46 protein-coding genes and 2 pseudogenes (1 of these 48 only partly in view) are annotated in these 57,671 nt (G+C 66.3%); 33 read left to right on the forward strand and 15 right to left on the reverse strand.

Annotated features, from left to right (window positions below; translation table 11 throughout):
* Together CRM89_RS28410 and CRM89_RS28415 are read right to left on the reverse strand one after the other, a co-directional pair.
* Nucleotides 1-665 carry the 5' portion of an MFS transporter gene (locus tag CRM89_RS28410; protein ID WP_098086717.1) on the reverse strand. 598 nt of this gene lie to the left of the window's left edge, so 665 of the gene's 1,263 nt are visible here — the first part of the coding sequence; its start codon is at nucleotides 663-665; its stop codon lies off the left edge, out of view.
* Between the two features lie 42 nt (nucleotides 666-707).
* On the reverse strand, nucleotides 708-1,883 hold the full coding sequence (locus tag CRM89_RS28415) for an NAD(P)/FAD-dependent oxidoreductase (RefSeq protein ID WP_098086718.1): 1,176 nt from the start codon (nucleotides 1,881-1,883) through the stop codon (nucleotides 708-710).
* 110 nt (nucleotides 1,884-1,993) lie between these two features.
* On the opposite strand from CRM89_RS28415, the gene CRM89_RS28420 reads away from it, so the two are divergent.
* The 3 genes from CRM89_RS28420 (at nucleotide 1,994) to CRM89_RS28430 (ending at nucleotide 6,176) form a co-directional block, all read left to right on the forward strand.
* Nucleotides 1,994-2,659 carry a metalloregulator ArsR/SmtB family transcription factor gene (locus CRM89_RS28420; RefSeq protein WP_098086719.1) on the forward strand — a complete coding sequence of 222 codons (666 nt, stop codon included), beginning with the start codon at nucleotides 1,994-1,996 and terminating at the stop codon, nucleotides 2,657-2,659.
* Nucleotides 2,660-2,984: 325 nt separating this feature from the next.
* Complete coding sequence (gene serA, locus CRM89_RS28425; protein WP_098086720.1) at nucleotides 2,985-4,571, forward strand: phosphoglycerate dehydrogenase; 1,587 nt, start codon at nucleotides 2,985-2,987, stop codon at nucleotides 4,569-4,571.
* Nucleotides 4,572-5,195: 624 nt separating this feature from the next.
* Nucleotides 5,196-6,176 (forward strand): M56 family metallopeptidase, encoded by a 981-nt coding sequence (locus CRM89_RS28430; RefSeq protein ID WP_253805108.1) that lies wholly within the window; start codon nucleotides 5,196-5,198, stop codon nucleotides 6,174-6,176.
* Nucleotides 6,177-6,181: 5 nt separating this feature from the next.
* On the opposite strand, the gene CRM89_RS28435 is transcribed toward CRM89_RS28430, so the two are convergent.
* Entirely contained in the window at nucleotides 6,182-7,633 is a 1,452-nt protein-coding gene (locus CRM89_RS28435) for a hypothetical protein (protein WP_098086722.1), read from the reverse strand.
* Between the two features lie 20 nt (nucleotides 7,634-7,653).
* Between CRM89_RS28435 and CRM89_RS28440 the strand changes: the two genes are divergently transcribed.
* Nucleotides 7,654-8,253, forward strand: a complete 600-nt coding sequence (locus CRM89_RS28440) for a TetR/AcrR family transcriptional regulator (RefSeq protein ID WP_098086723.1) — start codon at nucleotides 7,654-7,656, stop codon at nucleotides 8,251-8,253.
* Nucleotides 8,254-8,296: 43 nt separating this feature from the next.
* Here CRM89_RS28440 and CRM89_RS28445 read toward each other — a convergent pair whose 3' ends face one another.
* From CRM89_RS28445 to CRM89_RS28460, 4 genes and pseudogenes are all read right to left on the reverse strand, one after another.
* The gene (locus CRM89_RS28445; RefSeq protein WP_098086724.1) at nucleotides 8,297-8,962 is read right to left on the reverse strand and encodes a YcnI family protein; all 666 of its coding nucleotides are present in this window, start codon (nucleotides 8,960-8,962) and stop codon (nucleotides 8,297-8,299) included.
* Nucleotides 8,963-9,436: 474 nt separating this feature from the next.
* Nucleotides 9,437-10,651, reverse strand: a pseudogene (locus CRM89_RS28450) (MFS transporter); the annotation flags it as partial.
* Complete coding sequence (locus CRM89_RS28455) at nucleotides 10,648-11,727, reverse strand: PLP-dependent cysteine synthase family protein (RefSeq protein ID WP_098087161.1); 1,080 nt, start codon at nucleotides 11,725-11,727, stop codon at nucleotides 10,648-10,650. The gene CRM89_RS28455 and the pseudogene CRM89_RS28450, both read right to left, overlap by 4 nt.
* A 146-nt stretch (nucleotides 11,728-11,873) precedes the next feature.
* Nucleotides 11,874-12,221 (reverse strand): hypothetical protein, encoded by a 348-nt coding sequence (locus tag CRM89_RS28460; RefSeq protein ID WP_127516347.1) that lies wholly within the window; start codon nucleotides 12,219-12,221, stop codon nucleotides 11,874-11,876.
* Nucleotides 12,222-13,113: 892 nt separating this feature from the next.
* Between CRM89_RS28460 and CRM89_RS28470 the strand changes: the two genes are divergently transcribed.
* From CRM89_RS28470 to cutA, 11 genes are all read left to right on the forward strand, one after another.
* Nucleotides 13,114-14,655 carry a multicopper oxidase family protein gene (locus tag CRM89_RS28470; RefSeq protein ID WP_098086728.1) on the forward strand — a complete coding sequence of 514 codons (1,542 nt, stop codon included), beginning with the start codon at nucleotides 13,114-13,116 and terminating at the stop codon, nucleotides 14,653-14,655.
* 182 nt (nucleotides 14,656-14,837) lie between these two features.
* The gene (locus tag CRM89_RS28475; protein ID WP_127516349.1) at nucleotides 14,838-15,080 is read left to right on the forward strand and encodes a hypothetical protein; all 243 of its coding nucleotides are present in this window, start codon (nucleotides 14,838-14,840) and stop codon (nucleotides 15,078-15,080) included.
* 143 nt (nucleotides 15,081-15,223) lie between these two features.
* On the forward strand, nucleotides 15,224-15,595 hold the full coding sequence (locus CRM89_RS28480; RefSeq protein WP_216642012.1) for a BlaI/MecI/CopY family transcriptional regulator: 372 nt from the start codon (nucleotides 15,224-15,226) through the stop codon (nucleotides 15,593-15,595).
* 44 nt (nucleotides 15,596-15,639) lie between these two features.
* Nucleotides 15,640-17,877 (forward strand): heavy metal translocating P-type ATPase, encoded by a 2,238-nt coding sequence (locus CRM89_RS28485; RefSeq protein WP_371392041.1) that lies wholly within the window; start codon nucleotides 15,640-15,642, stop codon nucleotides 17,875-17,877.
* Between the two features lie 244 nt (nucleotides 17,878-18,121).
* Complete coding sequence (locus tag CRM89_RS28490; RefSeq protein ID WP_127516351.1) at nucleotides 18,122-18,307, forward strand: hypothetical protein; 186 nt, start codon at nucleotides 18,122-18,124, stop codon at nucleotides 18,305-18,307.
* Nucleotides 18,308-18,518: 211 nt separating this feature from the next.
* Entirely contained in the window at nucleotides 18,519-19,436 is a 918-nt protein-coding gene (locus tag CRM89_RS28495) for a triacylglycerol lipase (RefSeq protein ID WP_253805109.1), read from the forward strand.
* 22 nt (nucleotides 19,437-19,458) lie between these two features.
* Complete coding sequence (locus CRM89_RS28500) at nucleotides 19,459-19,926, forward strand: hypothetical protein (protein WP_098086733.1); 468 nt, start codon at nucleotides 19,459-19,461, stop codon at nucleotides 19,924-19,926.
* The gene (locus CRM89_RS28505) at nucleotides 19,898-20,434 is read left to right on the forward strand and encodes a helix-turn-helix domain-containing protein (RefSeq protein ID WP_172964591.1); all 537 of its coding nucleotides are present in this window, start codon (nucleotides 19,898-19,900) and stop codon (nucleotides 20,432-20,434) included. Before CRM89_RS28500 ends, CRM89_RS28505 begins: the two co-directional genes overlap by 29 nt.
* Nucleotides 20,435-20,698: 264 nt before the next feature.
* Complete coding sequence (locus tag CRM89_RS28510) at nucleotides 20,699-22,141, forward strand: aldehyde dehydrogenase (protein ID WP_098086734.1); 1,443 nt, start codon at nucleotides 20,699-20,701, stop codon at nucleotides 22,139-22,141.
* A 76-nt stretch (nucleotides 22,142-22,217) separates the two neighbouring features.
* Nucleotides 22,218-23,330, forward strand: coding sequence for an NDMA-dependent alcohol dehydrogenase (locus CRM89_RS28515; RefSeq protein ID WP_098086735.1), 1,113 nt, complete (start codon nucleotides 22,218-22,220; stop codon nucleotides 23,328-23,330).
* Between the two features lie 548 nt (nucleotides 23,331-23,878).
* Nucleotides 23,879-24,202, forward strand: a complete 324-nt coding sequence (cutA, locus tag CRM89_RS28520) for a divalent-cation tolerance protein CutA (RefSeq protein ID WP_098086736.1) — start codon at nucleotides 23,879-23,881, stop codon at nucleotides 24,200-24,202.
* Nucleotides 24,203-24,218: 16 nt separating this feature from the next.
* Here the strand turns inward: cutA and CRM89_RS28525 are convergent, their stop codons facing one another.
* Nucleotides 24,219-24,587: a hypothetical protein gene (locus CRM89_RS28525; protein WP_098087164.1), complete on the reverse strand. Its 369-nt coding sequence runs from the start codon at nucleotides 24,585-24,587 to the stop codon at nucleotides 24,219-24,221.
* Nucleotides 24,588-24,592: 5 nt separating this feature from the next.
* A complete protein-coding gene (locus CRM89_RS31220; RefSeq protein ID WP_172964592.1) occupies nucleotides 24,593-24,754 on the reverse strand; it encodes a hypothetical protein in 162 nt (53 codons plus the stop codon).
* A gap of 22 nt (nucleotides 24,755-24,776) precedes the next feature.
* Here CRM89_RS31220 and CRM89_RS28530 point away from each other — a divergent pair, with 22 nt between their 5' ends.
* Nucleotides 24,777-25,001 (forward strand): hypothetical protein, encoded by a 225-nt coding sequence (locus tag CRM89_RS28530; protein ID WP_098086737.1) that lies wholly within the window; start codon nucleotides 24,777-24,779, stop codon nucleotides 24,999-25,001.
* A 585-nt stretch (nucleotides 25,002-25,586) separates the two neighbouring features.
* On the opposite strand, the gene CRM89_RS28535 is transcribed toward CRM89_RS28530, so the two are convergent.
* Together CRM89_RS28535 and CRM89_RS28540 are read right to left on the reverse strand one after the other, a co-directional pair.
* On the reverse strand, nucleotides 25,587-25,775 hold the full coding sequence (locus CRM89_RS28535; protein ID WP_098086738.1) for a DUF1508 domain-containing protein: 189 nt from the start codon (nucleotides 25,773-25,775) through the stop codon (nucleotides 25,587-25,589).
* Between the two features lie 387 nt (nucleotides 25,776-26,162).
* Nucleotides 26,163-27,101, reverse strand: a complete 939-nt coding sequence (locus tag CRM89_RS28540; RefSeq protein ID WP_172964593.1) for an alcohol dehydrogenase catalytic domain-containing protein — start codon at nucleotides 27,099-27,101, stop codon at nucleotides 26,163-26,165.
* A 303-nt stretch (nucleotides 27,102-27,404) separates the two neighbouring features.
* Between CRM89_RS28540 and CRM89_RS32330 the strand changes: the two genes are divergently transcribed.
* Nucleotides 27,405-27,590: a hypothetical protein gene (locus CRM89_RS32330; protein ID WP_127516354.1), complete on the forward strand. Its 186-nt coding sequence runs from the start codon at nucleotides 27,405-27,407 to the stop codon at nucleotides 27,588-27,590.
* A 51-nt stretch (nucleotides 27,591-27,641) separates the two neighbouring features.
* Here CRM89_RS32330 and CRM89_RS28545 read toward each other — a convergent pair whose 3' ends face one another.
* Nucleotides 27,642-28,607 (reverse strand): alpha/beta hydrolase, encoded by a 966-nt coding sequence (locus CRM89_RS28545; protein WP_098086740.1) that lies wholly within the window; start codon nucleotides 28,605-28,607, stop codon nucleotides 27,642-27,644.
* Between the two features lie 156 nt (nucleotides 28,608-28,763).
* On the opposite strand from CRM89_RS28545, the gene CRM89_RS28550 reads away from it, so the two are divergent.
* From CRM89_RS28550 to CRM89_RS28560, 3 genes are read left to right on the forward strand one after another with little or no spacing between them, the layout of a single operon-like run.
* Complete coding sequence (locus CRM89_RS28550; protein WP_098086741.1) at nucleotides 28,764-29,435, forward strand: hypothetical protein; 672 nt, start codon at nucleotides 28,764-28,766, stop codon at nucleotides 29,433-29,435.
* Nucleotides 29,428-30,783 (forward strand): glutamine synthetase family protein, encoded by a 1,356-nt coding sequence (locus CRM89_RS28555; protein ID WP_098086742.1) that lies wholly within the window; start codon nucleotides 29,428-29,430, stop codon nucleotides 30,781-30,783. The genes CRM89_RS28550 and CRM89_RS28555 overlap by 8 nt, the downstream gene beginning before the upstream one ends.
* A complete protein-coding gene (locus CRM89_RS28560) occupies nucleotides 30,780-31,553 on the forward strand; it encodes a gamma-glutamyl-gamma-aminobutyrate hydrolase family protein (RefSeq protein WP_098086743.1) in 774 nt (257 codons plus the stop codon). The genes CRM89_RS28555 and CRM89_RS28560 overlap by 4 nt, the downstream gene beginning before the upstream one ends.
* A 66-nt stretch (nucleotides 31,554-31,619) precedes the next feature.
* Here CRM89_RS28560 and CRM89_RS28565 read toward each other — a convergent pair whose 3' ends face one another.
* Nucleotides 31,620-32,300, reverse strand: coding sequence for a TetR/AcrR family transcriptional regulator (locus tag CRM89_RS28565; RefSeq protein WP_098086744.1), 681 nt, complete (start codon nucleotides 32,298-32,300; stop codon nucleotides 31,620-31,622).
* A gap of 220 nt (nucleotides 32,301-32,520) precedes the next feature.
* On the opposite strand from CRM89_RS28565, the gene CRM89_RS28570 reads away from it, so the two are divergent.
* Both CRM89_RS28570 and CRM89_RS28575 read left to right on the forward strand, forming a co-directional pair.
* On the forward strand, nucleotides 32,521-33,417 hold the full coding sequence (locus tag CRM89_RS28570; RefSeq protein ID WP_172964594.1) for a phytanoyl-CoA dioxygenase family protein: 897 nt from the start codon (nucleotides 32,521-32,523) through the stop codon (nucleotides 33,415-33,417).
* A gap of 19 nt (nucleotides 33,418-33,436) precedes the next feature.
* On the forward strand, nucleotides 33,437-34,906 hold the full coding sequence (locus tag CRM89_RS28575) for an MFS transporter (protein ID WP_098086746.1): 1,470 nt from the start codon (nucleotides 33,437-33,439) through the stop codon (nucleotides 34,904-34,906).
* Nucleotides 34,907-34,995: 89 nt separating this feature from the next.
* Here the strand turns inward: CRM89_RS28575 and CRM89_RS28580 are convergent, their stop codons facing one another.
* Nucleotides 34,996-35,679: a TetR/AcrR family transcriptional regulator gene (locus tag CRM89_RS28580; protein ID WP_098086747.1), complete on the reverse strand. Its 684-nt coding sequence runs from the start codon at nucleotides 35,677-35,679 to the stop codon at nucleotides 34,996-34,998.
* Between the two features lie 320 nt (nucleotides 35,680-35,999).
* Here CRM89_RS28580 and CRM89_RS28585 point away from each other — a divergent pair, with 320 nt between their 5' ends.
* The 10 genes and pseudogenes from CRM89_RS28585 to CRM89_RS28630 all read left to right on the forward strand — a co-directional run bounded on the left by CRM89_RS28585 (nucleotide 36,000) and on the right by CRM89_RS28630 (nucleotide 54,770).
* Complete coding sequence (locus CRM89_RS28585; RefSeq protein ID WP_098086748.1) at nucleotides 36,000-38,414, forward strand: AMP-binding protein; 2,415 nt, start codon at nucleotides 36,000-36,002, stop codon at nucleotides 38,412-38,414.
* A 13-nt stretch (nucleotides 38,415-38,427) separates the two neighbouring features.
* Nucleotides 38,428-39,522, forward strand: coding sequence for a Zn-dependent alcohol dehydrogenase (locus CRM89_RS28590; protein WP_098087165.1), 1,095 nt, complete (start codon nucleotides 38,428-38,430; stop codon nucleotides 39,520-39,522).
* A gap of 29 nt (nucleotides 39,523-39,551) precedes the next feature.
* Entirely contained in the window at nucleotides 39,552-41,009 is a 1,458-nt protein-coding gene (locus CRM89_RS28595) for an aldehyde dehydrogenase (protein WP_098086749.1), read from the forward strand.
* A 106-nt stretch (nucleotides 41,010-41,115) separates the two neighbouring features.
* Nucleotides 41,116-42,780 (forward strand): NAD(P)/FAD-dependent oxidoreductase, encoded by a 1,665-nt coding sequence (locus CRM89_RS28600; protein ID WP_098086750.1) that lies wholly within the window; start codon nucleotides 41,116-41,118, stop codon nucleotides 42,778-42,780.
* Nucleotides 42,777-43,151: a hotdog domain-containing protein gene (locus tag CRM89_RS28605; RefSeq protein WP_098086751.1), complete on the forward strand. Its 375-nt coding sequence runs from the start codon at nucleotides 42,777-42,779 to the stop codon at nucleotides 43,149-43,151. Before CRM89_RS28600 ends, CRM89_RS28605 begins: the two co-directional genes overlap by 4 nt.
* 138 nt (nucleotides 43,152-43,289) lie before the next feature.
* Nucleotides 43,290-43,985 (forward strand): transporter, encoded by a 696-nt coding sequence (locus CRM89_RS28610; RefSeq protein ID WP_098086752.1) that lies wholly within the window; start codon nucleotides 43,290-43,292, stop codon nucleotides 43,983-43,985.
* A 139-nt stretch (nucleotides 43,986-44,124) separates the two neighbouring features.
* Nucleotides 44,125-45,717, forward strand: coding sequence for an AMP-binding protein (locus CRM89_RS28615; protein ID WP_098086753.1), 1,593 nt, complete (start codon nucleotides 44,125-44,127; stop codon nucleotides 45,715-45,717).
* 340 nt (nucleotides 45,718-46,057) lie between these two features.
* Nucleotides 46,058-49,302, forward strand: a pseudogene (locus CRM89_RS28620) (protein kinase).
* 237 nt (nucleotides 49,303-49,539) lie between these two features.
* Nucleotides 49,540-51,207: a hypothetical protein gene (locus tag CRM89_RS28625; RefSeq protein ID WP_127516355.1), complete on the forward strand. Its 1,668-nt coding sequence runs from the start codon at nucleotides 49,540-49,542 to the stop codon at nucleotides 51,205-51,207.
* Between the two features lie 287 nt (nucleotides 51,208-51,494).
* Nucleotides 51,495-54,770 (forward strand): type ISP restriction/modification enzyme, encoded by a 3,276-nt coding sequence (locus CRM89_RS28630; RefSeq protein ID WP_127516357.1) that lies wholly within the window; start codon nucleotides 51,495-51,497, stop codon nucleotides 54,768-54,770.
* A 211-nt stretch (nucleotides 54,771-54,981) separates the two neighbouring features.
* Here the strand turns inward: CRM89_RS28630 and CRM89_RS28635 are convergent, their stop codons facing one another.
* A complete protein-coding gene (locus CRM89_RS28635; protein WP_098087167.1) occupies nucleotides 54,982-56,940 on the reverse strand; it encodes an ATP-binding protein in 1,959 nt (652 codons plus the stop codon).
* 218 nt (nucleotides 56,941-57,158) lie between these two features.
* On the opposite strand from CRM89_RS28635, the gene CRM89_RS28640 reads away from it, so the two are divergent.
* Nucleotides 57,159-57,377, forward strand: coding sequence for a hypothetical protein (locus CRM89_RS28640; RefSeq protein ID WP_098086755.1), 219 nt, complete (start codon nucleotides 57,159-57,161; stop codon nucleotides 57,375-57,377).
* Nucleotides 57,378-57,671: the final 294 nt, after the last annotated feature.

A 57,671-nucleotide genomic window follows, 5' to 3' on the forward strand; every position in this document is an offset into this window, starting at 1 on the left:
ATCTCGGCCCCGCACAGCTCGCGTGCCAGCAGCAATGGGTCCGGTCGTAGCCAGATCGTCAGCACGAGCGCGGAGGCGCCGTAGGCGAGTGCGGCGAGCAGGAAAGGCCCGGCCAGATACGGGATACCCAGGGCGCGGGCCAGCGCACCCGTCGGCGCGGCGAGATTGGGGCCGACGACACCGCCGAGGGTGGTGGCCACCAGCACGGTGGACACCGCACGGCCGCGATGCGACGCGGTGGCCAGATCGGCTCCGGCATACCGGGCTTGGAGGTTGGTCGCGGTCCCCGCGCCATAGACGAACAAGGTCAGGAACAGCAGAACGGGGTTGTCCAGGACGGCGGCGGCGATGACACCGAGACTGCCGATCGCGCCGGTGAGATACCCGGCGGCCAGCCCGGGACGGCGACCCCGGGACTGGGAGAAGCGCCCGACGGCGACCGCGGCGAGTGCGGATCCCGCGGTGAACAGTGCGCTGGGTAGACCGGCGAGGCTGGTGGAGCCGAGCATGTCCTGGGCAAGTAGTGCCCCGACGGTGATGCCGGCGGTCAAACCCGCGCCGCTGAGGATCTGCGCGCACACCAGGACGATCAGGGTCTTTCGCTGCGCCTGCGCGGTCTCGGGCGGGTGGGAATCTGCCGTGGTGCCGGTCGTGCTGGGGGACACGGGGTGCTTTCCTGGACGTCGGAGCGTTGGCGAGTCGTTCGATCAGTCCTGGATATTCCAGCGGGCGAGCCAGGCTCGCTCTTGCTGCACCTTCTCCTCGTGATAGGCGACGGACGGTCCGCGCAGGCTCACCTGTGGTGTAGGCGGGGCCAGAAAATTGCCGTCCGCCTTGGCCGCGAACCCGCTTCCGAGCTCCACATGGCATGCGCCCTCGCCGGTGAACCGGGTGTCGGGGGCGTCGTAGCCCAGATAGCGGGCTACCTGGTGGGCGGCGACTTCGGCCTCGGCTCGGGCGAAGATCGCCGCCTTCGGCAGGGGTTTGCCGCTGGGCAGCGGCAATGCGGTGCTGTCGCCGATCGCGAACACTCCCGCGGCGGTGGTGGCCAGCGTGGCGGGATCGACGGGAATCCAGCCCCGCGGACCCAAACCGGTCGAGGTCACCGCCGCGCCGGGTACGTGCGGCGGCACGACGGCGAGCAGATCGAAGGATTCGGTGGTGCCGTCGGCGAATTCGACCGTCCTTGCCTCCGGGTCGATGCCGACGGCGGACTTGCCGCCGTGGAAGCCGATGCCGTGAACTTCCATCATGGCCACCAGCGCGTTGCCGATCGCGGGTCCCGCCACCGGCATCGGCAGTGGGTCCGGCGTGAACGCGTCGACGCGCACCGCGGCGCGGTTCCCGCTCTCGTCGAGTTGGTCCGCGAGCAGGAACGCGGCTTCGAACGGCGCGGCGGGGCAGGTGAACGGCACCGCCGCCACCAGTACCATGATCCGACCAGAGTCCATCGCCTCGACGCGTTTGTGGAGGTCGGCGGCACCGTCGACGGTGTAGAACTGGCCCGCCACGCCCGTATCGATCGCCTCTGTCAGGCCGGGGAGTAGAGAGGGCGCGAGCTCGGCGCCCAGTGCGACTACGAGCGCGTCGTAGTGAATCATCCCGGCCGCGCCGCAGTCCACCGCTCGCGCCGCGAGGTCGATGCGCGCGACGTCGCCGGTGATCATGTCGACGCCGGGCAGTGTCGCCGCGGTGGGACGCACGGTGATCTGCTCGGGGGTGCGCCAACCGCGCAGCACCCACAGTAAGGACAGGCCGAGGCGGCCGGTGAAGGAACGGTCGACCAGCACGACCCGGTCCTGGACGGGAAGGACATCGCGAAGTTCGGCGGCGGTGGTGAGCCCACCCACACCCGCGCCGAGAACGACGACGGTCTTGCTCATGGCTTCTCGCTTCCTCTGGGTAGAGCGGGCGGTGAATACAATCGCGCTGTTCCCTGTTGTTCCAAGGAGCTGTGGAATACGATATTCCAAAGAGTATTGGAGAAGCAAGCGTGAGTGAGCTGTCCCGCAAGGCCGCCCTCTTCGACGAGATCGCCCGCGTCGGCAAGGCGCTGGGCAATGGTCGTCGCCTGCAGATCCTCGACCTGCTCGCCCAGGGTGAACGGACGGTCGAGTCGATCGCCACGGCGACCGGCATGAACCTGACCACCGCTTCGGCGAACCTGCAGTCACTCAAGGCGGGCGGCCTGGTCCACTCCCGGCGCGACGGCACCCGCCAGCACTACCGGCTCGCGGGTGCCGACGTCGCGCGGCTGTTCGCTCTCGTGCAAACCGTGGCCGAGGCGCACCTGGCCGATGTGGCCCGCTCGGCCGCCGAGGTGCTCGGGTCGCCCGACGATGCCGTCACCCGTGCGGAGCTCATCGGTAGGCGCGAAACCGGCGAGATCACCCTGATCGATGTCCGGCCGCACGAGGAATACGAGGCCGGGCACATCCCGGGCGCGATCAACATCCCGGTCGCCGAGCTCGCCGACCGGCTCGCCGAACTTCCCGCCGACCACGACATCGTCGCCTACTGCCGTGGTGCCTTCTGTGTGATGGCGCCCGATGCGGTCCGCATCGCCCACGCCGCGGGCCGAGATATGAAGCGACTTGACGAGGGGATGCTGGAATGGGCGCTGGCGGGATTGCCGGTGGATACCGGGCCGGTCGCCTGACCGGATCCCAGTCTTAGGCGTACTGCTCGAGGTGATCTTCGCTGCACGATAGGTGTGGTGTCCCGGACTGGCCGGCACGAATGCGATCTACGGGGCGAGCTGCGCAGTCAGCATCCCGGCTCCGTGTTCGGCCGGCCGAGCTGGAAGCTGCACCGCCGGCGGCCGGTATCGGAGGGTGGTCGAGGGCGGGAAGTGGACGCGTGCGCATGGCGCGCGCCACATCGTGGTTCGGTTGCCGCACCCGCCGGCCGGTATCTACTGTCTAACTACGTAGATATATTCGGTGCGAATCCGCCACCGAACCAAGCCAAGAGGAGTATCCGCAGTGAGCCCTGTAGTTCTGATCGCCGACAAGCTCGCCCAGTCGACCGTCGACGCGCTCGGTGACGGTGTCGAGGTTCGCTGGGTCGACGGCCCCGACCGCCCGGCCCTGCTCGCCGCGGTGCCCGAGGCCGACGCGCTGCTCGTGCGTTCCGCGACCACCGTCGACGCCGAGGTGCTCGAGGCGGGCAAGAAGCTCCAGATCGTCGCCCGTGCCGGCGTCGGCCTCGACAATGTCGACGTGCCCGCCGCCACCGAGCGTGGCGTGATGGTCGTCAACGCGCCGACCTCCAACATCCACACCGCCGCCGAGCACGCGGTCACCCTGCTGCTCGCCGCCGCGCGCCAGATCCCGGCCGCCGACGCGACCCTGCGCGAGAAGACCTGGAAGCGCAGCAAGTTCAACGGTGTCGAGATCCTCGGCAAGACCGTCGGCGTGATCGGTCTGGGCCGCATCGGTCAGCTGTTCGCGCAGCGTCTGGCCGCGTTCGAGACCAAGATCGTCGCCTACGACCCCTACACTTCGCCCGCGCGCGCCGCCCAGCTGGGCATCGAGCTGCTGAGCCTGGAAGAGGTGCTCGAGCGCGCCGACTTCATCTCCATCCACCTGCCCAAGACCCCTGAGACCAAGGGCATGCTCAACGCCGAGACCCTGGCCAAGACCAAGCCGGGCGTCATCATTGTCAACGCCGCGCGCGGTGGCCTGATCGACGAGCAGGCGCTGGCTGATGCGATCAAGTCCGGTCATGTGCGTGCCGCCGGTCTGGACGTGTTCGAGACCGAGCCGTGCACCGACAGCCCGCTGTTCGAGCTGCCCGAGGTCGTCGTGACCCCGCACCTGGGCGCTTCCACCGCCGAGGCCCAGGACCGCGCGGGCACCGATGTCGCCAAGTCGGTGCTGCTGGCGCTGGCCGGTGAGTTCGTGCCGGGCGCGGTGAACGTCACCGGTGGTGCCGTCAACGACGTGGTCGCGCCGTGGCTGGACGTGGTCCGCAAGCAGGGCGCGCTGCTGGGGGCCATCGCCAACGAGCTGCCCGTCAGCGTCGAGGTGCAGGTCCGTGGTGAGCTGGCCTCGCAGGACGTGGCCGTGCTGGAGCTGTCGGCGCTGCGTGGTGTGTTCTCGGCGCTGGTCGAGGACCAGGTCACCTTCGTCAACGCTCCGGCGCTGGCCAAGGAGCGTGGCATCACCGCCGAGGTCACCACCGCCACCGAGAGCCCGAACCACCGCAGTGTCGTCGATCTGCGCGCCGTGTTCGGCGACGGCTCGACCCTGAACGTGGCGGGCACGCTGACCGAGCCGAACCTGGTCGAGAAGATCGTCAACATCAACGGCCGCAACTACGACATGCGCGCCGAGGGCCTGAACCTGGCCGTGCTGAACTACAGCGACAAGCCGGGCGCGCTGGGCAAGATCGGCACCAAGCTGGGCGAGGCCGAGATCGACATCCTGGCCGCGCAGCTGAGCCAGGACGTGGACGCCGAGGGCGCCACCGTGGTGCTGCGCGTCAACCGCGAGGTGCCCGCCGAGGTGCAGACCGCGATCGCCGAGGCCGTCGGCGCCGCCAAGGTCGTCCTGGTCGACCTGGCCTGAGTTGTGAGGTCCCGGTCTCCGGGACATCGGCAGCTGCGCGCCGTCACCTCACGGTGACGGCGCGCTCCTGTATCCGCGGTCGGAGGTGGAATTGGCACCTGGGCCGAAGAGGTGAGGGCGTAGCCGGCGATGCGGCTCGCCCACCGAAGCGTGGGATAGCAGAAGGTGGGGGCGATATCACCGGATCACCCCCACCTTCTGGGATCGGGGCGCGGACCGACGAGGTGCTGATGAGACATCCTGTCGGGGCGCCCGATTCGTAGACAGCAGTCCGCGGGGCTGGTGTTCGGTGGGCCATCCCCGCTCCTGTGACCGTGAGAAGGCTGACGTGATGGATGAGGGGGTATCACGTCAGCCGCCGCGCCGGTCACCGTCCCGTGGCTCAGTCGGGGCGGCTTCGTGTCGAGTTGGTCGAACGACACGAATACTATCTACGTCAGTAGATAGTAGATAGTAGAGGTGGTTCATGCAACCCCGTATTTCGCTGGCCAGTTCCTGTTCGGCGGCGTCCATCCCGATCTTCCGACCACTTTCGGCGAGTCGATAGTATGTTGCAAGTACGTAAAACGCCGCTGGTCAGCGTCTTGACTTCGGCCCGGCAAAGGAGCCTTTGGTGCCGTCTGTGTGGATCCGCTCGACTACGGAGATCGCGGCCATGGCGCGGGCGTCATGAGTGTCGCGGTGTGTCTGCTGGCCTACAGCATGATCGTCGCGGTGCTGTCGCCGGCACTGCTGGTGCGCTCTACCCGGGCCGGGCGCCGTCCGCGTCTGAGTCTGGTCGCCTGGGTGAGCGCGATCGGATCGGTCCTCGTGTCGTGGGCGGCGGCGGTCGTGTTCGTCGTCATCGATGTGGTGCGGGACCTGCTCGCGGAGCAGCATCTGGACCTCGGTCGCTGTTTCACCCAGCTGCACGACGCGGCGGCGGGCGCTTACGGCTCGGTCGTGCGACTCGGCTTGGCGGCGCTGGTGGTGCTGGCGCTGACCGCGGCGGCGGTGGTGCTGTGGCGTTTGACCCGGATGCTGCTGCGGGCGCGATCGGTGACGCATCGGCACGCGCAGCAGGCGCGCATGGTGGGCCGGCGTCATCATCGGCACGATGCCGTCGTACTGGATCACCCTGAGCCTGCCGCGTATTCGGTCGCGGGGAATCCGCACGCCATCGTGCTGACCCAGGGAATCGTGACCGTCCTCGACGACGTTCAACTGGCTGCGGTCATGGCACACGAGCGTGCGCACCTGTCCGGGCATCATCACTTCCTGCTCGCGGTCACTCGCGCGCTGGCCCGGGTGTTTCCCCGGCTCGACCTGTTCGTGACCGGGGCCGCTCAGGTCGCGCGGCTGGTCGAAATGGTCGCCGACGATGCCGCGGCCCGGGTGCACGGGCCTTTGGTGGTTCGGGAGGCGCTGCTCACGCTGGCCGATTCGCAGGGGGCAGGGCACCTCGGGTCCATCGAAGTGGGTCTTGTCGACAGGGTGCGCAGGCTGTCACCGTCGGCGGCGACGGGTGGACTGGTCTCGTCGATGGCGATGGTCGCGGTGGTGCTCGGTCCACTGGCGGCGACATTTGCCGCGATGGGCGGCCTCGGCCTGTGCATCCTCGGCTGACCCGATCAGAATCTCCGAACGCGCGACCGACGGGCGAACACGAACGCCGCGGCCCCGAGTAAGCCGGCTCCCACCGCGTAGATGCCGATCGCCGCTCCTACCTGGGCGCCGCGCGTCGCAGCTGTCGCCTCGGCCGGTCGATACAGGTGCCGCGCCTCGCCCACCGTGTCCGACTGGTCGGCGATCAACGGTAGCCACACCTCCAAGGGGCCGCCGCCGGTCAGGAATTCGGCGTAGACGAACCACCGGCCATCGTCGGGAACGGTCACCGTGCCGGTGAACCGGCACTTCTCCATGGCACCCAACGGCCCGAAAACCGTGGTGCCTGCCCTTCTGGCTGTGATCCGCACCGGAGTGAGGTCTGCGCACGTGTCGGGCACTTCGACACTCAATTCGAGTCGGCCGTTGCCGTCGGACCGGCCGCCGACCGTGACCGCACCGGCTGATTCGCCCTGGCCGGGATCGTGCGCCGACGCGCCGGGCATCGGCGCGGCGAGCGAGATCGCACCCGCGAGGACGACCGAGATCGTGGCGGCCATCGGCGTAGAGCGCGGTCGGTCGAGCAACACGGAGGCCAGGAACACGGCCATGACGGGCACTGCCACGACCGCGACCGCCGAGACCGGCCGCTCCGACAACCCGGTCGCCGCCGTTGTCAACGCCAATGCCGACATCGCGGCGGCCGCGGCGCTGTACCGCTGCAGCGTCGTGCGCCACGGCAGGTCGAGGAGGCCGAGTCCTAGCACGGCCACCGGCACCTCCGGGGTGGTCCTGCCCATCGCGGCCAATACCGCGATCGTCGCGATGCGCACCACCACGTAGACGGCGACCATCGTGGTCACCGGAGCGCGCCCGGGGACCAGCCGACGGGCGACCACCGCCGCCGACAGCCCTGCTACCAGCGCGACGGGGAGATAGAGAACCTCGCTGAACTGCGGGACATCGGTCTCGTACTCGAGCACGCTCATCATCAGCCCGCCCAGGAACAATCCGGCCAGCGCCGCTTCGGGCAGGCCGGACCGTGATCCTCGGGCGCCGGCGGCGATCCCGAGCACCATGGCCGACGAGGCCAGCACCACCAGCATGTGGGGCGGACTCCACAGCACGGCGTCGCGCCCGAATGCGGTGTGCCAGGCCGCGTCGAGGGGTGCGGCTGCCAATGTGGCGGCGCCCGCTATCGCCGCGACCATCACCGGTCCATACCGCAGCACGGTGGGCAGCGAGCGGGTGATCAGCAAGGCCCGGACACCCCACCACGCTACGACGACGCCCGCGACGGCTACCGAGCCGTAGAGCAGGAGATGGGGCGCGATCGTGGCGTCGTCCCGGCCTAGATCGGTGTGCCACGCGTCATCCCAATAGGTCGCGAGCAGCGACACGAACCCCGCGACGGCGGCGACAGCGCTGCTCCATGCGGGAAGGGCGAGACGATTGGTGCTCACGCGTGAGACGGTCATGTATCAACTATGATTTCGGCATGTCACAGCGTCAAGAGTTGGTAGACAACGATTTGATCGCCGCTACCGAGGCCGCGGTCGCCCGGTGGGGGCTCTCGGAGATCACCCTCGAGCGAGTGGCGGCGGAGGCGGGCATGTCACGGGCGACGATCTATCGGCGCGGAGTGACGCGTGAGGACCTCATCGCCGCACTCACCGGACGGGCGGCCGAGACTTTTCGGACGCAGATCTGGCCCGCTCTCACCGGATCCGGTACCGCCGCCGAGCGACTTCGCGCGGCCTTGGAAGCGGTCTGTGTCACCGCCGACAGCCATCTGCCGACCCTGTCCGGGATGTTCTTGGCCCACGGGGAGGTCTTCCATCGTCCGGGACCGCGCGCCCTGTCCGTCGATGTGTTCGCCGAGCCGTTCGAACGGCTGCTGCGCGACGGCGCCATGGACGGCAGCCTGCGACCGGTCGACGCGCCGGAGGTAACGGCCACGGTGCTGTTCAACACCGTCGGCTGGGGCTATATCCACCTACGCGCCGGTCACGAGTGGGATCCGGAAACCGCGCGGCAGCAGATTCTGGACCTGGTGCTGCGCGGTCTGCTCCCAGAACCATCCGGTAGCCAACCCTGACCGACCGGCCGGTGCGCCGAGTGGACGCGCCGGCCGCGTCGGCTTACCCGGCGGTGCGGCGGGTTCGCACCAGTGCGGTCAGTCCGGCTGCCGCCGCGAGTGTGCCCAATGCGAGGCCGCCCGCGGCGAGCAGACGCGCCGCGGAGTCGGAACCGGCTTCGGATTCCTCGTGTTCAGCGGCGGCATCGGTGCTGTGCGAGTGATCGCCGCCTGCCGGTGCGGCGGACAGTGCCAGCACCGGGAGCGGGTACTCCGGTTCCGGCGCGCCCGCGGCGGCGGCTTGATCCCAGGTGACGACCTTGCCGTCGCTGTAGGTCTGAACGGCCTTGAACGCCACCGTCTCCCGCGTCGGGAGCGGTCCCGCGTAGAGCACGAACCGCTGGAACTGGCCTGGGCCGACCCCGGATTCCGGTGCGGCGGTCCAGGTGACCGACGTGGCCATCTTGGCCGGGTCGCGGGTGACGGCGGCGGTCCAGCCGGGGAGCGGTTCGGTGCGCGCGGTCTTCAACCCGGGCAGTTCGACGGTGAGGGCGGTGGTGGAGGCGGTCTCGGACTCGTTGGAGATGCGGAACGAGAGCACCGATGAGGAGCCTTGTTTGGCGCCCGGAGCCTCGACGGCCAGGTGAGCGGAGGCGACGCCGCCGGCGAACGCGGTCGCGAACGCGGCGGCCCCGGCGGTGACGGCGAGCCGCCGCAGAACTGTCTTCATGTCATGTGTCCTTGAAAGAGAGCGGGAGACGGAGCCGAGACCCGACTGGGGGACCTCGGCGCGAGTCGGCTTGCCCGGCTGCCCGCGCGCGGAACGCGTTCGCGCTCACCGCCGTTGGTCCGGCGGGCCCGCCGGATAGCGGCGCCTCTCCGCCCCACCCGGAGCGGGCGGCAGGACGCGGCGATGTCCACGGCGGTCGTCGCCGGTGCTCGGCCAGGGACGAGGCTCCCCGTTGGGGAGTCGACCCGCCCGGTTCTCGCCGGGCGGTTGATGGCGCCGTGGTGGACGCCGATATCCGCGCGCGTCCGGGCCGGGCCGGGTCGACACGGACACGGTCGGCGGGGCAGCGGCGGCGCGCAGGCGCAGCAGTGGTGTGGTCGGCGCGCCCGAACCGGCGAAGACCGGTTCGCCCGGGCGGTGACGGCCGCTGGGCAGCCGGTGTCTGCCGGTGGGCGGGTCGATCGCGGTGTCGGTGCCGGTGCGTTCCAGGCGCAGCAGGGCGAAGACGGCCAGCGTGCCGATCGCCGTGAGACCGGCCCAGACCGTCCAGTTCAACCCGGCGGTGCGGGCGGCGCCTACCAGGGTGCCGGTGGCGAGATTGCCGACCAGGATCCCGATCCCGACGACGGTGTTGTAGAAGCCGTAGTGCGTGGCCACCAGCTTGTTTCCCGACAGCGACACCACGGTGTCCATCTCGAACGGGAACACCGCCGCCGTGCCGATCGCCAGCAGCGTGGTGGTGAGCAACAGCGCAGTGATCGCCGCGACGGTGCCGAACATGCCGGGCCCCGACACGATGATCAACGGCACGAAAGCCACGGTGAGAACGGCCATTCCGGCGACCAGGCTCTTGCCGGGACCCCACCGTGCGCGCAGCCACGCGGTGATCCGCAGCTGACCGGCCACCGCGACGATGCCCGAGACGACGAACAGTGCCGAGACCAGCAACTGCGAGTTCTCGCCCGCGATGAACTCCGCCTGCAACGGCAAGGCCAGATACACCTGGAACGACAGGACATAGGAGCCGATCATGGCCACGGAGAACGCGAGGAAGCGTCTGTTGGACACCACGGTGCGCCAATCCTCGAGCACTGAGGTCGGCGTGGCCGTGGTCTCGGCTCGACGGGCGGGCAGGGCGAACAGCTGCGCGATGGTCAGCGCGGCGAACACCGCGGCCGCGGCGCCGGCGGTGACCCGGAAGTCCACCGCCATCAGCGCCAGCCCCACCAGCGGCCCGGCGAGGATGCCCGCTTGATAGAACATGTTGAACATCGCGAAGGCCTCGACCCGGCGCTCCCCGGTGTCGGCGGCGAGATAGGCACGCACCGCCGGATTGAACAGGGCGCCGGCGAAGCCGGTTGCGGCCGAGGCGATCAGCACCGCAGGCAGCGAATCCGCGAAGACGAGCAGTGCGAATCCGCCCGTGCGCAGCAGACATCCGGCCACGATAAGGGGCTTGTAACCGAGCCGGTCGGCCAGCGTGCCACCGATGAGGAACATGCCCTGCTGGGAGAAGTTGCGCACCCCGAGCACGAGGCCGACCGCCCACGCCGCCAAGCCCAGCGGACCCGCCAGATACCCGGCCAGATACGGCATCAACATGTAGAAGCCCAGGTTGATGCCGAACTGATTGATCATCAGCAGCCGAGCGGGCAGGTCGAAGCCGCGGAACTTGGCGATCACGGTCACGAGGCGACCTCGGCAGCGCGCATCGCCGCGGGAGAGACCACCGTGGTGCACCGGGACCAGCGCTCGACGACGCGCTCGCCGAGGTGGGCGAGGGCGTCGGGTTCGGATGCAGGCGCGCCGGTGAGCAGCCCGTTCTCGGCGCAATAGGTGTCGTTGTAGACGGTGTCGAAGTAGCGGTGGGGTCCGTCGGGGAACACCGCGGCGATGCGGGTCGACGGGGCGGCGACGCGCGCGGCCCAGCCTGCCACCAGTGCGACAGCGCCGACGCTCCATCCGCCGGTCGCGTGGTGGGTCGCGGCGAGTGTGCGGCAGGCCCAGACCGATTCGGCGGGGGCGACCCAGTGGACTTCGTCGAAGGCGTCGTAGTCGACGTTGGCGGGGTAGATGCTCGATCCCAGCCCGCGCATGAGGCGCGGGCCTGCGGGCTGGCCGAAGATCGTCGAGGCGATCGTGTCGACGCCGACGAGCCGCAGTTCGGGGTTGTAGCGGCGCAGCACCCGGGCAACCCCGGCCGAGTGGCCGCCGGTGCCCACCGCGCAGACCAGCACGTCGACGGTGCCCAGCTGTTCGATCAGTTCCAGCGCCAGGGACTCGTAGCCGTCGACGTTGTCGGGATTGCTGTACTGGTCGGGGCACCAGGCATCGGACTCGGCGGCCAGGAGCTGGGCGACGCGATCGCGGCGCGCTTGCTGCCAGCCTCCTACTGGGTGCGGTCGCTCGACCAGGTCGACTGTCGCGCCGTAGGCGGCCAGCATCTGCGCCACGATCGGCTCGAGGCCGGGATCGGTCACGACGGTCACCGGGTGCCCGTACACCATGCCGGCCAGCGCCAATCCCATTCCGAGTGTGCCGCTGGTCGATTCGACGATGCGCCCACCGGGGCGCAGCTCGCCGCGCTCGCGGGCACAGCGCACCATGTGCAGGGCGGGCCGGTCCTTCATGCCACCGGGGTTGAAACCTTCGAGCTTGGCCCAGAACCCGCGTCCAGGGGCGGTCAGCGGCTCGCCGATCCACAACACCGGGGTGTTGCCGACCAGCATACGTGGGGCGTCGGCGGCATCGGGCGCGCCGAACATGCGACGGGGGAGTCCGAGCTCGGTGTGGTACACGGTCTTGTTCACGATTGCTGTCTCTTCTCTGCGACGGCGCCCGCTCAGCGGTGCGCCACGACGGTGGGCAGCGGTCCCCGGCCGGCGCGAGAGGCCGGCCTGACGCTGACCGATCAGCGTCGGGAGATGCAGAAGAGAGTCAGAACGGTGCGGCCATCGGCCGACAGCGGATTCGGCGGCCCGCGGACACCGCCGTGGGTGGACGCGGCGGCCGAGGCGGGTGCGGTCCAGAGCGCGGTGAAGGCGGCCAGTATCAATGCCACCAGCGTCATCGATACCGTCGCCGGGGGCAGGGCCTTGCTCGGGCAGTGCACCACCGGTGCCACGCAGTGTTCCGCGTCGGCCTGTTCTCGCGTGTGGTCGTGTCCGGTATCGGCGTCCGGCAGCGCGAAGGTGGTCACCGCGTGGTGGCCTGCCGGGTGGTCGTCGGTGTCGAAGAGCAGGCAGTCGACGGCGGGCATCAGCACCAGTGCTGCCAGTAGCAGTGTTGCGAGCCAGCTACCGTATCGCGCTCGCCGGAGGGAAACCACAATGCGGCGATGACAGCGGAGCCGTATCAGCCGATTCCGCCCGTTCAACGACGGTCGGTGAGGGAGGCGGCGGGTTCGCGACCTACTGACCGCGCACGGTGACAGCGGTGCCCCCGGTCGCGTCCGTACGTCGTTCACCTTCTCTCTCCCTCTGCCAAATAACTGTGGCGACAACAATTCTCGCTGTCGAATCACGTCACGTCGCAGACGCCGGTTGACATCTCCTCCGATCAATCTACTATCTCGGTACGTAAGTAGTTTAGATTGTGTGACCAGGCGCACGCTACGGCGTGTCGGCCCCGCCGGGCCGCGGGCGTCACCTCCACGACACCACCCGGTGACGGGGCCGTGATCGGCGGTGAACGCGCGGCGAACCACACCGGAATCGAGAAAAGGAGGCCATGGTGGCCATCATCGGGACGAAAAGACCCACCGCCCTACCCGCTCGACTGGTAGCGGCGACCACGATCGGGGTGGCGGCGACTCTGCTCGCCGCGGCACCGGCCATCGCGGCACCGGCGTCGGCCGGTGCCGACGGCAGGCCGGGGCACAGTGCGGCAGCCGACAACGGGCGCGGCAGCTACTGGCACGGGAACAGTCGTGTGGACAACGGACACCACGACGACGGCCGGGCGCGTGGCCACGGTCACGACCGCTCCGACCCCAGCCGCAACGGATCCTCCGACGGGGGCGATCTGTGTGCCCCGCGAGAGTGCACCGGGCCGCGCTGATCAACAGCAGTGAATCCGCCGCGGCCCCGCGGCGATCGGAACGCCGACATCGATGAAGGAGAACCTTGCCGTCACCAACGCACGTTCCGGCGATGCCCCGCTCGCGGCGCTCTTTCCTGGCGCTGGGAGCCGGGGCGGGTGCCGCGGCTCTGCTCGCCGCCTGCGGCGGGCCCGGCACGCCGAAAGCCGGTCCGGTCGGTCCGGGCGACGAGTCGGTCCGGTCCGCCGAAGCCGCCCGCCGCGCGGCGGACGCCCCGATTCGCCGAGTCGCACTGCACGCACGGCCGGCCACCGTCGATCTCGGTGGTGTGCGTGTCGACACCTGGACCTACGGCGGCGAACTACCCGGCCGGGAGATCCGGCTGCGCCGTGGTGAAGTGCTGCGTGCCGATCTCACCAACGCGCTGCCCGCGCCGACCACGGTGCACTGGCACGGCATCGCCCTGCGCAACGACATGGACGGCGTTCCCGGCCTCACTCAGCCCCCGATCGATCCGGGCGCCACGTTCGGCTATGAGTTCACCGTCCCCGACGCCGGCACGCACTTCTTCCATCCGCATGTCGGCGTGCAGCTCGACCGCGGTCTGTACGCGCCCTTGATCGTCGAGGATCCCGACGACGGCAAGGACTACGACCTGGAGGCGGTGATCGTCCTGGACGACTGGCTCGACGGCGTCGACGGGCGCGACCCCGATCGGGAACTCGCCGCCCTCCGCGCGCAGGGCATGGCGGGTATGGACATGGGCCCGCCCGCCGGCGGGGGCATGGACCACGGCGGCATGTCCATGGGCGGTTCGGCGACCACGAGCATGCCGGTCGATCCCGCGGCGCCGCTCGGCGCCGACACGGGCGACGTGCGGTACCCCTACTACCTGATCAACGGCAGGATCGGCACCGACCCCGCTGTGCTGACGGCGCGGCCGGGGCAGCGCATGCGCCTGCGGATCATCAATGCCGCCGCCGACACCGCGTTCCGGGTCGCGCTCGGAGGTCACCGGCTGCGCGTCACCCACACCGACGGCTTCCCGGTGGTGCCCACCACCACCTCGACCGTGCTGATCGGCATGGGTGAACGCTACGACGCCGTCGTCGAGCTCGGTGACGGCGTCTTCCCGCTGGTCGCCTCCGCCGAGGGAAAGAGTGGTCAGGGATTCGCGCTGGTGCGTACCGGCGCGGGGACGCCGCCGCCACCGGACGCGCGGCCCACCGAGCTGGCCGCGATTCCGTTGTCGGCGCAGACGCTGACCGCCCTCGACAGTGTCCGGCTGCCCGATCGCCGGCCCAACGTAACCCTCGATGTCACCCTCGGGTCCGACGCGACCGAATACCTCTGGACCATCAACGGCAAGGCCTTCCCCGACCACGCCGCGCTCGATGTGTCGGCCGGACAACGGGTTCGGCTGCGCTTCGTCAACAGGTCCATGATGTGGCACCCGATGCACCTGCACGGCCACACCTTCCAGGTCGTCGCCGGCGCCGGGGCGGGTCCGCGGAAGGACACCTCGATCGTGGCGCCCATGCGGACGGTCGAAGTCGACTTCGACACCGACAACCCCGGGCAGTGGATGCTGCACTGCCACAACGTCTATCACGGCGAGGCCGGAATGATGTCGGTGCTCTCCTACCGGCAGTAGCGGCGGCCCTCGCCGGCGAGATCGGCCGAAAACGAGACGATTCGTCAGGAGGTGAAGACCGATGGACCTGTGGAAGATGCTGTGCGACTTGATGTGTGCCGCGATGGCGTGCTGCCGGATGTAGTCACGAGCCGAATTACTGCCTACTTACGTAGGACGTCGAATTACCAGGAAAGCTGATCATGACTGCTCTGTCCTCTTCGCCCCGCTCGCGTCGTCCGGCCATCCGGCTGGGCTTCACGTTGGCTGCCGTCGCGGCCGCCGCGACGCTGGCCGCCCCGGCCATCGCCGATCCGACTCCGGCCTCGGCGGGAACGGAGATCACGGCCAGGCCCGGCGGTCACCATGGCAACGACCATGGCAGCCGCAACGGGCACCACCACAACCGAACCCCGTTCTCGCTGCTCCGCACCGGTAGCGCGTAGCGCGGCCAGCCGCGGACAGTGCCGACCGGCTCCTGTGGCGGCCGGCACTGTCCCGGTGTCTTTCCCGCTCGGAGTGGCAGAATGCCGCCGAACATCCTACGATATTGCTACGTAGATTTAAGGTTCCTGTCAGGAGGATGGCCGTGGGGCACCGTTTCGGCGATCTGGAAGCCGTAGTGATGGACCGCATGTGGTCGGCCGAGGACGATGTCACCGTTCGCGAGATCTACGAGGGCCTGCTGCGTGAGCGGGAGATCGCTTACACCACCGTCATGTCCACCATGGACAACCTGCACCGCAAGGGCTGGCTGGCCCGGGAACGCCACGGAAAGGCCTACCGCTACTGGCCCACCCTCAGCCGCGAGGAATACAGCGCCCAGCTCATGCGCGCCGCCCTCGAAGGAGCGCGATCCGACCTGGTGCTCGCGCATTTCGTCGAGCAGATCAGCGACGACGAATCCGACGCGCTGCGCGCCCTGCTCCGCCGTCTCCGGCCGCAACGCGGCAAGGGCTGAGACTCGTTCGCTCCCGTTCCACCGACCACGGAGGACATCAGCGTATGCCCAGCGATCATCCCGGCAGCGACCCCGCGCCCGACCAGTCGACCGGCGAAACCCACCACGGCGGCCATCCGCCCACCGGCGACGGCAGCCATGGTGAAGCCGGAGTCGTCGTGCACGAGGACGCCGGACACGACACTGCGGCCGTCGCCCACGCAGGTCACGGTGGACACGCCGACCACGGCGACCACGCTGACCACGCCGGGCACGACGATCACGCCGCGCACGGCGACCATGCCGGGCACGCCGGCCATGCCGGGCACGGCGACCACGTCGCGATGTTCCGGCGGCTGTTCTGGTTGATGCTGGCGCTGGCGGTGCCCGTGGTCGCGGCGGACATGATGTTCGCCGACCTCGTCGGCTACACGGTTCCCTCCGCGTTGCGCTGGGTCTCGCCCGTGCTGGGCACGGTGATGTTCTTCTGGGGTGGCCGGCCGTTCCTCACCGGCGCCGTCGGTGAGATCCGGGCTCGCAAACCCGGGATGATGCTGCTGATCTCGCTCGCCATCACGGTCGCCTTCGCCGCGTCATGGGGATCGACCCTCGGACTGCTGGCCCACGAGCTCGACTACTGGTGGGAACTGGCGCTGCTCATCGTGATCATGCTGCTGGGGCACTGGATCGAGATGCGCTCGCTCGGTCAGGCGTCGAGTGCGCTCGAGTCGCTGGCCGCGCTACTGCCCGACGAGGCCGAACGCCTCGGCGACGACGGCACGACGTCCACCGTTCCCGTCGACGACCTGCGCACCGGAGACCTCGTCGTGGTCCGCCCCGGCGGCCGGGTGCCCGCCGACGGCACCGTCGAGACCGGCAGCGCCGATGTCGACGAATCCATGATCACCGGCGAATCGCGTGCCGTGCGGCGCGAACCCGGTGACCGGGTCGTCGCGGGCACCGTCACCACCGACAGCGCGCTGCGGGTACGCATCACCGCGGTCGGCTCCGACACCGCGCTCGCGGGCATCCAGCGTCTGGTGGCCGAGGCGCAGAACTCCACCTCGCGAGCCCAGGTACTGGCCGATCGGGCCGCGGGCTGGCTGTTCTGGTTCGCCTCCGGCGCCGCTGTCGTCACCGCGATCGCCTGGCTGCTGCTCGGCCAGCCCGAGACCGCGGTGACCCGTACCATCACCGTGCTCGTCATCGCCTGTCCGCACGCGCTCGGCTTGGCCATTCCGCTGGTGGTCTCGATCGCCACCGAACGCGCCGCCAAGGCGGGCGTGCTCATCACCGATCGTCGTGCGCTCGAGACCATGCGCACCGTCGACGCGATCCTGTTCGACAAGACCGGCACCCTGACCCGCGGCGAACCCGCCGTCGTCGCGACCACCGCCACTACGCCCGACCTCGGCGACGATCAGGTGCTCGCCCTGGCCGCGGCCGCCGAAGCCGACAGTGAACATCCGCTCGGGCGCGCCATCGTCCACACCGCCACCGAGCGGGGGATCGCCATCCCCGCCGCCACCGAGTTCACCGCCCACAACGGCGTCGGCGTCACCGCCACCGTCGACGGCGCGACCGTCAGTGTCGGCGGGCCTGCCCTGCTCTCCCAGCACGGGCTCGACCCGGCCGCTACCGCCGCGGAATGGTCCGCGCAGGGCTCGACAGTGCTGCACGTGCTGCGGGACGGCAAGCTCGTCGGCGCGCTCGCGCTCGCCGATGAGATCCGCCCCGAATCCGCCCAGGCCATCGAGGCGCTGCACGCCCGCGGCATCCACGTCGCCATGATCACCGGCGACGCCGAACCCGTGGCCAGGACAGTGGCCGCTCAGCTCGGTATCGACGAGGTCTTCGCCGGCGTCCTGCCCCAGGACAAAGGCGCGAAGGTGCAGGCGCTCCAGGACGCCGGGCGCACCGTCGCCATGGTCGGCGACGGTGTCAACGACGCGCCGGCGCTCGCGCGCGCCGACGTCGGCATCGCGATCGGCGCGGGCACCGATGTCGCCATCGCCTCCGCGGGGGTCGTCCTCGCCGGGGACGACCCCCGCGCGGTGCTCTCGATCATCGAACTCTCCCACGCCACCTACCGCAAGATGATCCAGAACCTGGTCTGGGCGGCCGGATACAACATCATCGCCGTTCCCCTGGCCGCCGGTGTCCTGTCGCACTGGGGCATCACCCTGCCGATGGAAGTGGGCGCGCTGCTGATGTCGGCCTCCACGGTCGTCGTCGCGCTCAACGCCCAACTCCTGCGCCGCCTCGACCTCGACCCGGCTGAGGTCGTGGCTCACAAGCGTTGACTTGGCCGACGCTAGGGTACTTCGCAGACGTCACGAGCGGCCAGCACGAAAAGGTCTGTCGGTAGAGCATTGTGCTCCGGCCGGTCACCGGCCCTGCCCTGTCATCTCTGTAGGTCAGGGTCATCTTTGGCCCCGCGCGGGGCAAACGACGTTGGCCCTGCACCGGCATCTCCGAAGTCTCCCGGAGCCGGAGCGGGGTCAACTCCGGGCGAGTCACGACGGATACATCCAGGAGTGGGCCGCGTTGCTGCGGCAGGCCCGTCCCGACCTGGCGAAGGACGAGTCCGCGGCGTTCGCGCAGCTGACCTCCTGGAGCATCGCGTCGTTGCTGACGATCTCGCATCTTCGGCGGCGCCCCACCTTCGAGCGTGACCTCCTCGCGGTTGCCACAACGATCCTCGGTCTCGACGTCGCTGGGAGCGCCGATTGATCCGGTCGAACATTTCGACGAGTCCGAGAATCAGGGGCAGTTTCGGGCAGGCTCGCCCCGAATTCTCACTTCACAGCGCTCGACAACTGGGGCCGATTTCGATGTAGTCGAGCGCCGCATTCTCGAGCTAATGAACCAAGCGCTTGCTAGGTTCATGATCTAAACAACAATCGGAGGCCGAATGTTCCGGACATCGCGTTCTGCTGTCTTCATGCTCTCGCTGGTTGCGTTGGTGCTGCCCTTCGGGACGGGCCCGGTGGCCGCCGAACCGCTTCCCGAGAACTACAACTTCTTCGCGGGTGTTCCGAACGAACTGGCCGATCCAGGCGGGTCGCTGCCCGGTTCCAATGACTTCGGATGCAAGCCCACCGTCGAGCACCCGCGACCGGTGGTGCTGGTCCACGGCACCGGCGGCGGGCAGCAGACAAACTGGGGTGGCTACGTCCCGATGCTCGCGAACGCGGGCTTTTGCGTGTTCGCCCTCACCTACGGCGCTGTCCCGGGCGCGCCGTGGCCGATCTCGGCGATCGGCGGCATGGCGCCGATCGAGGACAGCGCGCGGCAGTTCGGCGCCTTCGTCGACCGCGTTCTGGCCGCTACGGGTGCGTCGTCGGTGGACGTCGTCGGACATTCCCAGGGCACGGTGGTTCCGCAGTACTACGCGAAGGTGCTCGGCGGAGAGTCGAAGATCTCCCACTACGTATCGCTGGCTCCGGGCTGGTTGGGCTCGAGAGTGCTCGGCGTGGACGTGGCTCTTGCGTTCGTCCGCCGGTTGGGCCTTCCCGACACCTCGGTTCCGGTCTGCCAGGCGTGTGGTCAGTTCGCCCCCGGATCCGATGTGTTGAACCGGATCAGCGCGGACGGGACCCCGTACCTGAAGGGGATCGAGTACACCAACATCGCGACCCGATACGACGAGTTGGTCGTGCCGTACACCCAGGGTCTGGTGCCGGGCCTGCCCGGCTACGACGTCACCAACATCGTCGTCCAGGACGGCTGCGCCCAGGACTATTCGGAGCATGCCGGGGTCGCCGGCTCGAAGCGGGCGGCCTACATGGTCCTGAACGCTCTCGACCCGGCGCATCCGCGCGAGGTGCCGTGCACGTTCACGCCACCGTTCACCGGCTGACCATCGAAGGGGCACACGGAGAATGACGGGTGCGGGTGCCGAGGTAGTCGCGATCGACGGCGATTCGACGTCGATGTGTGCGGCACAGTGGGAACAGGCGATGTCCGGGATCGGGATCGCTTTCGAGGCGTCGGTGCCCACCCGTTCCCGGGCGTCGTCGGGCCACCTGCACGTGCACCGGCCGCTCGGCGAGATCCTTCTGGTCGACTGGCGCAGTGGGCCACTCTCGCTGTCGCCGACAGAGCGGTTGATCGCCGGTGCGACTACCGATCTGGTCGCGGTCGCGACGATCCGCGGCGGCGTGGAGCAGATGTCGCACGCCGACTCCGGTGCCGTACTCAGGGGTGGTGACCTGGCCGTTTGGGACACTCGCCGCCCGGTCCGGTTCGACCTCGACGGCACTGTCAGCAAGCGGGTGCTCCTCATCCCCGGATCGGTCTTCAGGGACCTCGGTGTGTCATTTGGGGTCGAAGGGTCTCCTCGCGCGTGAGGACGGGCCTGCCACCCGCCTGCTGTCGGGCTTCATCGACGCGCTGGTCGATTCCGGCCCCGCACTGTCGGGTATCGCTGTCGCTTCTGCCCGAAATGCCACGCTCGAGCTCGTCTCCGGCGCGTTGCGTCCGGAGGTCGGTGCGGCTGCATGCAGTGCGGTAGCGGCACTTCGAGTGACGATCGAGCAATGGATCGAGGGCCATCTGTTCGAGGAGATCACCCCGGCTTCGGTGGCCGCGGCGCACGCCGTGTCGGTGCGGACGGTGCACCGGGCCTTCGCCGAGGCCGGGGAATCCCTCGGCGCGATGGTTCGTCGGCGCCGGATCGCGCGGGCGCGGGCGGAGTTGTGCCGCACCGACCGCACCGTCGCTTCGATCGCGTCCCGGTTCGGCTTCGCGGATGCGAGTCATTTCAATCGTGCGTTCAAGAATGAGTACGGGATGCCGCCGGCCGCCTACCGGCAGCGGAACATCGACGCGCGCCGGCGCGGCGAGCTAGCAGTCTGACACGCGCACCGCGGCGCAGCTGGGTAACTGCCCTGCGGACCTACCCGCCGACCGTGCCGCCGCCGCGACTCCGACAGTGCGTCGCCGATGATCGGGCACTGCGGTTCATTCGCCTCGTCACGCTGGTCCAATACAGCTCCGGTGTGACGCAGCATACTTGTTGGTGACGCCACCGCAGGTCGCGCAACTCCCTCCGGCCGCTTCCTTTCCTGGAGACCGGACGCCGACCAGAACCGTTGTGGCCCAATCCACAAGGAGTAGCCCATGTCCGATCACGACATGCTGTTCATCGACGGCGGGTTCACCGCACCCACGTCCACGTCCGTCATCGAGGTGCTTTCGGCGAGCACAGGGGAGCGGATCGGATCGGCGCCGGAGGCTTGCGCCGCCGATGTGGGCACCGCGGTGGCCGCGGCCCGCCGCGCTTTCGACGACCCGCTGGGGTGGGCGGCGTGGACACCGCACGCGCGGGCCGATGCCCTCGACCGGCTGGCGACAGAACTCGAACTCCGCAGCGGCGACCTGGCAAAGACCGTCGCGCAGCAGAACGGAATGCCGATCAGCATCGCCGGGCAGCTCGAAGGCGCGCTGCCGGTCGGGATCTACCGGTATTTCGCCGCGCTCGTGCGGGCGACCGCCGAGGAGGAGGAGCGGGCGGGCGTACTGGGAGGTCGGGTTCTCGTCCGACGGCTCCCGGTCGGCGTGGTCGGCGCCATCGTCCCGTGGAACTACCCGAACCTGGTCACCGTCTGCAAGCTGGCTCCGGCATTGGCGGCCGGCTGCACAGTGGTGCTCAAGCCGAGCCCGGAGACCGTCCTCGACTCCTATCTGTTCGCCGAAGCGGTGCAGCGCGCGGGGATCCCGGCCGGTGTGGTCAACATCGTGCCCGGCGGGGCCGAGGCAGGCGCCGCCCTGGTCGAGCATCCCGACGTCGACAAGATCACGTTCACCGGCTCCACCGTGGTCGGGCGGCAGATCGCCGCGACCTGCGGACACCTGCTCCGCCCGGTGACCCTCGAACTGGGTGGCAAGTCCGCGGCCATTGTCTTGGACGATGCCGACCTCGCGGCGAACATGGAGAACTTCTTCCAGGCAACGCTGCTCAACAACGGACAGACCTGTGTGTTGAACAGTCGCATCCTGATTCCCCGATCGCGCTACGACGAAATCGTCGGACTGCTGGGCGCTTTCGTGTCCGGCGTCCAGGTGGGCGATGCGCTCGATCCGGCGACCCAGGTCGGCCCGGTCGTCTCCGAGCGTCACCGGGATCGCGTCGAGGGCTACATCCGAAAGGGAATCGGCGAGGGCGCCCGCTTGGTCGTGGGAGGCGGTCGCCCGAAGGGCCTCGACAGCGGCTGGTTCGTCGAGCCGACCCTCTTCGCGGACGTCGATCCGAACTCCACGATCGCCCAAGAGGAGATCTTCGGTCCGGTGCTGGCCGCGATTCCCTACGACACGGTCGAGGACGCTATCGCAATCGCCAACAACAGCGACTACGGCCTGGGTGGCACCGTTTGGACCGCCGACGAGCAGCGCGGCCTGGAGATCAGCCGTCGCGTCCGGACCGGGACGGTCGGCATCAACTACTACCTGCCCGACCCGGCCGCGCCCTTCGGCGGGATCAAGAACAGCGGACTCGGTAGGGAACTGGGACCCGAGGGTCTCGCCTCCTTCCAGAACCAGCAATCGGTGTATCTCGCTCCGTAACAACCGGATTCCGCCGGCGAGCCGGGAAGACTCCGGCCGTTCGAACCCTGAGTACCGACAAGAGATCGAGGATCACATGAAGATCGAAGCCGCAGTGCTGTGGAATGTCAGCGACGACTGGAGTGTCGAGGAGATCGACCTCGACGGCCCGAAGGAGGGCGAAGTACTCGTCCGCTGGGTGGCTGCCGGACTGTGCCATTCGGACGAGCACGCCCGCACCGGCGACATGCCGACCGCCGTGCCGATCGTCGGCGGGCACGAGGGCGCGGGCGTGGTCGAGGAGGTCGGCCCCGGTGTGCGCGGCCTCGCGGCCGGGGATCACGTCGTCGCAGCCTTCCTCCCGGCGTGTGGGCGGTGCCGCTGGTGCTCGACCGGCCACCAGAACCTCTGCGACCTGGGATCCGAAATCCTCGCGGGCACAATGCTCGACGGCACCTTCCGGCGAAGGGCACGCGGCACCGACATCGCCGCGCTCGCCATGCTCGGGACCTTCGCGCAGTACGGGACCGTGCCCGAGGCGTCCCTGGTGAAGGTCGAGGACCACTACCCGCTCGAGCGGGCCGCGCTGGTCGGCTGCGGCGTGACCACCGGGTGGGGATCGGCGGTCAATTCGGCGAAGGTCGAGCCGGGCGACACCGTTGTCGTGATCGGCTGCGGCGGAATCGGTTCCGGCGCCATCCAGGGCGCCCGCATAGCCGGCGCCGAGCATATCGTCGCGGTCGACCTCATCGAGTCCAAGCGCGACACACTCATCGAACTCGGGGCCACCCACTTCGTCACCGACGTCGATGAAGCGGCCGCTCTCGTCGGCGAACTCACCCGAGGTGTGATGGCGGATGCGTCGATCCTCACCCCGGGCGTCGTCACCGGCGAGATGGTCGGCCAGTCCGTCGACATCATCCGCAAGGGCGGAACCGCCGTATTGACCGGTCTCGCGCCGTTCGCTGATACGACCGCGACCCTCCCGATGGCGATGATGACGCTGTTCCAGAAGAAGCTGATCGGCAGCCTCTACGGTGAGGCGAACCCACGCGCGGACATCCCCCGGCTGCTCCGGCTGTATGGTTCGGGCCAGCTCAAGCTCGACGAGACGGTCACTACCGAGTATCCGCTGTCCGAGATCAACCAGGGATACAAGGACATGTACGCGGGCAGAAACATTCGCGGCATCATCACTCACTCTCACTGAACCCGCCGATCCGGCCTGTGGGGGTGGGGTCGAGGATCCCGCCCTCCAGAGCCGTTGCGCGGCGGGTATCGCCGGGGCGTGAATGCGGTCAATCGATGGCGGTCGCGTCGGCGGTTTCGAAGAGAAGTCGCAGGTTCGATTCCTCGGCGGGGCACATCGAAGAAGGGAAAGCGGACGACCTGGGAAATTGCTCTGGCCAACTGGTTGTCGAGACGGATTTCTACCTGGGCTGAGAGAAGATGCGGCGTTCCTCGGACCAGCCCGCCGGTTCCCGCATTCGAGTGAAACCGGAGCGGGGCACGATCGACCGCGCGGATACCGGCAGGCGCGAAGGCACTTCTTGCCCGATTGATCTTCGTCCATGGTCCCCCTCGAAATCAACGATCCCCTCGAAAAGCGCCGGTCCGGGCTACCGCCCTCTCATGTGACGAGGCGCCGGGCGTGAGCGCCCGCCTCGTGATCCGGGGATGGGGCGCGATCACCCGCCGCGGTGAGCTGGCCGAGCCGTTGGTGGACCTGCTGCGCGCCAGCGGTGGAAACTTGCACGCATGGCCGAAGAGTCTCTAGTCACCATCACGATCACCGCCGAATCCGCCGACTGGCTCGCCGAGTTCACCCGGCGCCTGGTCGCTGACCGGCTGGCCGCGTGCGGGAACATCCTCCCGGGCGTGCGGTCGATCTACGCGTGGGAGGACAAGATCGAAGACGACGCCGAAGCGCTCGTGCTGATCCACACCCGCGCGTCCTCGGTCGACGAGATCATCCGCCGCGCCTCGGTGGAGCATCCCTACGACACACCCCAGATCCTGGCCGTGCCCATCGTCGAGGCACACGACGGCTACCGCGAATGGGTCCTGGCCCAAACCGATTGACCAGCACGAACGACGGTCAAGCCGGATCCGCTGGCCGCGGCCGCAGCGCGTAGGCAGGCACGAGCTGGTCGGTCAGCTGCAGGTCCGGGCGTCCGTCGGCGTAGGCGATCGAGTAGGTGACCCGGCCCAGCCACTCGCCGGCGAAGGTCGGGACCCAGTGGGTGAGCAGGCCCGGGCGCTCGCCGGTCATGTCCAGCCCGGCGCCGTTGACATGGCGGGGCGTGCCGGGATCGCGGATCACGATGGCGTCCAGCCGCACCCACACCGGCTTCGGCGCCTCCACTACGGTCCGCGCGAAGTGGCCCTGCGCCTGCGGGTACAGCGGCCGAGGGAAGGTGCCCTCAGTCCGCGCGGGCCCGCTCGGCTCGTCTCCGCCGCCGCTCATCGCGCTCACTCGGTCCAGGGGCTCAGGTCGACCAGCCGCATCGAGAACGGGTACGCGCCCGGGGCGTCGAGGGTCGGCTCGATCCGGGCGGCGGTGTCGTCGATCTCGACGATCTTGAACTGGCTGACGCCGTTCGTCCCGATCCGGACTAAGTCTCCTACCTGCATAATCGATACTATAGTCGAACACATGTTCGCATCGATCTGCGAGTCGGCACGCCCTTACCTGCGGCTGAGCGTGTGGACCGAGCCTTCGCCGCGGTTCTGTCCGAACGGGCACCGGCTCGGCGCGGGCCGTGCGATGGTCGCGGCGATGCCGTGCCGCCGCGTCGGCGGCCACCACCGCGCCCACACCTGCCTCGCGTGCGGCGCCACGGTCTACAGCCCACCCGTGCACAACGACTGCGAGCACTGAGCACCCGGGTGCCACGGCCAGAACCCGAGATCGTCAGAGCGGCAGCAGAATCGGGCCCCTTCGGGTCGATCCTGTGCGACGAGCGGGTGCATGGGGTGGGTGCGCGATTTTGTCCGCGATGTGGGTCTGTATGTGCTGGTCGTGGCGATGTTGTGTTGCCCGTTCGGCTTGCTCTTCGGTGTCTGGTACGCCAACCCTACGGAGAACGGGCCAGGTGGTGAGGCGTCGTGTGACAACAGCGTTCCGATGGTCTGCACGGTGGTCTTCGCCCGGCGCGTGGAAGATCCGTCGGCGACGGCGTACGGCAAGCCGGTGCGCCTGGTCGCGGTCGAGGGCGATACCGCGGTGGTGGAGATCAAGGCCCTGTTCGGGTGGGTGACAAGTACTGTGCGCCGCCGGCGAGGGAGCCACCATGCACGGCGGACTTACCGACAGCTACAACACGGTGACCATCGTCGACATCACCGACGATCGAGTGATCATCGAGTTGGAAGGCGCCAGTGACGTGTAGGAGCTGAGCGGAGACCAGTGCCGCTCAGCTCCTATGTCCACCGGTTGTCGACGCCGAGTCCTGTTGCCAGACGTCTACTTCGCCGAGGTGAGGTCGACGACCGTAGCGCCGGCGGCGTTGGACTGTACCGAAGCGATCCCCTTCTTCGCCGCGTCCTTGGACTCATAGGCCTGGCTCTGGGCGATGATCTCGCCGTTGCCCGCCTTGAGCCGCCACCGGAACTTGCTCGACGCGTCGGCGAAGATCTCGAACTTTCCTGCCATGACCGGGCCTCGCTCTCATTCGAAGGAAACGCGCCTACCAGCGCAGACTATGCCACTCCGGCCGGTCTAGTCTTGATCTTTGTGGCTCTGGGGGTGCTAGCCCCGATGCTGGCCAATCCCGCATGGCGGCCGCGGCCGCCCACCGGCTGGCACGCGGAATGGAAGTTCGACGCCCTCCGCGCCATCGCACCGAGGAGGGCGTCAGCTCGTGGAGTGGGAACACGCGCGACGTAGCGTTCCTCTCAACCCCGAAGTAGTCGCTGCGCTTACCGAGATCACCGCAGCTGATGATTGGCCGGACCCGACCATCACCCCGGTTTGGCGCGTACCCGTTGATTCGGCCACTGGCTCACTGTGAGTCGGAATTGGCCCGCCGTTGACTGGATACTAATTTTGTCTCGAAGCCAAGGTGGCGACGAGTCGACCTGCGACCTGTCCACGCCTGAGGCGCTCGACTCCCGCCGCGATGTCACCGAAGCCGATCAGTTCGATGTCCGCATCGAGGCGTCCTGCTGCCATCAGCGCGCACACCCGCTCCGCGTCTTGCCTCTCGCCGCCCATGACACCGATCAGCGTGACTCTGCCCAGAGTGAGGTCGAGCATACTGATCTCCGCAGTGCTCACGCCCAGTCCGACTTGGACTACCCGCCCGTGTCGACGCACCGCTCGAATGGCCTCGCTCGTCGTGGTCCCGAAGCCTGCGAAGTCGACGATCGCATCGAGGTCACGGTCAGCGAACTCGACGATCGACTCGCCTACCTCCACCGCGCCGGCGGCACGAGCGGCGGGCCACCGATCGCGTTTGAGTTCTGCTACGTATACCTGCGCACCCGCGAGCGAGGCGATCCGGGTGCCGAACTGGCCCAGCCCGCCGAACCCGATGATGCCGATCCTGCGTCCGGGGCCGGCCTGTGCGCCGGTCATCACCGCGGCGTGCGAGGTCATGCCGGCGTCCATCGCCACGGCCGCGAGTTCGAACGGCAACTCGTCAGGGATCCGGATCAGCATCCGGGCGGGAACGGAGACCTTTTCGGCATAGCCTCCGTGTCTGTCGATGCCGGGGCAATCGTCGGACGGAGGACCGACGCAGACCGCGTCACCGATAGCCCACTCCGTCACTCCCGGGCCGACTGCGGCGACGGTCCCCGCTATTTCATGCCCCAGAACGAATGGCGACGCAGGCAGCGGAAAGGCGTCGTCGTCGACGATGCCGACATCGGAATGACATAGTCCGGCCGCGAGCACGTCGAGTATCACCTCCCCCGGCCGGAGCGCTGGCTCGGGGAAGTTGACCAGCTCGAGTGGCTCCCGCTTGGCGCGGATCACCCAGGCCCTCATCGTGCGGCCACGCGCTGCGGCGGGGCGTCCTCAGCCAAGCGGTCACGCGCGATCGCGCGGTCGCGGGGAACTGATTCGGCTCCGGTCATGGTCAACCTCTTCACGCTTGTCGGGTGCGATGCGGGTGCAGCTCACGACCGCGTCGTGAGCTGCACATCCGCGGTGAGCACGTGGCACCCTCCGATCGCCGAGGGGGCAGGAGGGTGGTCTCGGTCATAGCTCAGAAAGTATAGTCATGTGATCAAGTCTATTGACTGAAATATGATGAGGGCCGCCATTGAACGACCTGGCATGTCGATGTTCGTGCGGCGAATCACCTGGTCCGTGCGGATATCGATGTGGGACAGCCTGTTCAACCGGAATCGCACCAGTCTGGCGTGCACGGTCGAGGCCGACATCGGCAAGCGTGAGGCGAGATGTGGAAGTAACTCGGCCGCCCGGACGTCGATGGGCCAGCAGAAATTGGCCTTTCAATGAACACTTACAGCGTGTCGTCGCAATCCCTCAGCCAACCTGCCGGCAGTACCGCTAGGCCCGCGCGATCTGGCGCAGGTGCTGGCATACCTCGTCGATGGCTTGCTTCGCCTGCGCGAAGACATCCACCTCGGTGATGAAGCCATGGAAGACGCCGGCATACCTGGTCAGCGAGACGGGGACGCCGTCCCGCTGCAACCGTCCTGCGTATGCTTCGGCGTCGTCCCGGATCGGATCAACCTCGGCGGTAAGGATCAGGGCGGGCGGGAGGCCGTGCAGCGATTCGGCGCGCATGGGTGCCGCGAGGTGGTCGTCCGCCCGATGTCCCGGGCCGACGTAATGGTCCCAGCACCAGCGTGCGTCCACGGTGCTGAGCAGCGGCGCATCGGCGAATTCCGACCATGACGGCGCGGAGAATGTCCTGTCGACCGCGGGGTAGGCGAGGACCTGGGTCACGGGTAGGGGGCTGCGTTCGTCGCGCCGGTGCAGGCAGAGGGCTGCTGCGAGATTGCCTCCGGCGGAATCGCCCCCGATCGCTATCAGTCCCGGATCGATACCGAGCTCTGATGCTGTCCGGGTCAGCCATGCGTAGGCGTCGAGGCAGTCTTCCAGTGCTGCGGGGTACGGATTTTCGGGAGCGAGCCGGTAGTCCAGCGACACCACCGTCCAGGCGGATCCCGCGGCGATCGCGCGACACAGCTCGTCGGCTCCGTCCAGGGTTCCCAGGATGAAACCTCCGCCATGCAAGTAGACGAGAGCCGGTGTGTCGCCGCCCGAAGCGGCAGTGTTCGCGCGGTACAGACGAGCGCGGATCGCGCCTGCACGGGTCGGGATGGCCAGTTGTTCGACGCGGTCAACCGGAGTGATGGGCTCGGCAGCTGGAGTCGTGTTCAGAAGCGCCCTGGCCTGCTCCGGTCCCAGCTCCCGGACCGGTTTCGGCAGGGCATGGGCGATCATCCTGGCCGCTGCCTGTGCGTTGCCGTCGAGCAGATTCCACCAGGCGGGGACGTCGTTGTTCATTTCGGAAACCTCGCGATTGATTGACAAGAAGTGATCTGTGCCTCACTATCGTAGTCGAATGACTGAGACGAATGACTGCATAGAAGACGCTCCACTGGGATCCGCTGCCTGCGGTCTACCGCGCACACGATCTCGTCGAACCGAAAGGGCAGAACAATGACCGAAACGACGATCGGCCTCGCGACACGCGGGGAAGACGTGGTCGACGGGGTCGACATTCGGATCGAGGACGACGCGAGTCCGATCGCCCGGTTGATCGGCCGGACCATCGCCGACTCCGTTCGGGAAGGCCGCCCGAACTCAGTCGTGGCGGCGGTGGAGGGCCGTGTCGCCATCTACTCCCACGACACTCCGCAGTCAGCGACGGTCAGCATCTCGGACGGTGTCGTTACTGTATCGAGCGGGGTGTTCACCGAACCCGACCTCACCCTGACCGTTGATCTGAACGCGAGGCTCGCTCGAGTTGGCGAGCCTGTCGGCGCTGGCGACGATGCTCTCGCGGTCGCTGTGCTGGCACTGCTGTCACCGCCCCTGCCGGACTGGCAGATTGCCGCACAGAGCTTCTGGGCCAAGGCCCGCTCGATACCAGGTATCCCTGACGTGCTCGTCGCGATCGCGGACGGCCCTGACGGATTGGCCGAGCATGTCGTCGGTGAGGGCGAGACCCAGTATGTGATCGCAGGGCCCCCGGATCTCCTGGCCGGCATCTTCTCGGGCGCAGACGACCTGGTCGCCGCCTTGTCCACCGGCCTCGTCGGCGTGCGCGGCACCCTCTCGCAGCTGTCCGTGCTGGTCGGCGCTTCCTGGAAGGTTCGTTACGATGTCTGAAATCGCCACCACCGCAACCGTTCTCGAGCCCGGCGTGCACACGGTCCGGATCGAGTCGACCAACCACGACGGTTCCTTCCACGGCAAGAATGTCGCGCCCGCGAAGTTCGCCGCGTGCGCGGAATCGGGTTTCGCAGTGGCCGATCTGCTCTTCGGGCTCGATCTCGGCAACGCGCCGACCTTCGGTTTCGCCTACCCTGCGTGGCGTGGTCATCTCGCGGATCTGCAGTTCCGGCCCGACCTGTCGACGCTGGTCCAGTGGGCGCCGGGTGTCCAGTCGGTGATCGGTGACTACTGGCAGCCCAACGGCACGCCGATCGGCACCTGTCCGCGCAATCTCGCCCGCAAGATGGTCGATCAGCTCGGCACCCGCGGCTTCACCGCGACGATCGCGGTCGAGATCGAAGCCACCCTCTTCCAGGAGTCGGTCCACGAGGCCAGGGCCAAGGGCTATCGCGATCTCACCCCGCTCGGCGGCTCGGCGGGCACCGCCTACAACCTGGCGAAGTCGAAGGACTGGGTCGACTACATGTCGGCGGTCGCGCGGCGGCTCGAGGAGATCGGCATCGAGTGGGAGGCGTGGAGCGACGAGGACGCGGCCGGTCAGGTCGAGCTCAATCTCGTTCCCGGTGATCCGATCTCGGTGTGCGACAACTGGGCTCGGGCGCGGCAGGTGATGCGGGAGGTGGCCTTCGAACTCGGCCACACGGTCACCTTCATGGCCAAGCCGACCGCGGGCTACGGCCAGGCTTCGCACGTGAACCTGTCGTTGCAGCGCGACGGGGTCAACGCGTTCTACGCCGCCGACGGTCCGTCGGACACCATGCGTCACGCGGTCGCCGGGCTGCTCGCGACGATGCGTGGCGCGACCTCGGTCATGCTGCCGCAGATCACCTCCTACCGTCGCCTGGTCGATCTGAGCGGGCCGCCCACCACGGTGACCTGGGGCATCGCCAACAAGACGACCGCGGTGCGCGCGGTGTGTGGCCACCCGAAGTACTCCCGGCTCGAGTACCGCGTTCCGGGCGCCGACGCGAACCTGTACCTCGCCGTGGCGACGATTCTGGCGGGCGTGATCGCCGGGATCGACGGCAAGCTGGAACCGGCCGACCCGGTCAGCGACATGGCCTGGTGTGCGCCAGACCTGGAACGGCTGCCCGACACGATCACCAAGGCCGCCGACGCGCTCGAGTCGGACCTGATCTTGCGTGAGCAGCTCGGTGACGAGTTCGTCGACTTCTGGGTCGGCACGCGGCGCTGGGAATGGATGCAGTTCCATACGACCGGCGGCGACCCGTTCGCCGAGCTGTCGGAGTGGGAGTCCACGCGCTACTTCGAGTTCCCGTGAGCGCGGGCAGGCCGACGCCAGGCCTCATCCGTCCGATGATCGGCATCACCGGACGGCGGTTCCGGCTGGGACTGATCGAAGGGCTGGACAAGCGCTACGGCCATCTGCTCACCGACAGCTTCATGTCCGACTTCTCGCAGCGAATCGACAGAGCTGGTGGGGTTCCCGTGAATCTGCCCTACGACGCCGACCCGGATGCGCTGTGCCACTGGCTGTCCGGTGTGGTCATCACCGGCGGCCAGGACGTTCATCCCGCGTACTGGGGTGGCGACCGGTCAGTGGTCCGGGATGTGGATCCGCGGGACGATCCGATGGTCCACGACCCTGATCGCGACGAGTTCGAGATCGCGCTCGTGCGTGCCGCACTCGCCCGGCGAATCCCCGTGCTGGGAGTGTGTCGCGGCCTGCAGGTCCTGAACGTCGCGCTTGGTGGCACACTGATCGCGGACCTCGGGCCGGGACCCGTGGAGCACCTGTCGGCTTCGCCTCCGCTCACCGACGGAGCTGACGATCACAAGGTGACCTTCGAGCCCGGTTCGATCGCGGAACGGCTGTTCGGTACCAGTGTGGTGACCAACTCGTGGCACCACCAAGCGGTCGACCGCTGCGGTACCGGCCTCGTGGTCACAGGACGCGCCGCCGATGGCGTCGTCGAAGCGGTCGAGCTGCCAGGAGCGGCAGTGCTCGGTGTCCAGTGGCATCCCGAGTGGATGGAGCGTGACGATCCGGCGCTGAGATGGATCGTCTCCGAGGGCAACCAGCGGATCTGACGCAGGATGAGCGTCGGCCGCCACCGAACGGTGGCGGCCGACAACTACTCTCGGGTCAACGTGGTATCACTTCACGTTCACCCAGGACACGAGCGATCGCAAGGTTTGCTCGGTGGAGACCTGGGGGACCGTGACGGCAGGCGCGGCCGCACCGCCGAGGTTGGCGGCGATCCAGGCGTCGAGCACACCGAGTGTCAGCTCAATCTGCGACGCTGTCGCTGTGCGGTCGGTGAATACCAGCCAGTTGAGCGCGAATCCGTCGGACAGCGCGGACACGATGTAAGTCAGTGCGTCGAGGGTGTCCGGCTCCACCGTCTGGCCTGCCTCGGTCGCAACCGTTTCGAGGATGGTCCGCATGGTCGCGAATGCCTCGTTGTACACCATCTCGGCCTGTCGGCCTTGCTGGCGCTGGCCCCAGCTGATCAACTCGATGATCGCTGCGCCGAAGTCCGGGTTCACCAGGTACCACTCCATCAGGCCTCGTAGCAGGGCGCGGGCGGTGGTGGCCACGTCGGCGTGAACCTCGCAGTGCGTCAGGACTTCTCGATACTGTTCGGCGACGTGTTCGAAGACGGCCGCGAACAGCACTTCCTTCGTGGAGAAGCAGTAATGCAGCGTGGCCAGCGGTGCGTTCGCTTCCTGTGCGATGCGGCGTGTGGTCGCGCCGTCCACGCCTTCGGCGGCGATCACGCGCACGGCCGCCGCCACCAGTTCGGCGCGACGTTCGGCAGCGGGGATGCGGGCCATGAACTTCTCCTGTCAGAGCCGATTTGAACGAATGATCAAGTCAAGTCGAATGCCACGGTAGCAGTCAGAGGATTCCTGCACTGCCGAATCGCAGGGAATGCATCGAATTGCGCGACGTACGGCCCATTCTGTTCAAATGCCTTGATCGATTGACTAACTTGACTTACCGTATGAGCCAGATCACATGTGCGCCGCACCCTTTCGAAGGAACGAACCACTCATGACGAACGAACTCACGCGCCTGGCACCCGACGCCACCATCGACGCCGTGGTGGAGGTGATCATGCGAGACGGTGGCGTGATCATCGAAGGGCTATTCGACGACGCCACTGTCAAGGGACTCGAGAACGACTTGAATCCCGTCCTCGATCGGGTGGACACCGGCCACGACGAGGTGTTCGCCGGCAACCGAACCAAGCGCGCAGGAGCCTTGTTCGCGCGGACCGAGCACATGGTGACGATCGCGCTGAACCCGCTGTACCGGGGCGTGGCCGAGCGCATCCTCAACAAGCAGATCAACGTCTTCTTCGGTGAGGAGTCGGTGCCGAATCCGGCGGGCATGCACGTCGGCGCGACGATGGCCATCAAGATCGGCCCTGGTCAGGGTTCGCAGCCGCTGCACCGCGACGACTCGGTGTGGTTGTGGCGGCACCCCACCTATCAGCGTGAGGCGCGGGTGCAGATCATGGTGGCGGTCAGCGACTTCACCGCCGAGAACGGTGGCACCCTGGTGATCCCCGGCTCGCACTTGTGGGACGACGAGCGCGCACCGCGCCTCGAGGAGGCGGTCCCCACGGAGATGAAGGCCGGGTCGGCGGTGATCTGGATCGGCTCCACCTATCACGGTGGTGGTCGCAACACCACGTCGGACGAGTACCGCGTCGGCGTGACGATGGGCTACGACCTCGCCTTCCTGCGCCCAGAGGAGAACCCCTTCCTCGCCTACACCCTCGACCAGATCCGGTCGTTCCCGCAGGAGATCCAGCGTGCGCTCGATTGGTCCTCGGAGCACTACGTCGGGTGGGTCGAGGTCGGGGGCCAGATGTCGGACCCCATGAACCTGCTCAGCCGTGACGACTACACCGCCATCGGCGCCACGCTCCCGGCACACGCCTGATCACGAATCGGAGAACCTCATGACAGAGATCCGTCAGCAAGCCGGACTCGCCGGCGAGGATCCTGCTCGCGGTGCGCCGCGTAAAGGAGTGCTCATCGGTGTCGGCACGTTGCTGGTTGTCCTGACCAATGCCGTCATCTTCATTCTGCCGCCGCTGTTGCCGGTCATTCAGGCGCAGTACGGTCTCGCCACGGTCGCCGAGACGACATGGCTCTATACCGCGCTGACCCTCGGTGGGGGAGCGGGCTTTATCCTGCTGCCGCGCCTGGCCGATCTGTACGGCGACCGAAACGCCTCGGTGGCGGCGTCCGCTTTCCTCGCGGTCGGCGCGCTCATTCCGGCGGTCGGCGACTCGTATCCGACCCTTCTGGTCGGTTGCATTCTGATGGGCTTCGGTGGTGCGGCGCAGCTGCTTCCGCTCGGTTTCCTGCGCCGCAATCTCGGCGAGGACGGCATCACGGTGGGTGTCGCGGTCCTGGTCATCGCGACCGGTGTCGGCATCGTCGTGGGCATGATCGGCGGCGGCTTCATCGTCGAGAGTCTGTCGCTGCGAAGCTTTTTCGTCATCCTCACCGCGGTGTGCGCGGCTTCGACGGTCGCGTGCTTTGCGATGATTCCGGACGCCCCGCCCGCGGAACGTACCGGCAGCATCGCCGTCGTCGGCACGGTGTGGATGATCGCGTGGGTGGCGGCGATCCTGCTGGCCCTGACGCAAGGCCTCGTGTGGGGCGCCGCGGCACTCGTTCCGTTGCTGGTCGGCATTGTCGGCGGCATCGCCTGGATGCGTGTCGAGCGCCGGTCGACCTCGGCGGTGTTCGACGTCGCATTGATGAAGACGCCGCTGGTCACCGCGTCGTGTGTGTGCATCGCCCTGTTCGCGGCGGTGAACTCGGCCTTCCTGCTGCTGCTCAGCACGTACGCCCAGATCATTCCCGGGGATCTTCGTCCAGAAGACTCCTACGGCCTCGGCCTGAGCGCGCTGCAGACCGGCTGGCTCATGGCACCTTTTGCGGCGGCGTTCCTGATCCGCGGCACGATGCTCGATCGTGCTCTGCTCAACGGCCGTGGTATGACCGTCTTCGTCAGCGCAGCGCTCATCTGCGCATTGGGGTTGGCTTGGCTCGCACTGGCGCACGAGCAGCTGTGGCATTACCTTGTGGGGGCCGCGGTCATAGGTCTCGGGACCAGAATCGGCTACGCGGCGGGATTCACCATGGTGCAGATGGCGGTGCCCGAAGAGAAGACCGGGATGGCGGCCGGAATCGCGGGCACCTTCATGGCCGTGGGTTTCGCCTTCGGCACGGCGCTGGTAAGTGGCGACCTCAGTGCCTCGCTGGTTCCGGTGGTGGGCACCGGTCTCGAGGTTGCTGACAAGGGCCTCTACAGCATCGGCTACTGGCTGTCGGGAGTTCTCGCCCTGCTCGTCGTGGTGACCGTGGTGATCTCACGCGCTCGGTCCGGTCGGCGCGCCGGCGCAGCCTCGGCCTGATTCAATTCGCTCTCGACGGCATCGGCTCGTGCGCACTATCGGCCCCGACCTGGCGAGATGGTGCGTGCGGGCCGCTGCGCGCCCGCTCACTATCGGTCGATGCTCACCCAGGATGTCAGCGAACGCATGGTGTCTTCGGATGAAGTCTTCGCGGCCGGCATCACCGGCATGGCCGCATCGCAGAGGTTGGCGGCGATCCAGGCGTCGAGCACACCGAGTGTCAGCTCAATCTGCGACGTTGCCGCTGTGCGGTCGGTGAACGCCAGCCAGTTGAGCGCGAATCCGTCGGACAACGTGGTCATGGTGTAGGTCAACGCATCGATCGTTCTCGGGTCGATCGTCTGGCCTGCCTCGGTCGCAACCGTTTCGAGGATGGTCCGCATGGTCGCGAATGCCTCGTTGTACACCATCTCGGCCTGTCGGCCTTGCTGGCGCTGGCCCCAGCTGATCAACTCGATGATCGCTGCGCCGAAGTCCGGGTTCACCAGGTACCACTCCATCAGGCCTCGTAGCAGGGCGCGGGCGGTGGTGGCCACGTCGGCGTGAACCTCGCAGTGCGTCAGGACTTCTCGATACTGTTCGGCGACGTGTTCGAAGACGGCCGCGAACAGCACTTCCTTCGTGGAGAAGCAGTAATGCAGCGTGGCCAGCGGTGCGTTCGCTTCCTGTGCGATGCGGCGTGTGGTCGCGCCGTCCACGCCTTCGGCGGCGATCACGCGCACGGCCGCCGCCACCAGTTCGGCGCGACGTTCGGCAGCGGGGATGCGGGCCATGAACTTCTCCTGTCAGAGCCGATCTGGACGGATGATCAAGTCACTTCAAAGGCTACCAGGTGTATGCGAACGAGCCGTCGGGTGAGTCCTCTATCGCAAAGGCGTAGCGCAAAGGCAGACCCCGGCTATGGCGGTCTTCATTGGTTCTAGTCGATCGCCTTGATCATATGACTATGTTCTTCTAGGCTATGACCGAGACCACACTCCGACCCCATCGGCGATCGGAGGGATACGGGCCACGTGCTCACCGCGGATATGCCGTCACGACGCGGTCGTGAGCGGCACCCGCATCGCACCCGACAAGCGTGAAGAGGTTGACCATGACCGGAATCGAATCAGTTCCCCGCGATTGCGCCATCGCGCGCGACCGCATGGCTGAGGACCCGCCGATCGGCACCCTCGTCGACCTGCTGGCGACCCAGGCCGCCACATCGCCCGACCGCGAATTCCTTCGGTTCACGGAAGGATCGTGGACCTTCGCTGAGATCGACGACTGGACCTCTCGGCTGGCCCGTCGACTGGCCACGGATGACGGTGTCCGACCGGGGGACCGGGTCGCGATCATGCTGCCCAACGTGGTGCAGTGGCCGGTCGCCTGGCTGGCGATCCTCAAGGCGGGCGCGGTGACGGTGCCGGTGAACTCGTCGTACCAGCGCGCCGATCTGGAGTTCGTCCTCCAGGACTCCGGCGCCCGGGTGCTGTTCACCGACGCCGAGCACGCCGGCCTGGTCGAGGAGGTCCGCATCGCGAACGGCGAACTGGCCGATCTTCGGGTCGTCGAAGCCTCTTCGCCGGCCGAGCTGGCGGCGTACCCGGCGGAACGGCTGGCCGTCGAGATCACCGGCCAGACCCTCGCGAACCTCCAATACACCTCAGGGACCACCGGTTTCCCCAAGGCCTGCATGTTGACCCACGACTATTGGGTCCGGCTGGGGTGGGTATGTGCGAGCGCGGCGAGTCTGGGACGGGACGACGTGGTACTCACCTCGCAGCCGTTCTCGTACATGGATCCGCAGTGGAACACTTCGCTGTGTCTGACGATCGGCGCGCCGCTGGTGGTGCTACCCCGGTTCTCCGCCTCGGGCTTCATGGCCGACGTCCGCAGGCACCGCGCCACGTTCTGCTACGTGCTCGGCTCGATGCCCACGCTGCTGTTCAAACAGCCGCCGAGCCCGCACGACCGGGACAACGATCTGCGCCTGGTGATGTGCTCTGCAATCCCTGTCGCGCTGCACGCGCAGCTCGAACAGCGTTGGGGTGCACCGTGGCGTGAGCTCTTCGGCATGACCGAAAGCGGGGTTGACCTGGTCAGTCTCCCCGAGAGTACTGCCGACGTCGGCAGCGGGCGGTTGGGTCACCCGTTTCCCACCAAGGAGGTCCGGGTGGTCGATCCGGAAGGTCGCGACGTTGCCGAGGGAGAACCCGGCGAACTGATCACCGCTGGCAGACCGATGATGCTCGGCTACTGGAACCGGCCGGCGGAAACCGCGCAGACGCTGCGCGACGGCTGGCTACACACCGGCGACGTCGCTGTTCGCGAAGCAGGCAGCTACCGCCTGGTGGGCCGGATCAAGGACATGGTGCGCCGCGGCGGCGAGAACATTGCGAGCGCCGAGGTCGAGCGCGTCCTCGAGCGCGACGACACCGTTGTCGCGACGGCGGTCGTCGGCGTCCCGGACGAGCTGTTCGGCGAAGAGGTGAAGGCCTTTGTGCAGCTGGCACCCGGGGTAGAAGAGAGCCGCGCGAGCGCGGAGCGAATCATCGGTGGCACGCGAACCCAGCTCGCGCGCTTCAAAGTTCCGCGCTACGTCGAGTTCGTTGCCGACTTTCCGCGGACCCCCTCCGAGCGGGTGTCCAAGCCGGCCCTGAAGGCGCGCTCCGCTGTGCATCCAGGCATCACCTATGACCTGCAGCCGCCACGCACCGTCGGCAGTGCGCCAACTGAGGAGCCAAATATGACCGAGAACTACCTGGATGTGCGCATCGACCGCGACGTCGCCGTGCTCACACTGAACCGCCCCGCGAAGCTCAACGCGATGGACGTGGACACCCGAGTGCTGCTCGCGCAAACCATCCGACGGTTCGGGACGGGTGACGTCGTCCGCGGGATCGTGCTGACGGGTGCCGGGCGGGCCTTCTCCGCCGGGGAAGACCTGCAGACCGTCCCGACCAGTTACAACGAGGTCCACGAGGCCTTCGCGACCTTCCACGACATCACCCGCGCGATTCTCGAGACAAAGATCCCGGTGATCGCGGCTGTCAACGGCATCGCGGTCGGTGGTGCCTCGGAGATCACGCTGTGCTGTGACGGTCGGATCGGCAGCACGGCCGCCGAGTACTTCCAGCCGGAGAACCACCGCGGGATCATCATCTCCAACGCCTCGAGCTTCCTGATGAGCCGCCTGGTCCGCAACCACGCGATGCGAATCATCCTGGGCTCTCAGCGAATCGACGCGGACGAGGCGCTACGGATCGGGCTGCTCGACGAGATCGTGGCCCCGGAGACACTGGTGGACCGCGCGGTCGAGGTGGTCGGCCAGTGGAACTCCGATCCCCGGATCACCGCGCTGCACCTGGGTCTTCTGCGGCCGCGCCCCGAAGACATCGAGGCCGCGTTCGCCCGCGAGGACGACGCCGCCCGCCAATCCTGGGAGTCCGGCGCCTTCACCGAGGGCATCGCGGGTTTCTGGGCATCGAAGAACGCGGCGTCGTCGGCGCCCGCGCAGAGCAACTAGATCGGACACGATGATGATCAGCACCGAAGCAGCTGTCCTCACCGCGGTCAACGAGCCGCTGGAGTTCACCGAGATCCTGGTCGACGACCCGGAGCCCAACGAGGTCCGGCTCGCGGTCTCGAATGTGGGCCTGTGCCACAGCGACCTGCACTACATGACCGGAACCGTCGGCGCGGACCTGCCCGTGGTGGTCGGCCACGAGGTAGCGGGTGTGGTCGAGTCGGTCGGCTCCGCGGTGACCACCTTGCGCCCCGGCGACCGCGTCGTCGGCGCCCTCACGCCCTCGTGCGGGCTGTGCCGCAACTGTCAGGTCGGGCACTCGACCCAGTGCCAGCGCGTCACCCAGATCCGGCAGCGGCCCCGGCCCGCCTTCCAGCTGCCCGACGGACAGGTCATTCACCGCCTCGCTGACATCGGCGCGTTCTCCCGCCACACGCTGATGCGTGAGAACGCGCTGGTGAAGGTGGCCGACGAGGTGGGTCTGCACGTGGGCTGCCTGCTCTCGTGCTGCATCATCACCGGTGTCGGCGCCGTGTTCCGCGGTGCCGAGGTGCGCCCCGGCTCCACGGTCGCCGTGATCGGTTGCGGCGGTGTGGGTTCGGCGATCATCCAGGGTGCGCGACTGGCCGGTGCCTCGGCGATCGTGGCCGTCGATCTCGACGACGCGCGCCTGGCCGCGGCCCGCACCTACGGCGCCACCCACGTCGTGAACGGCGCGGCCGACGTGGCCGCCGAGATCCAGAACCTGCTCGGTGACGGCGTGGACTACTCGTTCGAGGCCGTCGGCAGCGCGCGGACCGCCGCCACCGCGCTGGAGGTGCTGCGCCCCACCGGCACCGCGTGCCTGGTCGGTATCGCCCCCGACGGCACCGATCTGACGCTGCCCGCCTGGAACTTCTTCTTCAGCGAGAAGCGCCTCATCGGCTCCTACATGGGGTCGGGACAGGCGCAGGAGGACATCGCCCAGTTCGCCCGCCTGTACCAGCAGGGGCGGCTGCTGCTCGACGAGATGGTCAGCGATGTCATCGGATTCCGGGACATCGACAAGGGCTTCGAGGCGATGAAGTCCGGCGAAGTCACCCGCATCGTCGCCGACCTCACTGTCTGAGACCTGTTCGCGCACCGAAGGAGCACCTGATGACGAACCCGCAACTGCCCCAACCGATCAACTACATCGCCGACGAGTGGTCCGAGTGCGCGACGATTCCCGACGCCTGGAACCTCGATCCCAACACCGGCCTGCCGGTGCACCGCGCCGTCACCACCACCCCTGCGGATGTGGAACGCGCATTGCGCCATGCCGAGCAGTCCTACGGTTTCGAACGCTGGGACGACGCGGCGAGCGAGGAACGCGCCGAGATCATCGAGCGCGCGGCCGACATCGTCGAGTCCCGCATCGAGGACATCGCCCGCACCGACGCTCTCACCAGCGGTGTCCCGATCGCCAAGGCCCGGATGGTCGCCCAGTTCCTGCCGTACCGGATCCGTTCGGCGGCCGCGGAATTGCGGACCATCCCGCGTCGCACCGCGCTCGAGGCCGGTGGGCGGGACGTGCGTTTGTACAAGGTCCCGTGGGGGCCGGCCGCCATCCTCACCCCGTGGAACGGCCCGAGTTTCATTCCCGCCGCGAAGATGGTGAGCGCGCTGGCCGCCGGCTGCCCGGTGATCCTCAAGCCGTCCGAACACGCGCCGAGCAGCGCCCAGATCATCGTCGAGAGCTTCGTGAAGGCCGGGCTGCCAGCCGGCGCGTTGCAGCTGCTGCACGGTGCGGGTGACGTGGGCGCGGCCGTCACCGGTGACCGGCGCGTAAAGATCGTCTCCTTCACCGGCGGCCCGAACGCGGGCCGGGCGATCGCCCGCGCGGCGGCCGAGGACTTCAAGGTGCTCCAGCTCGAGCTCGGCGGCAACAACCCGGCCCTGGTGCTCGATGATGCCGACATCGACGTGGCGGCCGACGGCATCCTCGACGGGATGACCAAGCTCAACGGTCAGTGGTGCGAGGGCCCCGGCAAGGTGCTCGCGCACAAGAGCCTGGTCGAACCGCTGCTCGAGGCGCTGCTGGACCGGATCGCCCACCTCGAGATCGGCAACTCGCTCGACGAGAGCACCGAACTCGGCCCCATCTCCAACGCCCCGCACTTCGCGACACTCCAGAGTCGCGTCGAAGGGCTGCGGGCCAACGGCGCGACCATCCATCAGCCCGCGAAACTTCCCGGCCTCGATGGCTTCTTCCTGTCGCCGACTGTCGCCACGGGCGTCGATGCCTCGCTGGCGACCGCCGAGCTGTTCGGCCCGCTCATTAGCCTGCACGCCGTGGAGTCCGACGATGACGCCCTGCGCGTGGCCAACGCCGACCCGTCAGGGCTGGACGCCTACGTGTTCGGCGGCGACCTGGATCGTGCTGTCGAGGTCGGCTCGCGGGTGCTCTCGGGTGAGGTGCGGGTGAACGGCGCCAAGCTCGCCGACCTGGCCGACGGCTCGGCCCAAAGCTTCTGGGGCACTTCGGGAATCGGCGGGCACGGCCCGAGCGAGGCGGTTCGGGTGTTCTGCGGCGACCGAGTGGTCGGCGTCGATTCTCCCGACCTGCCGATGTAGCGACCGGAGTAATTCCCCCGAACCCCTTGACTGTGACCGGGGCCACTGTTTTACTGGTCTAAGTCGATTGATCCAGTCATATGACTTTCATGAAAGCGGCAATCCCATGAACTTCCCCTCCGCCTCGGATACCGGGATCGTCGATGTCATCGGCATCGGCGCCGGCTTCTCCGGCCTCTACCTCGCACACCGGCTGACGACGGCGGGCTGGTCCTTCGCCGGTTTCGAAGCAGGCCCCAGCGTCGGCGGCACCTGGTTCTGGAACACCTACCCGGGCGCCCGCTGCGACGTCGAGAGCATCTACTACTCCTACTCCTTCGACGAGGCACTCCAGCAGGAGTGGACGTGGAGCCAGCGCTTCGCCCCACAGGCCGAGATCCTCAGCTACATCGAGCACGTCGCCGACCGCTTCGACCTGCGCAAGCACTTCACCTTCAACACCCGCGTGGTCGCCTCCACCTGGAACGCCGCCGACCGGCTCTGGGAAGTGCGGCTCGACAACGGTGAGATCCGGCGCAGCCGCTATCTGATCTCGGGTGCGGGCGGCCTGTCCACGCCGAAGGACTTCGACGTGCCCGGCCTGTCGAACTTCACCGGGTTGACGGTGTCGACGAGCCGGTGGAACATCTCCCTCGACGACCTCGCGGGCAAGCGCGTCGCCGTGATCGGCACGGGATCCTCCGGGGTGCAGGCGATTCCGCTGATCGCCGAGGTCGCCGAACACCTCACGGTGTTCCAGCGCACCCCGAACTACGTGATGCCCGCCCGCAATGCCGAACTCACGCCCGAGCAAGTCGCCGCCGTCAAGGACAACTATCCGGCGGTCCGTGAGGAGTGCAGGCACTCGCCCGGCGGAATCCCCGACCGTCCCGTCACCGACAACGCCTTCGACGTCTCCGACGAAGAGCGCCGCCGCCGCTACGAGGCGGCCTACGAACGCAGCGGCTTCCAGGGCGTCGGCGGCGAGTTCGCCGACCTGCTCACCGATGTCGAAGCGAACCGGACCGCGTCGGAGTTCATCCACGACAAGATCCGCGAGATCGTGAAAGACCCGGTCACCGCGGATCTGCTCGTGCCCAAGTACCACCCGCTCGGCGCCAAGCGCAGCGTCTTCGGCACCGACTACTACGAGACCTACAACCGGCCCAACGTCTCGCTGGTCTCGCTGCGCGAGGAGTCGATCGAGACGATGACGGACAACGCCATCGTCACCTCGAAGGGCCGCTACGAGGTGGACGCGATCGTGCTCGCGATCGGCTTCGACGCCTTCACCGGTCCGCTCTACGGCCTCAACCTCACCGGCGCGTCCGGCAAGAAGCTGCAGGAGACCTGGCAGGACGGTGTCCGTACGTACCTCGGGATCATGGCCGCCGACTTCCCCAACTTCTTCATGGTCGGCGGTCCTCAGAGTCCTGCGCTGGCCAGCAACGTGGTGATGACCATCGAGCAGGCCGTCGACTGGATCGCCGACCTCATCGAGCACGCCCGCGACAACGGCGCCACGCTGATCGAGGCCACCCCCGAGGGGCAGAACGACTGGGTGGACATCTCGGAGGAGACCGTCGCCGTCACGTTGTACGCCACAACCGACTCCTGGTACCGGGGCTCCAACATCGAGGGCAAGCCCAACACCTTCATGGGCTATGTCGGCGGAGTCGGCAAGTACCGCCGCATGTGCACCGAAATCGCCAAGCGCGGCTACCCCGGCATCGCGATCGACGGCGAAACAGAGACCCGCCACCTGGGCCCCATCCACCGGGAGATCGCATGAGCACGGCACTCCACCGGCGCTACGTGGCCTTTTCCGATGCGCACTACGCGGGCAACCTGGTCGACGGCGCCTACGCCCTCAAGCTCTTCGGAGACGTCGGCACGAACCTGTCTATCGAGCTGGACGGCCACGAGGGGCTATTCGCCGGCTACTCGTCGGTGCAGTTCCTCGCCCCGATCCGGGGCGGCGATGTCGTCGAGGCCGAAGCGACCCTGGTCAAGAAGGGAAACCGCAGCCGCACAGTCGATTTCGAGCTCAGGGTGATCTGTCGCGGCTCCGACGACACCGGCCGCGCACAGGTCCTGGAGCCACCCCTCGTCGCGGTCCGCGCTCGCGGCACCGCAGTCATCCCCGCCGACGAGAAGCAGTAGAAGCCCTCGGGCTGATCTACGACCGTTTCGACGGCAGCCCCGCCCTGTACGCGGCCCGGTTCGCCGACCGCGCTCCGATCGCTTGGTAGCCCGCACGAAAACAACTCTTGGCGCAAGCCAACCTCCAAGGAGAAGATCATGTCCATCAAAGAACTGCTCTTCGCGGTCACGGACATCTGGATGCTCGCCGTCGGCTTCATCTACGGGATCAAGTTCATCCGGAACCACAAGAACTACCTGCTCGGTATCGAGTGGATCGTCGTCGCGACCTCTGGCACGAACTTCCTGCTCTACGGTCTGCTGAAGGCCGGTCACGACAGCCCGATGTACACCTTCTCCTTCTTCCTCGATGCCTTCTCCCGGTCCTTCGGCTTCACGCTGGTCCTGGTCCTCGGGTTGATGCAGGTCACCCACCGCTACAAGCCATCGGCGGCGGTGGACATCGGCGCGTTCGCGCTCGCAGGTGTAGCGGGCTACCTGCTCTTCGCCTTTGCTGAGGAGATCGGTACCGCGGGCAAGATCTTCTACATCGTGGCCAACGTGCTCACCACGATCTTCCTGATGTACTTCGTCAAGCGCCTGTGGGAGATCGGGGAGCGCGGGCACGCTGTGTGGGCCGCCATCGCCACCGCCTGCGGCTTCATCATCTCCTCGACCTACGACTTCGTCCACATCCCAGGCGACGACGCCGAGCACACGATCTTCTACATCTTCGCGCTGTCCACGTGGGGCCTGCAGCTGTTCACGTATTTCCGCGCCTACCGGGCGTTCGACGCCTACAACAAGCGCGTCGATGCCCAGACGGTCAGTGGCGCCGCACCCGCTACAGCGTGAGCGGCGGCTGAACCAGCCCTGGCATATCGCCGACCCACCCCACACGAGGCGGGTCGGCGATATGCCGGTAGTCACCACACCCCCGGTTGCTGCCGAGCAGTACCCGCAGCCAACTGCTCAACACTTCAAGGAAGACCCAGTGAGCTTCAAGAGCCCGTTTCCGGACGTCGAGATCCCGAACCTCAGTGTCTACGATTTCCTGTTCAGTCGACTCGACCCAGCGAATACGGAACGGCCCGCACTGATCGACGGCGCCTCCGGCGCTGTCACCACCTACCGGTCGCTGGTCGCCCAGATCAACGACGTCGCCGGGGCGCTTGCCGCCCGAGGCCTGGTTGTCGGTGAGGTCGTCGGCCTGCACTCGCCGAACGTGCCCGCCTTCGCCGCGGTGTTCCACGGCATCCTCCGCGCCGGCGGCGTCGCGACCACGATCAACGCCCTCTACACCGCCGAGGACATCGCCAAACAGCTCACCGACTCGCACGCGAAATTCCTGTTCACCGTCTCCGCACTGCTGCCGCAGGCCGAGGACGCGGCGACCCGCGCCGGCATCCCGGCCGACCATGTGATCGTCCTCGACGGCGCCGACGGCCACCCGTCCCTGCATGATCTGCTCACCGAGGGCCACCCCGCGCCGCAGGTCTCGTTCGACCCGGCGATTCAGCTGGCGGTGCTGCCATACTCGTCGGGGACCACCGGTCGACCCAAGGGGGTGATGCTCACCCATCGCAACCTGGTCGCCAACATCTGCCAGATCGACCAGCCGATGGTCATCGGCGCCGACGACAAACTCCTTGCGGTGCTGCCGTTCTTCCACATCTACGGGATGACGGTGCTGCTCAACGCGGCCCTGTTCAACCGGGCGACCTTGGTGACGATGCCGAAGTTCGACCTGGTCGAATTCCTGTCCATCGTCTCCGGGCAGCAGTGCACGTACGTGTTCATCGCCCCGCCGGTCGCGGTGGCGTTGGCCAAGCATCCGCTGGTCGACGAGTACGACCTGTCGTCGGTGCATTCGGTCTTCTCCGGTGCCGCCCCGCTGGATCAGGAACTGGGCAAGGCTGTCGCGAACCGGCTCGGCTGCCGGGTCCGGCAGGGCTACGGGATGTCGGAGATGAGCCCGGTCTCGCATGCGATTCCATTCGACCGCGACGACATCGCCTTGGACTCGGTGGGTCTGTCGGTCGCAAACATGGAATGCAAACTCGTCGACCCCGCCACCGGTAAGGAGGTCGCCTACCCGGCCGAGGGGGTCAGTGTGCCGGGGGAGTTGTGGTGCAAGGGCCCGAACATCATGGCCGGCTACCTCGGCAACGACGAGGCGACGGCCGAGACCTTGGATGCGGACGGATACCTGCACACCGGGGACATCGCGACCGTCGACTCCGACGGAGTGGTGACGATCGTGGACCGGATGAAGGAGCTGATCAAGTACAAGGGATACCAGGTGCCGCCGGCGGAGTTGGAGGCGTTGTTGCTCACCCACCCGCACATCGCCGACGCCGCCGTCATCGGTGTCTTGGATGAGGAGGGTGAGGAGGTGCCGAAGGCGTTCGTCGTCCTGCAGCCCGATGCCGACCTGGACGAGGCCTCGGTGATCGCGTTCGTTGCCGAACGGGTCTCGCCGCACAAGAAGGTGCGAAGGGTGGAGTTCATCGACCTCGTGCCGAAGTCCGCGGCGGGCAAGATCCTCCGCAGGGACCTCCGGGCGAAAGAAGCAGCCGGGAAGTAGGAGTCCGCCCGCGTCAAAGTCGCATGCCCGTAACATCGCCCTCGCGGAGTCGGTGCACGTTCGTGCAACTCTCCGGACGCCCACAGGCTCGACGCGATCAATGGCGAGTCGAGGACGTCAGCAACCCGCCCTGAACGCGAACGCAGCACTACGGCAGCCGATCGATCGGAGCAGCCGCGTTTCCTGCACTATCGAGCCCGTAGGTGATGTCAGTTGTGCGGGCTGCAGTAGCCCGCACCTTTCAGGCCGCCGTCAGCGATATCCTGGAAACACGCAAACGAGAGGCTGATCGTGCGGATTTCACCGAACAAATCGTGGACCGGATGAATCGACCCGGACGATGCCCGAAGTCGATCCGTTCGAGACCCACCGCGATGTAACACCGTCGGTCGCGTCGGAGCTGGCCGCCGACGGGTTCGACGATGCCCAAGAGATCGGGCGGGGAGGCTTCGGTGTCGTGTACCGGTGCACGCAGACCTCCCTCGACCGGACCGTCGCGGTGAAGGTACTGACTGACGATCGTGCGGAAGAGGACCGGGAGCGCTTCTTTCGTGAACAGCGGGCGATGGGCCGGCTCACCGGTCACCCCAACATCGTTAATGTCCTCCAGGTCGGAGTCACCGACAGCGGACAACCATTCATCGTGATGCCGTACCACCCGCAGGGCTCTCTGGACGAACGTATCCGAGGGCACGGACCGTTAGATGTGGACGATGTGCTGCAACTGGGGGTGAAACTGGCAGGCGCGTTAGCAGTCGCCCACGCTCATGGCATCATCCATCGCGATGTCAAGCCGGCGAATATTCTTCTCACCGATTATGGGGAGCCGGCGCTCGCGGACTTCGGGATCGCGCACATCTCCGGCGGGTTCGAGACCGCTACCGGCATTGTCACCGGTTCGCCCGCGTTCATCGCGCCCGAGGTTCTCAGCGGCGCTGCCCCGAGCACTGCCTCCGACATCTACGGACTCGGCGCCACTCTGTTCTGCGCCGTCACGGGTCACGCCGCTTTCGAACGTCGCAGCGGCGAACAGTTGGTAGCCCAATTCATCCGCATTACAACGAAATCCGCCCCCGATCTGCGAGAGCACGGCCTCGCCGATGAAGTTGCCACCGTGATCGAGCAGGCAATGGCCGGTCACCCCGGGGACCGGCAACCCTCGGCCGCCGTATTGGGTGAGCGGCTACGCGAAATCCAACGTAGCCGCAGACTGCCTGCGGGCCACATGGCTCTCCGTCCACAAGCCACGGTTGAACCAGAACGGTCCGCAACCGGGGAGATTTCCTCAAGCACTTCCAGCCGTGAGCGCGGGAACCTCCGCCTGGAATTGTCCAGATTCGTTGGCCGGACGCACGAGATCACCGAAGCGAAGAATCTACTCGCATCGTCACGCCTGCTGACCCTGGTGGGAATCGGCGGCGTCGGTAAAACACGACTCGCAGCACAACTCGCCACGAGTATCCGCCGCGAGTTTGCCGACGGCGCATGGCTGGTCGAGCTCGATGAGGTCCGCACGGCGTCTCGATTGATCGACGTGGTGGCTTCCGCGCTCGGTGTGCGGGACCATGCCGAGCGGTCGCTACGCGGGGCTCTGCTCGGCTACTTGTCGTCGCGAGAACTGTTGCTGGTGTTGGACAACTGCGAGCAGGTGGTCGACGCCGTCGCCGACCTCGCTACGGTGCTGCTGCAAGGCAACCCGAATCTGCGCATCCTCGCGACAAGCCGCGAACCCCTTGCGATAGCGGGCGAGGCCGTGCTGCGCGTTCCTCCACTAACCGTCCCCGACGCCGATCGCGATCCGCCACTGCAGGGTCTGCCCCATTACGACGCCGTCGCGCTGTTCACCGAACGTGCTGCCACCGCGGTATCGACCTTCACGTTGACCGAGGCCAACAAGGCCACGGTGATTCGGATTTGTCAGCAGTTGGATGGATTGCCCCTGCCCATCGAATTGGCAGCGGCACGATTGCGCGCGATGTCGCCCGAGCAGATCCTGCAACGACTCTCCGACCGGTTCGCGCTGTTGACCCGAGGGAGCCGAGGCGCACCTTCGCGGCAGCAAACACTCCGATTGTGCATCGACTGGAGTTACGACCTCTGTACCCCGCTCGAACAACGGATATGGGAACGACTGTCAGTGTTCCCCGGCGGCTTCGACCTCGACGCCGCTGAATACGTATGCGGGGAAAGCATGCCGCCGGACGAGTTCCTGGACTCGGTGGCATCCCTCGTCGACAAGTCGATCCTGATCCGCGAAGAACACGGAACCGCAGTCCGTTTCAGGATGCTCGAGACCTTGCGCGCATACGGGCGAGATAGGGCCCAGCACAACGGCGACCCCCACGATCTGCGCCGCCGACACCGAGATTGGTATCGCCAGCTCGCCCTCACCGCCGACGAGGAGTTCATCGGTCCCCGGCAGATCGAGTGGATCGAGCGACTCACCAGTGATCAGCCGAATCTGCGCGACGCCATGGACTTCTGCCTCGCCGAGGACGACGTCGAATCCGGCCTGCAAATCGCAACCCCGTTGTTCCAGCTCTGGGGCGCACGAGGCCAGTTCAGCGAAGCGAGACGTTGGCTCGACCATTTCCTCTCACACCACGGAGCACGGCCGAGCACCGCCACTGTCCGAGCGCTGTACGCCGACTGCTACATGACCGCAGAGCAGCGGGATCCCCACAGAGCTGCAACCCTTGCCGCCCAGGCACGCACTCTCGCCGAACAGCTCACCGACCCCATCGCACACGCGATCGTCGACCATACCGACGGCATCGTCGGACTGATCACCGGCGATCTCGCCCGGGCCGCCTCGAGTTTGGAACGAGCGCAACCAGTGTTCCGGCAAGGTGAAAGCGATCTCGCGCTACTCATCGAGTCTCTGACGTTGCTGGGACTGGCGTATCAACTGCAAGATTCCGAACCCCGCCGGGCTATCGAATGTTACGAGGAAGCACTCGCTATCACGAAAGCACACGGGGAATCGGTCTACCGGGCCTACGTGTTGTGGGCGATGGCCGTTGCCCAACGCCGCATGGGCGCAGAAAGCCGGGCAATCGAGCTGCTCGAAGAGGGAGTGCGGCTCGCTCGACGCGTCGACGATCCAGTCAGTTGCGCGAACTGCATCGAAGTACTCGCCTGGATCACCGCAACCACTGACCCCGAACGCGCCGGCACCCTGATGGGAGCCGCGGAGGCACTCGGCAGCGCGGCCGGGATCCCGTCGGTGTACATTCCCGATCTGTTCGTCCATCACGACGAGTGCGAACAAGTCGTACGCCGGACGCTCGACGAAAGCGTCTTCGAACAGACCTGGCAGCGCGGCAGCGCAATGGATCTCGCATCCGCTGTCGGCTACGCACTTCGCGAGTGCAACTCCAAGACAAGCCCTCCGGTTCCACCAAGTTGAACAAAGGCGAATTAGAGGTCGCGGACCTGATCGCCGGAGGCGATGACCAACAAGGCGATCGCCGCTCGCGTCGTCACATCGCAGCGCACCGCGGGGACACATCGAACACGTCCTCACCAAACTCGGCTTTCACGTGACGAGAACTGGTCGCAGCCTGGATCGTTGACGCGAGTTGACAGCTTCCGGCGTCGATTCTATGCAGGCCCGCACGAACGCGCCCGTTGCCTCCCATCAACGGGGCGCGTTCCGAGGTAGCCGAGTGTCTTGATCCCCGCCCCACCACTAACGCCTCGTTCACCTGCCCAGCAGGACGTCCGCCCGGGCGGAACACTCGGTCAAGGTCACCGAAGAAAACCACTGGGTCGAGAAGGTTCGATTCGATAGAGTCCCAGGCAAAACGTCGAGGGGGGATAGTGGCTGCTGAGGTCGATCATGGGTTCTTCCTGCCTGACCGAGAGCGTCACGTGTACCGGGCATTCGACCAAGAACTCCTCTTAGGACTCGAAAGCTGGGACCGGGGCGAAAGTCCCGGCAGCATAACCAAACCAGACCCTCGCCCCTTCGCAGAGGTGGCCGAGCGATCGGCGAAACAATGTCGCAGGCTGCTGGCCATCCTGTCGCCCGCCGTTGCAATCTCGGCGTGGCGACAGGCCGACCCGGTGGTGCTCCAGGGGCTCAACGACCTGACACTGCTTAATCGGCTGCTCTGGGCACTGGCTGCTGGCGCAACCGGTCACAGCGATGATCCTGGTGTGATCAACCGTTTCCTCGTGCACGCGGCACGGTGGTGGACGGCACAATGGACCGCCGATAGCTTCGAGAAATTCGAAGACGTGATCGACCTTGAACTAGGAGACAGCGCCTCGCGGGAGTTCCTCACCCGGACGAGCTCGAGCGTCATCCGGTACCACTGGGCGTCACGAATGATCTGCAAAGAGATCGGCAATCAGATCCAGCAGGACCCCGGTTACAGGGCGGTCTTCCCGGAGTTCACAGCTGCCAACATCGACCGGTGCCTGAATCTTTGTTGGCAGGACGGGCAGCTGGCAGTCGCGATGACACCATGGACCGACCCCGCAACCCCATTCGCCCAACACGTTGCCCTCAAGGCTGGTGCGCTCGCCGACCGGCCGTTTCCAGAGATCGCCTTGTCAACCGAGATGGACAAGCGCCCCTGGATCGCATTCGCAGACGGTATCGCGCCGATCGCGCTGGGTTCGGTCGCCTTCGCCATGGATCGGGCGCTCCTCGCGGCCGTGGACGACCGGCTTCTTGCTCACCGTGACCATCGCTCCACACCGGTCCTCGACAAGGGGGAACTCTACGAGCGCGTCGCCCAAGCATGCATCAACAACGCTTTGGCCACACTGACCGGCCCACAGCCCTCGCGTCCACTAACTATCCGCATCCCGGGCGAGAATAGACCCGACATCGATTGCGCGGGCATCGGTCATACTGTCGAGTTCATCGGCGAAGTGAAGGCGATGGCGGCACCTCTTCGGATCAACAGCGCGGCAAGCGCATTCGAAGAACAAATATCCAAGGTAATTAGCCAACTTCGCAAGAGGCTCGACGCGATCGACAGCAACACGCCGATCCTCGACGGCAACAAAAATGCGCACTTCGGTTCGCGCCAGACAGTCGGGCTCGGCGTCGTCCTGAACACCTACAGCGGCTCGCTGACTACCCCATCGATGCTGAACCTTCTGCCGTCGGTAGTGGTCAGCGACCGGATCGCGGTCGCCGACCTACACGCATGGATCCTGGTTCTGTCCGCGATGGATTCCTACGACGACATTCGAGCCTATTTCCGTTTCCGGGCTCAACTGCTCGACATGGACGTCAGCGTTATCGACGAATGCGATATCGCACTCACGTACTTTCGGCCCGATCGCGACAAATACCTGATGCGGTGTCAACAGACTCGTGAGGAGGCAATCGACTCGGATCCATATCTGATACTGCCCGCGATGTACATCGATGGAGCGACTGCGTCGGCGTGTCCTCGCCCGACTGACCCGCGTACCTGGCGCAGGCAGTTCTACAACTCGGCGCAGGAAGTACCCCGGTTCGGCGGATAGCCCGTGAATCCATCGGACGGGCTGGCGAGGTGCCTTAATGCGGCTCGGCGGAAGCGAGGACCTGCGTCCGCCTCTGGTGCTTCGTCGCTTCCCGGAGTCAGCCACCTCATCGTCCGAGGCACGAGTTCTCCCATACCCGTCCAACTCTCGGTTCGCCTGCCGGCACGAAGAGTGCAGATACACTCTGAGGGTGCATCTCTCGAGTTGGCGCCCGAACGCCACACCGTCCGCCGAGGCCGATCTGGCATCACAGCTTCCCGCATCACTGAGTAGGAGTGGTCAAGTTGGTGGCTGATGCACCATCGTTTGCCGAGGTTGCGGGCAAACTTGCGAAATCCCTGGCGAGAAAAGGCCCGGTCATTGGTGACCCTGAAGCAAACCTACGAACTCCTATCGCCCGGTTCTTAGAACAAGCAGGGGAAGCCCTTGGATACAAGGTGACGCCCTACGACGAGGTGCGTGAGCTCGACGGCAGGACACGGCTGGACTGGGCAGTCGCAGTTAACGATGTACTCACTGGCTGGGTCGAGGTCAAGAAGCCAACCACCGATATCAACCCCGCGTCATTTGCCAAGAGCAGCCACAACTACCGCCAATGGCAAGCACACAAGGAGTTGCCCAATCTTCTCGTCACCAACGGCAAGGATTGGCGGCTATACCGCACTGGCGAACTAGTCGGCGAGCAAACGGGTCTGGAACTGAAGTCTCTACACACCAGCGCAGGCAACGTGAAGCCCGCGCCTAGGTTCGAGGCAACCATCCTCGACTTCTTCGCATGGCAGCCAGCCGAGATCAAGACCGTTTCTCGCCTGGTGTCCTGGCTTGCGCCACTCACCCGGGCCACACGAGAGGCGGTGCGGCTTCAGCTTACGCACGAACGACAAGTTCAGAAGACAGGAGCGGACGTCACTGAACTCGTATTCCTTGGTGCACTGAAAGATTGGCGTGCGGCCCTCTACCCTCGCGCGAAAGACGCTGAATTTGCCGATGGATTCGCGCAAACCGTGACATTCGCATTGCTCCTCGCAGTATCTGAGGGGATATCGCTTGAAGGCGGCTTGTCGCCAATCGGTGCCCAACTTCGTAAGACGAGCTATGGCTTGATGGGCCAAACGCTCGACCTGCTCACCCGGCACATCGGTGGAACGGCAGTCGATGACACGGTGGACACGATCGTGCGTGTTCTGACTGCCGTAAAGTGGGAGACCATCGCAGAGAAGAGTAGTGACCTCTACCTGCATCTTTACGAGGACTTTCTCACCGAGTACGACTCCGAACTACGTGAAAAGAGCGGCTCGTACTACACGCCACTGCCCGTCGTGGAGAGCATGGTGCGGATAGTAGACACCATCCTGCAAGCACATCTTCACCGCGAGCGCGGATACCGTGACCCCAACGTATCAGTAATAGATCCGGCAATGGGGACAGGGACCTATCCGCTCGCTGTTATTCGTCATGTCTCGTCTCAGGCTGTCTCAGAATTCGGGCCTGGGGCCAGCGCCGAGGCTGCCGCGTCAATGGCAGGACGACTGTTCGGCTTGGAATTGCAGACGGGGCCATTCGCTGTGGCTGAACTCCGACTCGCACAAGCCATACATGCGGCCGGGGCCACAATTCCCAAGCAGGGCCTGGGCCTATATGTAGCCGATACGCTGGAGGACCCCCATACTGGCACCGCCGACCTATCATACGACCTTGCTCTAATAGCCCGACAACGAAGCGAAGCCAACGAGATAAAGCGGAACAAGAACATCACAGTCGTAATCGGCAATCCGCCCTACGATGACGCAGCCGGTGGACGGGGCGGCTGGGTCGAGACAGGGGCTGGCGATGGTCAATCCGCGTTACTCGATGCTTTCAAGCGCGGGGTTCCAGGTAACTTGACCCGAAAACTAAAAAACCTATACACCTATTTCTGGCGGTGGGGCGCCTGGAAAGTATTCGAGTCAACTAGTGGAGTCGACCTTCCGCTTGCAGATCAGGGGATAGTATGCTTTATCACCCCACTGAGTTACACCACCTCTGATGCGTATGCAGGAATGCGTGAATATCTTCGACGGACGTGCACGCATGGATGGGTTATTAACCTCAGCCCTGAAGGGCACCTCCCCGATGTCCCGACACGGGTATTTCCAAAGATCAAGACCGAACTCGCAATTGGCATCTTCGCCCGCGCTAACAATTGCGACGAAAATACACCTGCGAAAATTGAATATATCGAGCTTCATGGTCGCAGGACCGAAAAGTTTTCTGCATTGGAATCACTGGGTATCGAATCGGACCAGTGGCGAACGACCTCCGATGGGTGGCGGGAACCATTCACTCCAGCACCATCCGACTCTTGGGTAAACTACCCTAAGCTGGGCGACCTCTTTCCGTGGTCGAATACCGGGGTGACCCCGAGTCGGGGTTGGGTCTCGTCGCCAAGCGCAGACACTCTTTACAGCCGGTTTGTGAACCTTATAACTGAACCCGATAAGGGCAAACGCGACGCCCTATTTCATACGACCGCAACTTGCACACCTTACCGAGGTAAGAAGCGTTTACCCGATGTCTCGCTCGACACCGAACTCCCGCTCGACAGCATTGCAGTCCCTCCAGCCGACATCCCTACCGAGACTATTCAGTATCGGTCTTTTGATTTGCAGCTTATTATTGCCGACGCTCGGTTAATCGACCGGCCATGCCCTTCGCTGTGGGAAGCTAGGGGCGTGGCTGGACAGATATTCCTTGTCGAGCAGCACAATTACAACCCCGGCCGGGGGCCAGGGCTGTTTGCAACGCCATTCCTGCCCGACCAGCATTGCTTTAACGGACGAGGCGGCCGGGTATTGCCACTTTTCCATCCCGATGGAACGCCAAACCTCGCACCAGGGCTAGTGGAAACTTATAGCGCGAAGTTGGGTATACCAGTAACGCCAACGGCTTTCGCTGACTACGTGATTGGAGTGATTGCAAATCCTGCCTACACTGAAAAATTCTCAGCAAATCTGAATTCACCAGGAGTCCGCGTTCCGCTCACGGCGGATTGTGAGCTGTTCAACGAGACCGTTGAGCTCGGGTCGGCGGCACGCTGGTGCATGAGTCTCGGGTCCGTAGGTACACCGCCGAAGGGGGGACAGGCCGAGCAGCCGATGCCTTCGTACCACAGTCCCGTTGGTCGTTCCGTTCCCCAGAATTACTCATATGACGCCGCACTCAACCAGCTTCATGTCGGCCCCGGGGTGTGGGCCCACGTCACTCCCGAGGTGTATGGGTACGAAGTTGGAGGCCGCAAGGTAATCCCGTCCTGGCTCGACTACCGGATCGCATCGATGAATGGATCAGACCAAGAAGGGCTCAACGCCATCGTAGAGTCACGTTGGCTGCCTGAATGGTCTGAGCAGCTGACGACTGTTCTGCGATCTGTAAGTCGGCTGCTGAGTTTCGCGGCCCGTCAAGCAGCGAATCTTGAGAAGATCGCCGAAGGCCCACAGCTGTCCGTTGCAGATTTGAGTGGCAGCGTCCCGCCATCAGATGCCACTCGCAAGGCACGGCGTCGGACCGAGGGAACCTTGTTGTAAGCGGCCTCAAAGCAAGCAATGTGCTTACTCCCTCCCGTACCCGGGGTAACTGGTAGGTTCCCCGAGTACGGCTGGTGGTCTAATCTGCAAGCAGCGGGTCTTTGGGTTGCGGACGGTTGCGCGCGTCGTGTTTCGTCCGATTGAAGGTCGGCCGCTCTACAGAGTGGTGCTGCGCTTCAGCAAGTTCGCGCGCGCAGACTGGGCGGTGTTGTCACTCGTTTGCTACACGAAGGGTCGGCGGCACTACTTGCTCAGGGAAGTTGGTGTTGACATAGTCGATGGCGTGCTCACGCGAAGCGTCGTAGTTTAGTGCATCCCTGAAGAAGCGAAGTTGCTCTTCACGCTCGTCGATCAAGTCGGCCCACGTCTTCACCCAAATTCGCGCGGGTGGGTCCAGGTGGGTCCAGTCGGCCAGCAGGCCTTTGGGATTGTCCTTGATGTCGTTCTGGGTGACCCTGTGTATCTTTGTCGAGATGAGCAAGAAGTCCCAGTGCGACTTGCGTCCCTGGAACTGCGGATCGCTGGTCACCGCGTCAGCATAGGACTTGATCTGCTCAACCTCCTTGGCCGAGATCGTGACAGACGGGCGTTTGAGTTCCACCACTAGGTACTCGGATCGATTGACCGTACGGCCGGTTTGCCCGAGCATAAGATCGACGATCCCGACGGACCCGTCGTCGCGTCGAACTGGTTGGAGCGGGGAGTCCTCGGGGTCACGAATCATGGAAAGGTGTCGTTCAAGGACCGCATCGAGACTCCTGTCGCTCACCATGAGGTCGTATTCTTCGCCGAACACCCAGGTGTTTCGCTCCAAGAGTTTGTGGAGCTGAGTGCGTTCCATGGCGGTCTTGCGCCCCTCGGGGTCGAACACAATCTCTTTCAGGGCCTTGAGGAAATCCAGACGGTTGACGAGTTTGGTATTTGCAGAAATGAGCTCGGTGATCTCTGTTCGGTCGAGCAGGCTCGCGAGTTGCTTGACTTCCGGCTTCGGCAGGTGCATGACCTCTTCAAGCACACGCATCGTCTCTGCTGGCTGACTAGACACCGTGGCTCTGAGTAGAGCGAGGGTGCTGCGCCGACCAACCTCCTGCTTGGGCAGCTTACGGGCGATGGTTGTCGCAACAAAGTCGAAGGTCTCCCGCTCGATCCGCTCGAGTTCGTCTTTCGGCTCGTCAGTGTAGGGATAGTCGCCGTTGTTCTTCCAGGTCTCGACTTGTTCAGCACGGCGCTGGCGATCTCGACCGTGAAAATACTTCTTGATTTCGGTCCGCGCCTGCGTCAACACGTCGCTGATTTCGCCGTGCAACTCGCCCGCGGCGAGTTCCTCTTCCGGCTGATCATTGAAATGGTCCCACACTACGAACGCCGTGTAATTCAGCCCGGGTGTCTGTATCTCTGGCTTGTAAGTCGCCCGAATGATCCCGTTGGTGTCACAGAGATGGATGGCGCGATCGGCGGAATCATGCCATTCGATTATCCGCAGCACGGGGGATTGTCCAGCCTCGTCGGTGAAGTCACTAAGTGGCTTCTCGAACCGGGTACGCTCGGCGGCCTTCGGGTCGAGCTTGGCACCATCAAGGATAATTGCGACTTCAGGGTGCTCAGTGAGAAATACTGAGAAGGTTGCGGTCAGTCGGCCACGAACTCCGTCGGCCAGTAGGCGGGTGATGAATTTCGGCGGATTGAGTGCCTCGAAGACGGTCCCAGTGGTGTCGCCGTCGATAATCAGCTGTGAGTCGGTGGAAAAGTTGGTCGGGTCCGACGCGCTTCCATTGATGACCGTGCGTTTTAAATCCCCCGGTGTGTCAACAGCCGTCGTAGTCCATTTGATGCGCTCTCCGAGCGCGAAACCTCGGATGCGGCCCTGTCCATCGCGGCCGTTCAACCGCCGCTGGGTATTCGGTGAGAGCTTTGCGGTCTTCTTCCATGACCCTCCAAGCCGGCCGAAGTAGGTGTCCACCTCTTCCGGTGGAACGCCGTGACCGTTGTCCTCGATCACGACCCGGGCTACCCCATCAAGACCGTCCGGTTCCACCTCGACGCTGACCGTGGTCGCCTCCGCGTCGAGTCCGTTCCAAACAAGCTCGATCACCGCCCGAACCGGATCGTCGCGGTGTGCGATGCGCAGTACGTAGTCATCCTGCGCGTCAATGTGGAAGCGTTTCGTCACGGAAGTAGTATCGCCGAGGTCGTAGCTCCTCGCAGTTAGATGCGCGGTCGTCGACCTCACCGCGGCGTGCGGGTCGGCCGGCATCCGCAGAAGACTCGTCCTCAACCCCGATCTCGGCCTCAAGCCCATCGCCCCCTACTCGCTCGGCTGGACTTCGTCGTCCTCATGACCAGCCGCCCGGAACCAGCGCCTTCGCCCCCGTCCTCGACAAGATCCGAATGCTGCGTGCCGCCCTGCACAACCGGCACCTCGACAACGTCGAACTCGTCGCAGACGGCGGCATCACCGCCCTCACTGCTCCACAGACAATCGAGGCCGGAACCGACACCTTGGTCGCGGGCAGCGCGATCTTCAACTCCACCGCCGCTGACCTGTCCACAGCCGTCCAGGGCCTCGCTCAACCCGCCCAGAACACCGCCACCGTGCGCAAACGCTGAACATCTCAGAAGGAATCACGCGAACGAGCGAGGTGATCCGAAGCGTGTCGGCTACAGGCTCGCCCAGCACGACACCAGATACCCTGGTGCCGATGCCACCGCGCTACGCAAGGCCCGGCCCGGCTCTTAAACCGAACTCTGTTCCAGCCCAGAACTTTCGGCTGCCCGAGAAGCATCGATTCCGTGACCCAACACAGGACGAGCCCATGGTGTCACACACGCCCAAGGCGGTTGTGATCGACATCGTGACCGAGGCAGACGAGCAGACCCCTGGATTCGCTGACAGCCCTGCTA

Source organism: Nocardia sp. FDAARGOS_372, from assembly GCF_002554515.1.
Taxonomy (GTDB): domain Bacteria; phylum Actinomycetota; class Actinomycetes; order Mycobacteriales; family Mycobacteriaceae; genus Nocardia; species Nocardia farcinica.

Coding starts and splice junctions, on each gene's coding strand:
- CRM89_RS28415 (WP_098086718.1), bottom strand. CDS start 1,883: ATGAGCAAGACCGTCGTCGTTCTCGGCGCGGGTGTGGGTGGGCTCACC.
- CRM89_RS28435 (WP_098086722.1), bottom strand. CDS start 7,633: ATGACCGTCTCACGCGTGAGCACCAATCGTCTCGCCCTTCCCGCATGG.
- CRM89_RS28440 (WP_098086723.1), top strand. CDS start 7,654: ATGTCACAGCGTCAAGAGTTGGTAGACAACGATTTGATCGCCGCTACC.
- CRM89_RS28445 (WP_098086724.1), bottom strand. CDS start 8,962: ATGAAGACAGTTCTGCGGCGGCTCGCCGTCACCGCCGGGGCCGCCGCG.
- CRM89_RS28455 (WP_098087161.1), bottom strand. CDS start 11,727: ATGTTCGGCGCGCCCGATGCCGCCGACGCCCCACGTATGCTGGTCGGC.
- CRM89_RS28460 (WP_127516347.1), bottom strand. CDS start 12,221: ATGCCCGCCGTCGACTGCCTGCTCTTCGACACCGACGACCACCCGGCA.
- CRM89_RS28470 (WP_098086728.1), top strand. CDS start 13,114: ATGCCCCGCTCGCGGCGCTCTTTCCTGGCGCTGGGAGCCGGGGCGGGT.
- CRM89_RS28475 (WP_127516349.1), top strand. CDS start 14,838: ATGACTGCTCTGTCCTCTTCGCCCCGCTCGCGTCGTCCGGCCATCCGG.
- CRM89_RS28485 (WP_371392041.1), top strand. CDS start 15,640: ATGCCCAGCGATCATCCCGGCAGCGACCCCGCGCCCGACCAGTCGACC.
- CRM89_RS28495 (WP_253805109.1), top strand. CDS start 18,519: ATGCTCTCGCTGGTTGCGTTGGTGCTGCCCTTCGGGACGGGCCCGGTG.
- CRM89_RS28500 (WP_098086733.1), top strand. CDS start 19,459: ATGACGGGTGCGGGTGCCGAGGTAGTCGCGATCGACGGCGATTCGACG.
- CRM89_RS28510 (WP_098086734.1), top strand. CDS start 20,699: ATGTCCGATCACGACATGCTGTTCATCGACGGCGGGTTCACCGCACCC.
- CRM89_RS28515 (WP_098086735.1), top strand. CDS start 22,218: ATGAAGATCGAAGCCGCAGTGCTGTGGAATGTCAGCGACGACTGGAGT.
- cutA (WP_098086736.1), top strand. CDS start 23,879: ATGGCCGAAGAGTCTCTAGTCACCATCACGATCACCGCCGAATCCGCC.
- CRM89_RS28525 (WP_098087164.1), bottom strand. CDS start 24,587: ATGAGCGGCGGCGGAGACGAGCCGAGCGGGCCCGCGCGGACTGAGGGC.
- CRM89_RS31220 (WP_172964592.1), bottom strand. CDS start 24,754: ATGCAGGTAGGAGACTTAGTCCGGATCGGGACGAACGGCGTCAGCCAG.
- CRM89_RS28530 (WP_098086737.1), top strand. CDS start 24,777: ATGTTCGCATCGATCTGCGAGTCGGCACGCCCTTACCTGCGGCTGAGC.
- CRM89_RS28535 (WP_098086738.1), bottom strand. CDS start 25,775: ATGGCAGGAAAGTTCGAGATCTTCGCCGACGCGTCGAGCAAGTTCCGG.
- CRM89_RS32330 (WP_127516354.1), top strand. CDS start 27,405: ATGTCGATGTTCGTGCGGCGAATCACCTGGTCCGTGCGGATATCGATG.
- CRM89_RS28545 (WP_098086740.1), bottom strand. CDS start 28,607: ATGAACAACGACGTCCCCGCCTGGTGGAATCTGCTCGACGGCAACGCA.
- CRM89_RS28550 (WP_098086741.1), top strand. CDS start 28,764: ATGACCGAAACGACGATCGGCCTCGCGACACGCGGGGAAGACGTGGTC.
- CRM89_RS28555 (WP_098086742.1), top strand. CDS start 29,428: ATGTCTGAAATCGCCACCACCGCAACCGTTCTCGAGCCCGGCGTGCAC.
- CRM89_RS28565 (WP_098086744.1), bottom strand. CDS start 32,300: ATGGCCCGCATCCCCGCTGCCGAACGTCGCGCCGAACTGGTGGCGGCG.
- CRM89_RS28570 (WP_172964594.1), top strand. CDS start 32,521: ATGACGAACGAACTCACGCGCCTGGCACCCGACGCCACCATCGACGCC.
- CRM89_RS28575 (WP_098086746.1), top strand. CDS start 33,437: ATGACAGAGATCCGTCAGCAAGCCGGACTCGCCGGCGAGGATCCTGCT.
- CRM89_RS28580 (WP_098086747.1), bottom strand. CDS start 35,679: ATGGCCCGCATCCCCGCTGCCGAACGTCGCGCCGAACTGGTGGCGGCG.
- CRM89_RS28585 (WP_098086748.1), top strand. CDS start 36,000: ATGACCGGAATCGAATCAGTTCCCCGCGATTGCGCCATCGCGCGCGAC.
- CRM89_RS28590 (WP_098087165.1), top strand. CDS start 38,428: ATGATCAGCACCGAAGCAGCTGTCCTCACCGCGGTCAACGAGCCGCTG.
- CRM89_RS28595 (WP_098086749.1), top strand. CDS start 39,552: ATGACGAACCCGCAACTGCCCCAACCGATCAACTACATCGCCGACGAG.
- CRM89_RS28600 (WP_098086750.1), top strand. CDS start 41,116: ATGAACTTCCCCTCCGCCTCGGATACCGGGATCGTCGATGTCATCGGC.
- CRM89_RS28605 (WP_098086751.1), top strand. CDS start 42,777: ATGAGCACGGCACTCCACCGGCGCTACGTGGCCTTTTCCGATGCGCAC.
- CRM89_RS28610 (WP_098086752.1), top strand. CDS start 43,290: ATGTCCATCAAAGAACTGCTCTTCGCGGTCACGGACATCTGGATGCTC.
- CRM89_RS28640 (WP_098086755.1), top strand. CDS start 57,159: ATGCTGCGTGCCGCCCTGCACAACCGGCACCTCGACAACGTCGAACTC.